The sequence below is a fragment of the Streptomyces pyxinicus genome (genome assembly GCF_024753135.1).
In the GTDB taxonomy this organism is placed as follows: Bacteria; Actinomycetota; Actinomycetes; order Streptomycetales; family Streptomycetaceae; genus Streptomyces; species Streptomyces pyxinicus.
The window spans coordinates 228831-285857 of sequence record NZ_JANUGP010000005.1; the positions used below are offsets into that span (position 1 = coordinate 228831).

At 73.3% G+C, this 57027-nt stretch carries 50 protein-coding genes and 2 tRNA genes (2 of these 52 running past the window's edge); 9 read left to right on the forward strand and 43 right to left on the reverse strand.

What is annotated here, in order from left to right; genetic code table 11:
• The 6 genes from NX794_RS09505 to NX794_RS09530 form a co-directional block, all read right to left on the reverse strand.
• Positions 1–239 carry the start of a hemolysin family protein gene (locus tag NX794_RS09505; RefSeq protein ID WP_258777846.1) on the reverse strand. It extends 1063 nt beyond the left edge of the window, so only the first 239 of its 1302 coding nucleotides appear in the window; its start codon is at positions 237–239; the stop codon falls past the left edge of the window.
• A 10-nt stretch (positions 240–249) separates the two neighbouring features.
• Positions 250–747 carry an rRNA maturation RNase YbeY gene (gene ybeY / locus NX794_RS09510; RefSeq protein WP_258777847.1) on the reverse strand — a complete coding sequence of 166 codons (498 nt, stop codon included), beginning with the start codon at positions 745–747 and terminating at the stop codon, positions 250–252.
• 12 nt (positions 748–759) lie between these two features.
• Positions 760–1839, reverse strand: a complete 1080-nt coding sequence (locus NX794_RS09515) for a PhoH family protein (protein WP_258777848.1) — start codon at positions 1837–1839, stop codon at positions 760–762.
• A gap of 1009 nt (positions 1840–2848) precedes the next feature.
• Positions 2849–3991: a carbohydrate kinase family protein gene (locus NX794_RS09520; protein WP_258777850.1), complete on the reverse strand. Its 1143-nt coding sequence runs from the start codon at positions 3989–3991 to the stop codon at positions 2849–2851.
• Between the two features lie 68 nt (positions 3992–4059).
• Complete coding sequence (locus NX794_RS09525; RefSeq protein ID WP_258777851.1) at positions 4060–5349, reverse strand: glucarate dehydratase family protein; 1290 nt, start codon at positions 5347–5349, stop codon at positions 4060–4062.
• Positions 5346–6302, reverse strand: coding sequence for a 5-dehydro-4-deoxyglucarate dehydratase (locus NX794_RS09530; RefSeq protein ID WP_428985877.1), 957 nt, complete (start codon positions 6300–6302; stop codon positions 5346–5348). The genes NX794_RS09525 and NX794_RS09530 overlap by 4 nt, the downstream gene beginning before the upstream one ends.
• Before the next feature lie 447 nt (positions 6303–6749).
• Between NX794_RS09530 and NX794_RS09535 the strand changes: the two genes are divergently transcribed.
• The gene (locus NX794_RS09535) at positions 6750–7970 is read left to right on the forward strand and encodes an MFS transporter (RefSeq protein ID WP_258777853.1); all 1221 of its coding nucleotides are present in this window, start codon (positions 6750–6752) and stop codon (positions 7968–7970) included.
• Here the strand turns inward: NX794_RS09535 and NX794_RS09540 are convergent.
• The 10 genes from NX794_RS09540 to hrcA form a co-directional block, all read right to left on the reverse strand.
• Positions 7943–8947, reverse strand: a complete 1005-nt coding sequence (locus NX794_RS09540) for an adenosine deaminase (protein WP_258777854.1) — start codon at positions 8945–8947, stop codon at positions 7943–7945. The two genes, NX794_RS09535 and NX794_RS09540, sit on opposite strands and share 28 nt — an antisense overlap.
• A 33-nt stretch (positions 8948–8980) precedes the next feature.
• Positions 8981–9886 (reverse strand): ribonuclease Z, encoded by a 906-nt coding sequence (locus tag NX794_RS09545; protein WP_258777855.1) that lies wholly within the window; start codon positions 9884–9886, stop codon positions 8981–8983.
• 6 nt (positions 9887–9892) lie between these two features.
• On the reverse strand, positions 9893–10246 hold the full coding sequence (locus tag NX794_RS09550; protein ID WP_258777856.1) for a histidine triad nucleotide-binding protein: 354 nt from the start codon (positions 10244–10246) through the stop codon (positions 9893–9895).
• An 87-nt stretch (positions 10247–10333) separates the two neighbouring features.
• Positions 10334–13504 carry a S41 family peptidase gene (locus NX794_RS09555; RefSeq protein ID WP_428985884.1) on the reverse strand — a complete coding sequence of 1057 codons (3171 nt, stop codon included), beginning with the start codon at positions 13502–13504 and terminating at the stop codon, positions 10334–10336.
• Between the two features lie 91 nt (positions 13505–13595).
• Positions 13596–14126 carry a hypothetical protein gene (locus NX794_RS09560; RefSeq protein ID WP_258777857.1) on the reverse strand — a complete coding sequence of 177 codons (531 nt, stop codon included), beginning with the start codon at positions 14124–14126 and terminating at the stop codon, positions 13596–13598.
• A gap of 70 nt (positions 14127–14196) precedes the next feature.
• Complete coding sequence (locus NX794_RS09565) at positions 14197–14589, reverse strand: VOC family protein (protein WP_258777858.1); 393 nt, start codon at positions 14587–14589, stop codon at positions 14197–14199.
• Positions 14590–14607: 18 nt separating this feature from the next.
• Positions 14608–15345, reverse strand: a complete 738-nt coding sequence (locus NX794_RS09570; RefSeq protein WP_258777859.1) for a 16S rRNA (uracil(1498)-N(3))-methyltransferase — start codon at positions 15343–15345, stop codon at positions 14608–14610.
• Positions 15342–16418, reverse strand: a complete 1077-nt coding sequence (locus NX794_RS09575; protein ID WP_258777860.1) for a nitronate monooxygenase — start codon at positions 16416–16418, stop codon at positions 15342–15344. The genes NX794_RS09570 and NX794_RS09575 overlap by 4 nt, the downstream gene beginning before the upstream one ends.
• Before the next feature lie 100 nt (positions 16419–16518).
• A complete protein-coding gene (gene dnaJ, locus NX794_RS09580) occupies positions 16519–17655 on the reverse strand; it encodes a molecular chaperone DnaJ (RefSeq protein ID WP_258777861.1) in 1137 nt (378 codons plus the stop codon).
• Positions 17656–18672, reverse strand: coding sequence for a heat-inducible transcriptional repressor HrcA (gene hrcA, locus NX794_RS09585; protein WP_258777862.1), 1017 nt, complete (start codon positions 18670–18672; stop codon positions 17656–17658).
• Between the two features lie 179 nt (positions 18673–18851).
• Here hrcA and NX794_RS09590 point away from each other — a divergent pair, with 179 nt between their 5' ends.
• The gene (locus NX794_RS09590; RefSeq protein WP_258777863.1) at positions 18852–19571 is read left to right on the forward strand and encodes an MBL fold metallo-hydrolase; all 720 of its coding nucleotides are present in this window, start codon (positions 18852–18854) and stop codon (positions 19569–19571) included.
• A gap of 34 nt (positions 19572–19605) precedes the next feature.
• Positions 19606–20415, forward strand: coding sequence for a DUF3097 domain-containing protein (locus tag NX794_RS09595; protein ID WP_258777865.1), 810 nt, complete (start codon positions 19606–19608; stop codon positions 20413–20415).
• Between the two features lie 9 nt (positions 20416–20424).
• Here NX794_RS09595 and hemW read toward each other — a convergent pair whose 3' ends face one another.
• The 4 genes from hemW to lepA form a co-directional block, all read right to left on the reverse strand.
• Entirely contained in the window at positions 20425–21657 is a 1233-nt protein-coding gene (gene hemW, locus NX794_RS09600) for a radical SAM family heme chaperone HemW (protein ID WP_258777866.1), read from the reverse strand.
• 27 nt (positions 21658–21684) lie between these two features.
• Positions 21685–23508, reverse strand: coding sequence for a SpoIIE family protein phosphatase (locus NX794_RS09605; protein WP_258777937.1), 1824 nt, complete (start codon positions 23506–23508; stop codon positions 21685–21687).
• 142 nt (positions 23509–23650) lie between these two features.
• The gene (locus NX794_RS09610; protein WP_258777867.1) at positions 23651–25525 is read right to left on the reverse strand and encodes an AMP-dependent synthetase/ligase; all 1875 of its coding nucleotides are present in this window, start codon (positions 25523–25525) and stop codon (positions 23651–23653) included.
• Between the two features lie 281 nt (positions 25526–25806).
• A complete protein-coding gene (gene lepA / locus NX794_RS09615; protein ID WP_258777868.1) occupies positions 25807–27681 on the reverse strand; it encodes a translation elongation factor 4 in 1875 nt (624 codons plus the stop codon).
• A 226-nt stretch (positions 27682–27907) separates the two neighbouring features.
• On the opposite strand from lepA, the gene rpsT reads away from it, so the two are divergent.
• Entirely contained in the window at positions 27908–28168 is a 261-nt protein-coding gene (rpsT, locus tag NX794_RS09620; RefSeq protein WP_258777869.1) for a 30S ribosomal protein S20, read from the forward strand.
• A 265-nt stretch (positions 28169–28433) separates the two neighbouring features.
• Here rpsT and holA read toward each other — a convergent pair whose 3' ends face one another.
• From holA to leuS, 8 genes are all read right to left on the reverse strand, one after another.
• On the reverse strand, positions 28434–29423 hold the full coding sequence (gene holA, locus NX794_RS09625) for a DNA polymerase III subunit delta (protein ID WP_258777870.1): 990 nt from the start codon (positions 29421–29423) through the stop codon (positions 28434–28436).
• 514 nt (positions 29424–29937) lie between these two features.
• Positions 29938–30183: a hypothetical protein gene (locus NX794_RS09630; protein WP_258777871.1), complete on the reverse strand. Its 246-nt coding sequence runs from the start codon at positions 30181–30183 to the stop codon at positions 29938–29940.
• Between the two features lie 75 nt (positions 30184–30258).
• The gene (locus NX794_RS09635) at positions 30259–31140 is read right to left on the reverse strand and encodes a YceI family protein (RefSeq protein ID WP_258777872.1); all 882 of its coding nucleotides are present in this window, start codon (positions 31138–31140) and stop codon (positions 30259–30261) included.
• A gap of 197 nt (positions 31141–31337) precedes the next feature.
• On the reverse strand, positions 31338–34004 hold the full coding sequence (locus NX794_RS09640; protein WP_428985878.1) for a ComEC/Rec2 family competence protein: 2667 nt from the start codon (positions 34002–34004) through the stop codon (positions 31338–31340).
• Positions 34001–34744 carry a ComEA family DNA-binding protein gene (locus NX794_RS09645; RefSeq protein ID WP_428985879.1) on the reverse strand — a complete coding sequence of 248 codons (744 nt, stop codon included), beginning with the start codon at positions 34742–34744 and terminating at the stop codon, positions 34001–34003. The genes NX794_RS09640 and NX794_RS09645 overlap by 4 nt, the downstream gene beginning before the upstream one ends.
• 476 nt (positions 34745–35220) lie before the next feature.
• Positions 35221–36066 (reverse strand): DegV family protein, encoded by an 846-nt coding sequence (locus tag NX794_RS09650; protein WP_258777874.1) that lies wholly within the window; start codon positions 36064–36066, stop codon positions 35221–35223.
• 90 nt (positions 36067–36156) lie between these two features.
• Entirely contained in the window at positions 36157–36840 is a 684-nt protein-coding gene (locus NX794_RS09655; protein ID WP_258777875.1) for a hypothetical protein, read from the reverse strand.
• Between the two features lie 136 nt (positions 36841–36976).
• Positions 36977–39856 carry a leucine--tRNA ligase gene (gene leuS / locus NX794_RS09660; protein ID WP_258777876.1) on the reverse strand — a complete coding sequence of 960 codons (2880 nt, stop codon included), beginning with the start codon at positions 39854–39856 and terminating at the stop codon, positions 36977–36979.
• Positions 39857–40212: 356 nt separating this feature from the next.
• On the opposite strand from leuS, the gene NX794_RS09665 reads away from it, so the two are divergent.
• A complete protein-coding gene (locus tag NX794_RS09665; protein WP_258777877.1) occupies positions 40213–41601 on the forward strand; it encodes a ferric reductase-like transmembrane domain-containing protein in 1389 nt (462 codons plus the stop codon).
• Positions 41598–43208 carry an NADH-quinone oxidoreductase subunit NuoF family protein gene (locus tag NX794_RS09670; RefSeq protein ID WP_258777878.1) on the forward strand — a complete coding sequence of 537 codons (1611 nt, stop codon included), beginning with the start codon at positions 41598–41600 and terminating at the stop codon, positions 43206–43208. Before NX794_RS09665 ends, NX794_RS09670 begins: the two co-directional genes overlap by 4 nt.
• A gap of 113 nt (positions 43209–43321) precedes the next feature.
• Here NX794_RS09670 and NX794_RS09675 read toward each other — a convergent pair.
• Positions 43322–43394: transfer RNA gene (locus tag NX794_RS09675), tRNA-Ala, on the reverse strand.
• Positions 43395–43496: 102 nt separating this feature from the next.
• Between NX794_RS09675 and NX794_RS09680 the strand changes: the two genes are divergently transcribed.
• Positions 43497–44711 (forward strand): glycosyltransferase 87 family protein, encoded by a 1215-nt coding sequence (locus NX794_RS09680; protein WP_428985880.1) that lies wholly within the window; start codon positions 43497–43499, stop codon positions 44709–44711.
• Here the strand turns inward: NX794_RS09680 and NX794_RS09685 are convergent.
• The 9 genes from NX794_RS09685 to NX794_RS09725 form a co-directional block, all read right to left on the reverse strand.
• The gene (locus tag NX794_RS09685; RefSeq protein ID WP_004931461.1) at positions 44680–44913 is read right to left on the reverse strand and encodes a hypothetical protein; all 234 of its coding nucleotides are present in this window, start codon (positions 44911–44913) and stop codon (positions 44680–44682) included. The genes NX794_RS09680 and NX794_RS09685 overlap by 32 nt on opposite strands.
• A gap of 3 nt (positions 44914–44916) precedes the next feature.
• Positions 44917–45090 carry a hypothetical protein gene (locus tag NX794_RS09690; RefSeq protein ID WP_258777880.1) on the reverse strand — a complete coding sequence of 58 codons (174 nt, stop codon included), beginning with the start codon at positions 45088–45090 and terminating at the stop codon, positions 44917–44919.
• A 250-nt stretch (positions 45091–45340) separates the two neighbouring features.
• Positions 45341–45413, reverse strand: a tRNA-Ala gene (locus tag NX794_RS09695).
• Between the two features lie 93 nt (positions 45414–45506).
• Positions 45507–46175 carry a histidine phosphatase family protein gene (locus NX794_RS09700; protein ID WP_258777881.1) on the reverse strand — a complete coding sequence of 223 codons (669 nt, stop codon included), beginning with the start codon at positions 46173–46175 and terminating at the stop codon, positions 45507–45509.
• Complete coding sequence (gene rsfS / locus NX794_RS09705) at positions 46172–46618, reverse strand: ribosome silencing factor (RefSeq protein ID WP_258777882.1); 447 nt, start codon at positions 46616–46618, stop codon at positions 46172–46174. The genes NX794_RS09700 and rsfS overlap by 4 nt, the downstream gene beginning before the upstream one ends.
• 122 nt (positions 46619–46740) lie before the next feature.
• Entirely contained in the window at positions 46741–48546 is a 1806-nt protein-coding gene (locus tag NX794_RS09710) for an LCP family protein (RefSeq protein WP_258777883.1), read from the reverse strand.
• Between the two features lie 16 nt (positions 48547–48562).
• Positions 48563–49249, reverse strand: coding sequence for a nicotinate-nucleotide adenylyltransferase (nadD, locus tag NX794_RS09715; protein WP_258777884.1), 687 nt, complete (start codon positions 49247–49249; stop codon positions 48563–48565).
• A gap of 55 nt (positions 49250–49304) precedes the next feature.
• Positions 49305–49469 (reverse strand): hypothetical protein, encoded by a 165-nt coding sequence (locus NX794_RS09720; RefSeq protein ID WP_258777885.1) that lies wholly within the window; start codon positions 49467–49469, stop codon positions 49305–49307.
• A gap of 148 nt (positions 49470–49617) precedes the next feature.
• Entirely contained in the window at positions 49618–49782 is a 165-nt protein-coding gene (locus NX794_RS09725; RefSeq protein ID WP_258777886.1) for a hypothetical protein, read from the reverse strand.
• Between the two features lie 103 nt (positions 49783–49885).
• Here NX794_RS09725 and NX794_RS09730 point away from each other — a divergent pair, with 103 nt between their 5' ends.
• The gene (locus tag NX794_RS09730) at positions 49886–50968 is read left to right on the forward strand and encodes a M48 family metallopeptidase (protein WP_258777887.1); all 1083 of its coding nucleotides are present in this window, start codon (positions 49886–49888) and stop codon (positions 50966–50968) included.
• Between the two features lie 47 nt (positions 50969–51015).
• Here NX794_RS09730 and NX794_RS09735 read toward each other — a convergent pair whose 3' ends face one another.
• The 5 genes from NX794_RS09735 to proB form a co-directional block, all read right to left on the reverse strand.
• A complete protein-coding gene (locus tag NX794_RS09735) occupies positions 51016–52086 on the reverse strand; it encodes an SCO2583 family membrane protein (protein WP_258777889.1) in 1071 nt (356 codons plus the stop codon).
• 89 nt (positions 52087–52175) lie between these two features.
• The gene (locus NX794_RS09740) at positions 52176–52742 is read right to left on the reverse strand and encodes an SCO2584 family spore wall biosynthesis protein (protein WP_258777890.1); all 567 of its coding nucleotides are present in this window, start codon (positions 52740–52742) and stop codon (positions 52176–52178) included.
• A 77-nt stretch (positions 52743–52819) separates the two neighbouring features.
• Complete coding sequence (locus NX794_RS09745; protein ID WP_258777892.1) at positions 52820–54106, reverse strand: glutamate-5-semialdehyde dehydrogenase; 1287 nt, start codon at positions 54104–54106, stop codon at positions 52820–52822.
• Positions 54107–54219: 113 nt separating this feature from the next.
• On the reverse strand, positions 54220–54645 hold the full coding sequence (locus tag NX794_RS09750; RefSeq protein WP_258777893.1) for a hypothetical protein: 426 nt from the start codon (positions 54643–54645) through the stop codon (positions 54220–54222).
• Positions 54646–54762: 117 nt separating this feature from the next.
• A complete protein-coding gene (gene proB / locus NX794_RS09755) occupies positions 54763–55890 on the reverse strand; it encodes a glutamate 5-kinase (RefSeq protein WP_258777939.1) in 1128 nt (375 codons plus the stop codon).
• A 198-nt stretch (positions 55891–56088) separates the two neighbouring features.
• On the opposite strand from proB, the gene NX794_RS09760 reads away from it, so the two are divergent.
• Positions 56089–57027: the 5' portion of a polysaccharide pyruvyl transferase family protein gene (locus NX794_RS09760; protein ID WP_258777894.1), read on the forward strand. 480 nt of this gene lie beyond the right edge of the window; only the first 939 of its 1419 coding nucleotides appear in the window; it begins with the start codon at positions 56089–56091; the stop codon falls past the right edge of the window.

The window sequence follows — 57027 nt, forward strand, 5'->3', positions numbered from 1 at the left end:
GCGTAGGTGACCAGGGCCGCGGCGGCCATCTCGCAGGTGACGCGGACCAGCAGCGCCACGTTCAGGTAGCGGGTGGGGTCGGCGGCGATCTGCGCGAGCCTGGCGCCGCCGCGCCGGCCGGACTTGACGGCCTCCTCGGCGCGGAAGCTGGAGACGCGCGCGAGGCCCGCCTCCGCGCAGGCGGCGAGCCAGGCGACGACGACCAGCGCGATCGCGCCGACGACGATCTGCGGGGACATCCGGCCCCGCCTACGAGACGGTCGGCGCCGGGGACGGCCCGGTCAGGCCGCGCTCGGCCCGCCAGCCGTCCACGATGGCGGCCTGGAGCCCGAACATCTCGGCCTTCTCGTCCGGCTCCTCGTGGTCGTAGCCGAGCAGGTGCAGCACGCCGTGGACGGTGAGCAGGTGCAGCTCCTCGTCCATGGAGTGCTGCGTCGGCGCGTCGGCGCCCTGCTTGGCGGCGACCTCCGGGCACAGCACGATGTCGCCGAGCAGCCCCTGCGGCGGCTCGTCGTCGTCCTTCGACGGCGGACGCAGCTCGTCCATCGGGAAGGACATGACATCGGTGGGCCCGGGCAGGTCCATCCACTGGATGTGGAGCTGCTCCATGGCGTCGGCGTCCACGACGATCACCGACAGCTCGGAGAGCGGGTGGATGCGCATCCGCGCGAGCGCGTAGCGGGCGATGTCGAGGACCGCCTGCTCGTCTACCTCGGTGCCGGACTCGTTGTTGACGTCGATCGACATGGTCGTGCTGGTCTACTTCCCCTGGGTGCCCTTGGCGCGAGACCTGCTCCGGGCGCCCTGGTGGCCGCCGTTCTCGGTGCCGTTCTCGCTGTCGTACTTCTCGTACGCGTCGACGATACGGCCCACCAGCTTGTGCCGGACGACATCCTGGGACGACAGCCGGGAGAAATGGACGTCCTCGACGCCCTCCAGGATCTCCTGCACCTGCCTGAGACCCGACTTCTGGCCGTTCGGCAGGTCGACCTGGGTGACGTCACCCGTGATCACGATCTTCGACTCGAAGCCGAGCCGGGTGAGGAACATCTTCATCTGCTCGGGGCTGGTGTTCTGGGCCTCGTCCAGGATGATGAAGGCGTCATTGAGCGTACGTCCCCGCATATACGCCAGCGGCGCGACCTCGATGGTCCCGGCGGCCATCAGTCTCGGGATGGAGTCCGGGTCGAGCATGTCGTGCAGCGCGTCGTACAGCGGGCGCAGGTAGGGGTCGATCTTCTCGTAGAGCGTGCCGGGCAGGAAGCCGAGCCGCTCGCCGGCCTCGACCGCCGGGCGGGTCAGGATGATCCGGTTGACCTGCTTGGACTGGAGGGCCTGGACCGCCTTGGCCATGGCCAGGTAGGTCTTGCCGGTGCCGGCGGGGCCGATGCCGAAGACGACGGTGTGCTTGTCGATCGCGTCGACGTAGCGCTTCTGGTTGAGGGTCTTGGGCCGGATGGTCCGTCCGCGCGAGGACAGGATGTTCTGGGTCAGCACCTCGGCCGGGGTCTCCGGACCGTCGCTCGTCCCGTTGTCGCTCGCCTTGAGCATGGCGATCGAGCGTTCCACCGCATCCTCCGTCATCGGCTGTCCGGTGCGGAGCACCAGCATCATCTCGTCGAACACGCGCGAGATCAGGGCGACGTCGACGGGATCGCCGGTCGCGCTGATCTCATTGCCCCGGACGTGGATGTCGGCCGCCGGGAAGGCCTTCTCGATCACACGCAGGAGGTTGTCGCCGGATCCCAGCACGGTCACCATGGGGTGCTGGGCGGGGACGGTGAACTGCGCTCGCGCCCGCTCCTGCGCGGGAGTGTGAGCTGTGGGTGTCTCTGTCATGGGCCGGCGCTCGACGCCTGCGCTTCCTCCTCGTCACGGCCGCACGACTGAGGGCGGCCTCCCATCCCCAGAGTACGACGCCCCTCCGGGAAGCTCGCAGCACTTTTCACACGGTCACATTTCGGGTGAGGGCTTCTCGGTACCGGTCCTCTGGAGGGGGTACGTGCCGGGGGCCGGTGGGCGGGGAGGCGGCGCGATGCCGGGGGCCGGCGGGCGAGGAGGCAGCCGGTGCCGGGGCCCGGCAGGCAAGGAGGCAGCTGGTGCCCGGGCTTCGGACGGCGGAGCGTGTCGGGGGCTTCGGACGGCGGTCTCCTCGGCGCGGGCCGGCTGGACTCCCGGGGGGCGAGGCCTGTCCGTCAGATCCGGGTACGGGTACGGATACGGGCCCACGCTCCTTCGGACGCAACCGGTCGCTTCTCGGTGCCGAGCGCCTGGGACGGGCCGGTGCGGCCCGGCCGGCGCCGCCCTCCCGTAAGTCGCCATGACCGACCGTTTCTCGCCGTCGGCCTGCCAAGGCCGGTGAGCGCGGGCCGGCCAGGGGCTTCGGCCAGACCACTCGCCCCTGCCTCGCCACGTCCCTCCACTACTCGATACCGGTCGAGTGGGCGGGCGCGCGCGGGCTCAGTCGGCGGCGTCGGCCACGGGCTCCACGTCCCCCGACACCATCGACCACGTCTCGCCGCCCACCGGCTGAGCGGGCGCGCGGCTCGGCCGACAGGGACGGGTACGGGGCACGCGCATCCCCACACCACCGGTCGCACTTGGGCGCCGGACGGCTGGAGCGGGGCGCGCCTCGGCCGACAGAGGCGGGTACCGGGCACGCGCATCCCCACACCACCGGTCGCACTTGGGCGCCGGACGGCTGGAGCGGGGCGCGCCTCGGCCGACAGCGTCGGGCACCGGGCACGCGCATCCCCACGCCACCGGTCGCACTTGGGCGCCGGGCGGCTGGAGCGGGGCGCGGCTTGGCCGACAGGGACGGGTGGGCGGGTGGGAAAAGGTCTTTGGGTCAGGTCGCCGGGCGGAAGCCGATCGTGGGGACCGCTCGGCGCAGGGGCCACGGGCGGTCCAGGCGCTCGGGGACGAGGCCGTCGAGGAAGGCGTACCGGCGTAGGGCCATCGGCTCCTGACCCGGCAGGGACTGCACCCGTTTCCACCAGGCCCCGATCTCCGACCACCCCGGTGCCGACAGCGATCCCCCGAACTCCTGGACGGACAGCGCGGCCGTCAGGCCGGCGAAGGCCAGCCGGTCGGCCAGGGGCCAGCCCGCCAGCGTGCCCGTGACGAACCCGGCGACGAACACGTCCCCCGCGCCCGTCGGGTCCAGCGCCTCCACGGCGATCGCGGGGACTTCGGCCGCCTCCCCGGTGCGTCGGTCCACCGCGTACGCCCCATCGGAGCCGAGCGTCACCACGGCCACCGGCACGTGTGCGGTCAGGGCGTGCGCGGCCCGCCGGGGGCAGTCGGCGCCGGTGTACCGCTTGGCCTCCTCCGCGTTCGGCAGGAACGCCTCGCAGTGCTCCAGGTCGGCGAGCCCGGCCAGGTCCCACGCGCCGGTCTCGTCCCAGCCCACGTCCGCGAAGATCCGGGTGCCGGCCCGCGCGGCCTGCGCGATCCACGGCGCCCGGCGCCCCGGCGTCAGCGAGGCGACCGCCGCCCGTGCCCGGGGCGACACCTCCGGCGCGGTCTCCTCGGGCGGCGGCTCGTGCCCGTGGGAGACCATCGTCCGCTCGCCCTCGTACGCCATCGACACCGTCACCGGCGAGTGCCACCCCGGTACGGTCCGCGAGGCCGACAGGTCGATGCCCTCGCCCCCGGCGAGCGCGTCCCAGCAGTACTCCCCGTAGTGGTCGTCCCCGAAGGCCGCCGCGAGCGAGGTCCGCAGGCCGAGCCGGGCCAGCGCGGCGGCCATGTTGGCGACCCCGCCGGGGCTGGAGCCCATGCCCCGCGCCCAGGACTCGGTGCCGCGCACGGGCGCCGAGTCCAGGCCGGTGAAGACGATGTCGAGGAAGACCGTGCCCGTGAGGTAGACGTCCCAGGGCGGGTCGCCGGGGGCGCGCAGCGCGGCGAGCGGGTCGACCTGGGCGCGGCGGCGGCCGGCCCGGGTGAGGTGTTCCGGTTCCTCTCCGGTGAACGTGTGCGACGGGGTCACGGTGCGCTCCCTGGCGTGGTGCGGATCTCGCCAGTGTGCACCAGGCCGGCGTCGAGGAGCGGCGGCTCTCACCAGCGGGGCATCACCGGTGTGCGCCAGTCCGGTTCGGCCGCCCGCATCGCCGCCGCGTCGTCCCGGTCGCGCAGTGTGCCGTCGTCGTCGGCCCATCGCCGGTGCAGCCGGGCGAGTTCGTCCCGGTCCAGCTCGACGCCGAGGCCGGGCGTGTCGGAGACCTCGACCGCGCCGCCGGTGAAGGCGATCCGCTCGGTGAGGACGTCCTCGGACTGCCAGGGGTAGTGGGAGTCGCAGGCGTGGTGCAGGTCGGGCACGGTCGCGGCCACGTGGGTCATCGCGGCGAGGCTGATGCCGAGGTGGGTGTTGGAGTGCATGGACACCCCGACCCCGAACGCGGAGCAGACGGCGGCGAGTTCACGGGTGCGGCGCAGCCCGCCCCAGTAGTGGTGGTCGGAGAGGACCACCTGTACGGCGTCCCGGGTGAACGCCTCCCTGATCTCGCCCAAGGTGGTCACGCACATGTTGGTGGCGAGCGGCACGCCGGTGCCGGCCGACACCTCGGCCATGGCGGGCGTGCCCAGCGTGGGATCCTCCAGGTACTCCAGCAGGTCCCCGAGTTCGCCGGCCACCTTCAGGGAAGTCGCGACGGACCAGGCGCCGTTGGGGTCGAGGCGCAGCGGGTGCCCGGGGAAGGCCTCGGCGAGGGCGCGTACGGCGGCGATCTCCTCGTCCGGCGGGAAGACACCGCCCTTGAGCTTGAACGACGTGAACCCGTGCCGGTCCCGCAACTCCCGGGCCTGCGCGACGACTCCGGCCGGGTCGAGGGCCGCCCCCCAGGGGTCCGGCTCGGCCGGTACGCCCGCCGGGTGCCCGGCCCATTTGTAGAAGAGGTAGGCGCTGTACTCGACGCGGTCGCGGACCTTGCCGCCGAGCAGCGCGTGCACCGGCAGCCCGAGCGCCCTGCCCTGCGCGTCCAGGCAGGCGACCTCGAAGGCGGACAGCACGGACAGCCGGAGTTTGCCGGCGCTCTGCACCCCGCGCAGCCCGCCGGCGTCGACGGCCTCGCCGACCCGGGACTCGTCCACCGCGAGGTCGATCCCGAAGAGGCTGTTCACGTCCATGACCGACCGGCCGGGCAGCGACTCGGCCAGCGGCCGGGCGAGTTCCAGGTACTCGGTGTCGCCGTAGGTCTCGCCGAGCCCGGTGACCCCGTCGGCGGTGACGACCTCCACGATCAGCCGGGGGGTGTACGGCTGGTGCACGCCTTGGGTGTTGAGCAGCGGCGGGTCGGCGACCAGGATCGGGGTCAGCCGTACCTCGGTGATGGTCAGGTCACGGGTCACAGGGAGGCTCCCACGAGGTCGAGGCCGGCGGTGAGGAGGGCTTCGAGGCCGGCCAGGTCGGCGGGCGAGGGCTCGGTGAGCGGGGCGCGTACGGGGCCGACCGGCTGTCCGCGCAGCCGGGCCGCCGCCTTCACCAGGGACACCGCGTAGCCGGGCGCGCGGTCGCGGAGTTCGACGAAGGGGACGTAGAAGACGCGCAGCAGCTTCTCGACGGTGCCGTGGTCGTCGTCACGGAGGGCGGTGTGGAAGGCGCCGGCGATCTCGGGGGCGAAGGCGTGCACGGCGGAGGAGTAGGCGGGGACGCCGACGGCGGCGTAGGCGCGGGCCTGGATCTCGGCGGTGGCGGCGCCGTTGAAGAAGAGGAAGCCGTCGGGGGCGGCGAGGGTGAGGCGCTGGAGCCGGTCGAGGTCGCTGTGGCCGTCCTTGAGGCCGATGACACCGGGGACGCGCGCGATGCGCCGCAACGCCTCGACGCCGTAGGCGACCTGGCCGCGCTGGTAGGCGATCAGCGGCAGCCGGGTGCGGGCGGCGAGGTGCTCCAGCTGGGCGGCGAGTCCGTCCTGCGGGGCGTCCACGAGGTAGTGCGGCAGAACGAGCAGGGCGTCGGCGCCGGCCTCCTCGGCGATCCGCGCGAACCGGGCGGCCTGCGCCCAGCCGTACCCGGTGCCGGCCACGACGGGCACGTGTCCGGCCGCCTCCTGGACGGTGACGGAGACGACCGTGCGGTACTCGTCCTCGTCCAGCGAGAAGAACTCCCCGGTGCCGCAGGCCGGGAAGACGGCGCCGGGCCCCGTGGCGAGCCGGCCGGCGACATGGGCGCGCAGGCCGTCGGGATCGAGGGAGCCGTCGTCACGGAAGGCGGTGAGCGGGAAGGACAGCACACCGCGCGCCATCCCCTCCCGCAGCCGCCGCGCCACCTGCTCCGGAGCCGGATCGCCGCCCACGCTGACCATCTCCCCTTGTGAATGCCGTCCATGTATGAGAACCGAGGCTAGATACACGCACACGGGAGCGTCAACGGGGCGCCCGGCATGCGAGAAGGACACACGAGCAACGCAAAGAGCCCCACCCCGCACACGGCGGGATGGGGCTCCACTGGAGCGCCGGGCAGGCCTTGCACCTGCATCTCCCCACAGGAAGTGGGGCGTCTTTCCTTGGACCACCAACGCAGCGTCCGCCACCGGGAGTTCCCGGCGACCGCGACGTGATCAACTATAGCGCACGTCTGACGAGTGCACGACCAGAGAGTGGAGGGGGCGCACTCTTACCCCACTCGGCGGAGCGCAAACTCAGATGTGATCCAGATCACACTTAGTGATCTTCTTCCGTATCCGCGTGCTTGATACAACTTGCTCGCTTCGCTTCCGTCTGCCCCGCCCTGCCCTGCCCTGGAAACGCCCGTGTCCGCTCCCCTCGCCCTGCCCCGGCCCCTCCTCGCGCTCTTCACCGCCGGGTACCTCGCCCCCTACCTGCTGCCGACCGCCGTCGGCCGGCTGGCCGGCGGGCTGTCGCTCACCACCACCGAGGCCGGCGCCATCGGCAGCGCCCTGCTGCTGAGTTCGGCGACGGCCGGCTTCCTGCTGGCCACCCGGGTGGACCGGACCGGCCCCCGCGCCCTCGCCCGCGCCGGCCTCGCCCTCGCCTTCCTCGGCTACGGCGGCGCCGCGCTCACCGGCTCCGTACCGGCCGTCGTCGCGGGAGCGGTCGCGGGCGGGCTCGGCTCGGGCACCGTCGCCGCGGTGGCCACGAGCGGTATCGCCGCCGCGCGCGACCCGCACCGGGTCACCACGGCCGGCCTGCTCGCTGTCTCCGTCCTCGCCGGCGCGCTCTACCTGACGCTCCCCCACCTGGGCCCGGGACACGGGCTGCCGCTGGCCGCGATCGCGCTGACCGCGCTCGCCGTCTGGCCGTTCACCGGCCGCCTGCCCCGCCGTACCGTGCCGGTCCGCGCGGCCGTCGCGCGCGGCCGGCTGCCGCACCCGCGCTCGGGGCTGCCGCTGGTCGCGGCCATGCCCTGCTGGTCGCTCGCCCAGAACGCCCTGTGGGGCGTGAGCGGCCGGATCGGTGTCTTACAGGCCCATCTCACCGAGGTCACCGTCGGCGCGGTCCTCGCGGTCGCGCTCGGCGCCGGTCTGCTGGGCGTGCTCGGCGCGGGCGCGCTCGGCACCCGGCTGGGCCGCGCGCTGCCGATCGGCGCCGGTACGGCCCTCATCGCCGGCTGTGTCGCGGTCAGCGCGTCGGCGACGGACCTGCCGGTCTTCGCGGCGGGCGAGGTCGCCTGGAACCTGCTCTACCCGGTCGTGCTGTCGTACGTCATCGGGCTCGCCGCCGCCCTGGACCCGAAGGGCCGCTGGGCGGTGCTGGCCGGGTCGGCGGCCTCGCTCGGCACGGCGGCGGGCCCGCTGGCGGGCAGCCTGCTGGCGGGCTGGGCGGGCTTCCCGGCGATAGGGCTGCTGCTCGGCGCCGGGCTGCTGCTCGCCGCCGTACCGATGACGGCCGTGGCGCTGCGCCCGGCCGGGCAGCCACCGCACGTCGTCGCACTCCCCCCGGAGACACTTCCCCTGGAGAGCGCCGCCGCGCTCGTCCGGGAGGCCTACGCCACCGTGTCCCCGAACTCGTAGGCCTCGACCTCGGCCAGGTAACGCGCCCGGCGCTCCTCGTCGTCGTCCAGGAAGGCAGCGAGGAAGGAGTTGCGGGCCAGCTCGCGCAGCCGGTCCTCGGTCAGGCCCAGCGCCGCGCGCACGGCGGTGAAGTTGTCGCCGACGTAGCCGCCGAAGTAGGCCGGGTCGTCGGAGTTGACCGTGCACAGCAGGCCCGCGTCGAGCATGGCCGGCAGCGGGTGGTCGGCCAGGGTGTCCACGGTGCGCAGCCGGACGTTGGAGAGGGGGCACAGGGTGAGCGGGACGCGCTCCCGGACCAGCCGCTCGACCAGCGCCGGGTCCTCCATACAGCGCAGGCCGTGGTCGACGCGCTCGACGCCGAGGACGTCCAGGGCCTCCGTGATGTACTCCGGCGGCCCCTCCTCGCCGGCGTGCGCGACCCGGTGCAGGCCGAGCGCGGCGGCGGCCTCGTAGACCTCGCGGAACTTCGCCGGCGGGTGCCCGACCTCGGCGGAGTCCAGGCCGACGCCGGTGATCCGGTCCAGGTAGGGCCGCGCGGCCTCCAGGGTGGCGAGGGCGGACTCGGCGGACTCGTCGCGCAGGAAGCACATGATCAGCCGGGTGGAGACGCCGTGGCGTCGCTCGCTGCTGGCGAGCGCCCGCCACAGCCCCTCCACCACCGTGCCCATCGCCACGCCCCGGGCGAGGTGGGCCTGCGGGTCGAAGAAGATCTCCGCGTGCCGGACGCCCTGCGCTGCGGCGCGGGCCAGGTAGGCGTCGGCGAGGTCCGCGAAGTCCTGCTCGGTGCGCAGGACGGCCATCAGCTCGTAGTACAGGTTCAGGAACGACTGGAGGTCCTCGAACCGGTACGCCTCGCGCAGTTCGTCGGTGTCGGCGTAGGGCAGCCGGACGCCGTTGCGGGCGGCCAGCTCGAAGGCCAGCTCCGGTTCGAGGGTGCCTTCGACGTGGAGGTGCAGTTCTGCTGCGGGGAGGGGCATCGAATCATCGTACGACCCTCGCCACCTGCGGTTTCACCGGCGCTTGGGGACCGGCACCCGCTGTAGGTCGTAGGCCACCGTCAGTTCGCCCGCGTAGCCCGCGGCCCGGGCCTGGCGCCCGAACTCGGCGGGGTCCGAGTAGCGCTGGCTGAAGTGGGTGAGCACGAGGTGCCGTACGCCCGCGTCCCGGGCGACGGCCGCCGCCTGCCCGGCGGTCAGGTGCCCGTGGTCCTCGGCCAGGGCGGTGTCCTCGTCGAGGAAGGTGGACTCGATGACGAGCAGGTCGCAGCCCTCGGCCAGCGCGGACACCCCCTCGCACAGCCGGGTGTCCATGACGAACGCGAACCGCTGCCCGCGCCGCACCTCGCTGACGTCCTCCAGCGTCACGTCCCCGAGCCGCCCCTCGCGCTGGAGCCGGCCCACGTCGGGGCCCCGGACGCCGAACGCGGCGAGCCGGTCGGGCAGCATGCGCCGGCCGTCGGGCTCGGTCAGCCGGTAGCCGAAGGACTCGACCGGGTGGGAGAGCCGGCGGGCCTGAAGGGTGTACGACGGAGTGCGCGCGAGGACGCCGTCGGCGGCGACCGGTGCCTCGGTGAGGCGGACGGTCTCGCGGTAGGCGGTGGCGTACCGCAGCCGGTCGAAGAAGCGCTGCCCGGAGGCCGGGTAGTGCGCGGTGACCTCGTGCGGGACCCGGTCGAGGTTGATCCGCTGGATGACCCCGGCGAGGCCGAGGGAGTGGTCGCCGTGGAAGTGCGTGACGCACAGCCGGTTCAGGTCGTGCGCGGCGACCCCGGCGCGCAGCAGCTGGCGCTGGGTGCCCTCGCCGGGGTCGAACAGGATGCCCTCGCCGTCCCACCTGAGCAGGTAGCCGTTGTGGTTGCGGTGCCGGGTCGGGACCTGGCTGGCGGTGCCGAGGACCACCAGTTCACGGACGGACATGCCTGGCTATCCGGGGGGCCACTGGAGGCCGCGGCCGCCGAGCACGTGCGCGTGGGCGTGCCAGACGGTCTGCCCGGCGCCGCCGCCGGTGTTGAAGACGGTGCGGTAGCTGTCGAGCTTCTCCTCGTCGGCGACGGCCTGGGTGGCGGCGAGGACGTCGGCGGCGAGCCCCGGGTCGCCGGCGCCGAGGGCGGCGGCGTTCTCGTAGTGGGCCTTGGGGATCACCAGGACGTGCGTCGGCGCCTGCGGGTTTATGTCGCGGAAGGCGAGGGTCGTCTCGGTCTCGCGGACGACCGTCGCCGGGATCTCGCCCGCGACGATCTTGCAGAACAGGCAGTCGTCCTGCGGCTCTCCGGCCATGGGTGTGCCTCCTGTTGATCAATTACCGGGCATCGTAGTCGGTCGGGGGCGGACGGGTCCCGTCCCTTTCCGCGGGGTGCGGTCGGGTCAGTCGGGCAGGGTCGGCGGGGTGCTCGCGGGGCGGTCCGCGAGCGCCTCAAGGGCGAGCCGGATCGCCGCGTCGAGCTGGGCGTCCGTGCCCGCCGCCCAGTCCTGGGGGCGCTGGACGACCTCCACGTCCGGGTCGACGCCGTGGTTCTCCACGTCCCAGCCGACGCCCTCCAGCCAGATCGCGTACTTGGGCTGGGTGACGAGGGTGCCGTCGATCAGGTGGTAGCGGCTGTCGATGCCGATGACACCGCCCCAGGTGCGGGTGCCGACGACCGGTCCGATGCCGAGGGCCTTGATCGCCGCGTTGACGATGTCGCCGTCCGAGCCGGAGAACTCGTTGGCGACGGCGACGACGGGACCGCGCGGCGCGTCCAGCGGATAGCTGGTGGGGCGCATGCCGCGGGCCAGGTCCCAGCCGATGATGCGGCGGGCCAGTTTCTCGATCACGAGCTGCGAGGTGTGGCCGCCGCGGTTCTCCCGCACGTCCACGACCAGTCCCTCGCGGGCGACCTCCACGCGCAGGTCGCGGTGGATCTGGGCCCAGCCGGGGGCCTGCATGTCGGGCACGTGCAGATAGCCGAGCCGGCCGTCGGAGGCGGCGTGGACGTGGGCGCGGCGGCTCGCGACCCAGGCGTGGTAGCGCAGCGGCTCCTCGTCGGCGACGGGCACGACGACGGTGTGCCGGGGCTCGCCGCCCGCCGCCGGGGAGACGGTCAGCTCGACGGGGTGCCCGGCGGTGCCGGCGAGCAGCGGCCCGGGACCGGTCATCGGGTCGACCTGGTGACCGGCCACCGCGATGATCGCGTCACCGGGGCGTACGGCGACGCCGGGCGCGGCGAGCGGGGAGCGGGCGTCGGGGTCGGAGGTCTCGGCCGGGAGGATCCGGTCCACCCGCCAACTCCCGTCCGCGTGCCGGGAGATGTCGGCGCCGAGCAGGCCGTGCCGGGGGCCGCCGCGGTGGCCGCCGCCGGAGCGGACGTAGGCGTGCGAGGTGCCGAGTTCGCCGTGCACCTCCCACAGCAGGTCGACCAGGTCGCTGTGGGTGGCGACGCGGGCCAGCAGCGGGCGGTAGCGGGCCAGGACGCCGTCCCAGTCGACGCCGCCGAGGTCGGCGCGCCAGAAGTGGTCGCGCATGAGCCGGCCGGTCTCGTCGTACATCTGCCGCCACTCGGCGGCCGGGTCGAGGAGCTGGCGGACCCGGGCGAGGTCGACGGTGACGGTGGCGTCGCCGTCGTCGTCCGAGCCGGTACGGCGGTCGGCGGGGGCGACCCGCAGCCGGCCCCCGGTCCACAGCAGGACGCGCTTGCCGTCGCCGGCGACCTCGAAGTGGTCGGCGTCGGAGGCCAGGTGCTCCAGGCGGCGCTGGACGAGGTCGTAGCGCTCCAGCCCGGTGTGCGGGTCGGGGTCCTCGGGGTGGGCGCGGGCGGTGCCGAGGACGCCCCGCACGGGGTGGCGCAGCCACAGGACGCCGTCCTTGGCGGCCCGCAGGGTGGAGTAGCGGCCGGCCTCCACCGGGAAGGGCACGATCCGGTCGGCGAGGCCGTCGAGGTCGACGCGGGTGGCGGGGGCGCCCTCGCCGTCGGTGTCGTCCTTGTCGGGGTTCTCGAAGGGGCGGCCGTGCCGCTGCGGGCCGAACGGCGAGGGTGTGGTGGCGGCCAGCGTGATCAGGTGCGGGCGGGCGCCGACCACGAAGGCGAGGTCGAAGACGTGCTCGTCGTAGACCGGGTCGAAGGCGCGGTTGGACAGGAAGGCGAGGTGCTTGCCGTCGAGGGTGAAGGCGGGGGCGTAGTCCTGGAAGCGCAGCGGGGTCGCCTCGGTGACCGACAGGTCGGTGGTGTGGGCGAGGCGCAGCTGGGAGAGCGGGCGGGGGCCGGGGTGGGCCCAGGCGAGCCAGGCGGAGTCGGGGGAGAAGACCAGCCCGGAGACCTCGCCGTCGTCGCTGTGGTCGACCTCGCGTACCTCGCCGGTCTCCCGCTCGACCAGCAGCAGCCGGCCGTCGTGCGCGGCGACGGCGACCCGGGCGCCGTCGGGTGCCACGGCCAGTTCCAGGACCCGGCCGAGCTGTCCGGCGGCGAGCCGGCGGGGCGGGGCGCCGGGCACGGTGCCGGTGGCGGGGGCGAACTCCAGGGCGTCCTCGCCCTCGGCGTCGGTGACCCACACCGCCCACTCCTCGCCGTCGGCGCGGAAGGCGCGGGGCAGCCGGGCGCGGACGCCGGGGGTGGCGGCTAGGGCGCGGGCGGGGCCGTCGCGGTGGGTGACCCAGTGGACGCCGCCGCGCACGCAGACGGCGCTGCCGCGCGCGGTGTGATCGGGGGACGCCTCGCCGAACCAGTGGGCGGCGTTGACGGGGCGCGGGCGCAGGTCGGCGCGCGGCCCGCCGAGCCGGACCGGCAGCGGGCGCGGCTCGGCGCCCTCCAGGTCGTCGAGCAGCAGGAGTTCGCCGCCGCTGCCGTAGACGACACGGGTGCCGTCGCCGGCCGCGTGCCGGGCGTAGAAGCCGTCGAGGGGGGTGTGCCGGCGCAGGTCGGAGCCGTCGGCGAGGGAGGAGTACAGGGCGCCGGTGCCCTCGTGGTCGCAGAGGAAGGCGAGGCGCTCCCCCGCCCACACCGGGCACTCGATGTTGCCGTCCAGGTCCTCGTGGAGGCGGACGAACTCCCCGTCGCCGTCCCGGTCGATCCACAACTTGCCCGCCGTGCCGCCCCGGTAGCGCTTCCAGTAGGCGGCCTCGCGGCCCATCGGCGCGGACAGCAGCACGGTGGCCGGGCCGGGCGCGACGTCGCCGACCGGGCCGTACGGCAGGGTCTCGGCCGGGCCGCCGTCCAGCGGGACGGCGTGCGCCCAGGTGTGGCGGAAGCTCTGCCGGCCCTGCGCGCTGAGCGCGAGCACCCGGCCGTCGGCGGTCCAACCGCGCACCTCGGTACGGCTGTTGCCCCAGTGGGTCAGCCGCCGGGCCGGGCCGCCCTCGACCGGGGCGACGTGCACCTCGGGGGCGCCGTCCCGGGTGGAGGTCCAGGCGAGATGCCGGCCGTCCGGCGATATCCGCGGCAGGGTCACCGGCCGGTTGTCGGCGCTGACCCGCCAGGCCCGGCCGCCGTCGAGGGGCGCGAGCCAGACGTCGTCCTCGGCGACGAACGTCACCAAGTCGCCGCGCAGGTGGGGGAATCGCAGGTAGGCGGGGGTGTCCGTGGTGTTCGTCGCAGTGCCCTGGGTCACCCCGTCACTCTACGCAGCGGCCGGTGCGCCCGCCGCCGGTTTCCGATCACTTGCCCTCGACGGGCCAGCAGGTGGGGTCGCCCTTGCACCACAGGGTCCGGGTGACGGTCACCGTGACGGTGGGCCGGCCGCCGGGCTGGCGGTACGTGGGCGGCCGGTACGTCGGTCCGGGCGTCGCGTCGCAGTCGCCGAGCCCGTCGACGTGGAACACCTGCCGGCCGCCGACCTTCGCGGTGAGGTTCCCGCGCACACAGGCCCCGTCGACGGCCCGGGTCACCCGGCCGGTGACGGTGATCTTCCGGCCGTCCTTGGTCTCACCCTTGCAGTCGACGGACACGACGGTGCTCTCGCTCGGCGCGGGCGACGTGGCCGCCGTACCGCCTCCGCCGCTGCCGGTGCAGGTCAGCCAGTCGACGTCCACGTGCCGTTTCTCCAGCGCGGTCGTCGCCGTGGTGTCGGTGGTGTAGGCGACGGTCGCGGATCCGAGCCCGCCCGGCTGACAGGCGGCCATCCCGGCACCGCCCACGACGACCAGACCCACGACTCCGGCGACTCGGACCAGCCTCGATGCCCCCATACCGGCAGCGTCCCACCCCCGTCCGCCGCGCGGAAGGCCGCATACGGCCACTCACCCGATCGGGGCGCCGTCAGCCACGCAACAGCAGCCACTCCTGGAGTTCGACCAGATTGCCCTCGGGGTCCTTCAGGTGGGCGGCGCGCATGCGGTCGGTCAGGGGGGCCGGGCCACGCAGGAGGACGGCGCCGCGGGCGGTGATGTCGGCGCAGTAGGCGTCGAGGTCGTCCACGCGCAGGACGACCAGGGAGCGGTGGCCGGTGGCGGTCTCGCCCAGCTCGTCCAAGGTCTCGGCCATCAGCACCCGGTCCTGGAGGGCGATTCCGGCCGAGCCGGCGTGCGGGCTGAACTTCTCGTACGGCCCCTCGGTCGCGCCGGACTGCGGTCTGAGGCCGAGGACGTCGGCGTAGAAGCGGTAGCAGGCCGCGAAGTCGGTGACCAGGAGGCGGACTTGGGCGAGTTCCACGGGGTCCCCCGGGGGGTGTCAGGACCAGCGGCCGGTGCGGCCCAGCAGCAGGGCGGCCGCGGCGGTGCCGGCGGTGGAGGTGCGCAGGACGGTGGGCCCGAGGACGTACGGCCCGGCGCCGGCCCGCGCGAAGAGGGCCAGCTCCTCCGGGGAGACCCCGCCCTCGGGGCCGACGACGAGCACGATCTCACCCTCGGCGGGCAGGTCGGCGATGGCGAGCCGCGCCTCGCCGCTCTCGTGCAGGACGGCCGCGAAGTCGGCCCGCGCGAGCAGGGCGGCCACCTGCTGGGTCGTCGCCGCGTCCGCGACCTCCGGGAAGCGGACCCGGCGGGACTGCTTGCCGGCCTCGCGGGCGGTGGAGCGCCACTTGCCGAGCGCCTTCAGACCGCGCTCGCCCTTCCACTGGGTGACGCAGCGGGACGCCTGCCAGGGCACGACGGCGTCGACGCCGACCTCGGTCATGGTCTCGACGGCCAGCTCACCGCGGTCACCCTTGGGCAGCGCCTGGACGACGGTGATCCGGGGCGCCGCGGCCGGCTCCTCGCGCACGGCCGCCACGGTCACCAGCAGCCGGTCCTTGCCCTCGGCCGCGCTGACGACGCCCTCGGCCCAGCGGCCCCGGCCGTCGGTCAGCACCACGTCCTCGCCCGGCCGCAGCCGCTTCACGGACACCGCGTGCCGCCCCTCGGGCCCGTCGAGCACGAACTCGGGCCCGCTCGGGTCGAGTTGGTCGACGACGAAGACGGGAGCGGTCATCGGGGGTCACCGCCCGCCGACAACGCTGTCCTCGCGTCGGCGAGTTCGGCCGCCAGGACCTCCACCAGCCGTCCGGCGGGCAGGTCGCGGGCCAGCCGGTGCCCCTGGCCCGCCCACAGCGCCATGCCCTGCGCGTCCCCGGCCTTGGCGGCGGCCTTGCGCAGCGGGGAGGTGAGGTGGTGGACCTCCGGGTAGGCGGCGGGGGCGTACGGCCCGTGCTCGCGCAGGAACCGGTTGACCAGCCCGCGCGCCGGACGCCCGGAGAAGGCCCGGGTCAGCTCGGTGCGCGCGAACAGCGGGTCGGTCAGCGCCCGCTTGTGCACGTCCTGGGCGCCGGACTCGGGGGTCGCGAGGAACGCGGTGCCGAGCTGGGCGGCGCTCGCGCCGGCCGCGAGGACGGCGGCGATCTGGGCGCCGCGCATCAGGCCGCCGGCGGCGACGACCGGGATGCCCACGGCCTCGCGGACCTGGGTGATCAGCGACAGCAGGCCGATGCCGGCGCCGTCGTTCTCCCGGGTGTCGCGGTGCGTGCCCTGGTGACCGCCGGCCTCCACGCCCTGGGCGATCACCGCGTCCGCACCGGCCCGCTCGACCGCCCGCGCCTCGTCCGCGGTGGTGGCCGTGACCAGGGTGACGGTACCGGCCCGGCGCAACCGCTCCAGCACGTCCGGCTTGGGCACGCCGAAGTGGAAGGAGACCACCGGCACCGGGTTGTCGAGGAGTACGGCGAGCTTCGCCTCGTAGCCGTCGTCCCGCCCGCAGTCCGGGTCGCCCAGCTCGGCGTCGTACCAGGCGGCCTCGCCCGCCAGTTGCTGGGCGTACAGCTCCACGGCGCCCGACTCGGCGTACTCCGGCTGCGGCATGAACACGTTCACGCCGAAGGGGCGGCCGGTGAGCCCGCGCAGCCGCTTGATCTCCTGGTACATGCCGTCGGCGGTCTTGTACCCGGCGGCGAGGAATCCGAGCCCCCCGGCCTCGGAGACGGCGGCGGCGAGCTGCGGGACGGAGACCCCGCCCGCCATGGGGGCCTGCACGATCGGGTGGGGGAAGAGATCGGTCAGCGCGGAGGACATGACCGCATGTTGTCACGTCCTTCGAACAAGTCCGAATCCGGGCTTCCCATGGCATAGGCCACCGGCATACGGGGCGCCGGAGCGCCCCGCGACCGGTGTCTCAGCGTCCGTTGAAGGCGTCCTTCAGCCGCGAGAACAGCCCCTGCTGACCGGGCTGGAACTGGCCCGTGGGCCGCTCCTCGCCGCGCAGCTTGGACAGCTCCCGCAGCAGGCGCTCCTGCTCCGGGTCGAGCTTGGTCGGGGTGGTGACCTCGACGTGCACGATCAGGTCGCCCCGGCCGCCGCCGCGCAGATGCGTGACGCCCCGGCCGTGCAGCGGGATCGACTGGCCGGACTGGGTACCGGGCCGGATGTCGACCTCCTCCATGCCGTCCAGCGTCTCCAGCGGCACCTTGGTGCCGAGCGCCGCCGCCGTCATCGGGATGGTGACCGTGCAGTGCAGGTCGTCGCCGCGCCGCTGGAAGGTGGAGTGCGGCAGCTCGTGGATCTCGACGTACAGGTCGCCGGCCGGACCGCCGCCGGGGCCGACCTCGCCCTCGCCGGCGAGCTGGATCCGGGTGCCGTTGTCGACACCGGCCGGGATCTTCACGGTGAGCGTGCGGCGCGAGCGGACCCGGCCGTCCCCGGCGCACTCCGGGCACGGGGTGGGCACGACAGTGCCGAAGCCCTGGCACTGGGGGCAGGGCCGGGAGGTCATGACCTGGCCGAGGAAGGACCGGGTGACCTGCGAGACCTCACCGCGGCCGCGGCACATGTCGCACGTCTGGGCGGAGGTGCCCGGGGCCGCGCCCTCGCCGTCGCAGGTGTTGCAGACGATCGCGGTGTCGACCTGGATGTCCTTGGTCGTCCCGAAGGCCGCCTCGTCCAGCTCCACGTCGATCCGGATCATCGCGTCCTGGCCGCGCCGGGTGCGCGAGCGGGGCCCGCGCTGCGACGCCGTACCGAAGAACGCGTCCATGATGTCGGAGAAGTTGCCGAAGCCGCCGGCGCCGAAGCCGCCCGCGCCACCGCCGCCCGACTGGGAGAGCGGGTCGCCGCCGAGGTCGTAGACCTGCTTCTTCTGCGGGTCCGACAGCACCTCGTAGGCGGCGTTGATCTCCTTGAACCGCTCCTGGGTCTTCGGATCGGGGTTGACGTCCGGGTGCAGCTCGCGCGCGAGCCGACGGAACGCCTTCTTGATCTCATCCTGCGACGCGTCGCGGCGCACGCCGAGAACGGCGTAGTAGTCCGTGGCCACTTACGACTCCGCCAGGATCTGTCCGACGTACCGTGCCACTGCGCGTACCGCTCCCATCGTTCCCGGATAGTCCATGCGGGTCGGTCCGACCACGCCGAGCTTGGCAACCGCCTCGCCGCCCGAACCGTAACCGACCGACACCACTGAGGTGGAGTTGAGCCCCTCGTGGGCGTTCTCGTGCCCGATACGCACCATCACGCCCGGATCCTTGGCCTCGCCGAGGAGTTTGAGCAGCACCACGTGCTCCTCCAGAGCCTCCAGGACGGGCCGGATCGTGAGGGGGAAGTCATGCCCGAAGCGGGTGAGATTGGCGGTGCCGCCGATCATCAGCCGCTCCTCGTTCTCCTCGACCAGTGTCTCCAGCAGGGTGGAGAGCACCGTGGAGACCGTACCGCGGTCCTCCGGGTCGAAGGCGTCCGGCAGGTCCTCGACCAGCTTCGGCACATCGGCGAACCGGCGGGCCGCGACCCGGCTGTTCAGCCGCGCCCGCAGGTCCGCGAGCGCGCTCTCACCGAACGGCGCCGGGCAGTCGACCATCCGCTGCTCGACCCGGCCGGTGTCCGTGATCAGCACGAGCATCAGGCGCGCCGGGGCGAGCGAGAGCAGTTCCACGTGCCGCACGGTGGACCGGGTCAGCGAGGGGTACTGCACGACGGCGACCTGCCGGGTGAGCTGCGCGAGCAGCCGCACCGTGCGGGCCACCACGTCGTCGAGGTCGACCGAGCCCTCCAGGAAGTTCTGGATGGCGCGGCGCTCGGGCGCGGTCATCGGCTTGACGCCGGCGAGCTTGTCCACGAACAGCCGGTAGCCCTTGTCGGTGGGGACGCGGCCGGCACTGGTGTGCGGCTGCGCGATGTACCCCTCGTCCTCCAGGGCCGCCATGTCGTTGCGGATGGTCGCCGGGGAGACGCCGAGGCCGTGCCGCTCGGTCAGCGCCTTGGAGCCGACCGGCTCCTCGGTGCCCACGTAGTCCTGGACGATGGCGCGCAGCACCTGCAGCCTGCGTTCACTCAGCATCCGCGCGCACCTCCAGCACGTCGTCCCTCGTCCCCGCTCTTCCCGCGGGTCCCGTCTGGCACTCCCTCCGCGCGAGTGCCAGCGATCCCCGGCCCAGTGTACGGCCGTCGGGTACGGCCGGGGCAAGGTCGGTCCGGTCACGTACCGGCTCGTAGCGCCGGGGCCTATAGCGTCCCGGTATGACGGTGACTTGGGAAGAGCTGGGGTGGGAGCGGCTGGCCGCCGGGGTGGGGCGGTGCCGGCTGCCCGGCTGGGACTGCACGGTGGGCCTCGTCCTCGGCCAGGGTACGGCGCTGATGGTGGACGCCGGGTCGAGTCCGGCCGAGGGCGCCCGGCTGCGGGGCGCGGCCGAGCGGCTGGCCGGCGGCCGTGTGACCCATCTCGCGCTGACCCACCCGCACTTCGACCACGTCCTCGGGGCGCCGGCCCTCGCCGGGGCGGAGACGTACGCGGCGGTCGGGGTGGACGCCCTGTTCCGGCACCGGGCGGACGAGCTGCGCGCGGACGCGGTCCGGTACGGCCTGCCCGCCGCCGACGCCGAGGAGGCGGTGGACGCGCTCGTGCCGCCCCGCCACCCGGTGTCCGGCGAGTGGACGCTGGACCTCGGCGGCCGTCAGGCGCTGCTGGCGAACGTGGGTCCCGGGCACACCGCGCACGACCTGGCGGTGTTGGTACCGGGCAGCCCGGAGGTGGTGTTCTGCGGGGACCTGGTGGAGGAGTCGGACGCCCCGCAGGCGGGCCCGGACGCGGTGCCGTCCCGCTGGCCGGCCGCGCTCGACCGGCTGCTGGCGCTGGGCGGCGCGGACGCGCTGTACGTGCCGGGTCACGGAGCGGTGGTGGACGCGGCCTTCGTCCGACGGCAGCGCGACGAGCTGGCGGCGCGTTTCGGCGTGTCCTGAGCACGGCAGCACGGCTTCTCCTATCGTCATCCGAATGCGCCAGTACTCCACCGACCTCACCCCGCCCTGGAAGAAGCCGAAGCCCGTGCCGGAGGTCCCGGCCGAGGCCGGCCTGGTGGTGGAGGAGCCCGGCAGCGGGTTCTGCGGGGCGGTGATCCGCTGCGAGGCGGGCACGGTGACGCTGGAGGACCGCTTCGGCAAGCACCGGGTGTTCCCGCTGGAGCCGCGCGGCTTCCTGCTGGAGGGCAGGGTGGTGACCCTGGTCCGGCCGCCGGCCGCGGCCCCGGCACGGCCCACCCGCACGGCGTCCGGCTCGGTGGCCGTGCCCGGCGCCCGCGCCCGGGTGGCCCGCGCCGGCCGCATCTACGTCGAGGGCCGGCACGACGCCGAGCTGGTGGAGAAGGTCTGGGGCGACGACCTGCGCGTCGAGGGCGTGGTCGTGGAGTACCTGGGGGGCGTGGACGACCTGCCGGGCATCGTCGCCGAGTTCGGCCCCGGTCCCGACGCCCGCCTCGGCGTGCTGGTGGACCACCTGCTGCCGGGCACGAAGGAGTGGCACATCGCCCGGTCGGTCACCAGCGAGCACGCGCTGGTCGTCGGCCACCCGTACATCGACATCTGGGAGGCGGTGAAGCCGGCCGCGGTGGGCATCGAGGCATGGCCCCGGGTGCCGCGCGGCCAGGACTGGAAGACGGGCGTGTGCCGGGCGCTGGGCTGGCCGGAGAACACGGGCGCGGTGTGGCAGGCCGTCCTCAAGCGCGTGACCTCGTACCGGGACCTGGAGCCCGAGCTGCTGGGCCGCGTCGAGGAACTCATCGACTTCGTGACGGCGCCGGAGGACTGACCCCGGGGTTCAGTCCACCAGGTCCCGTACCACCGCGTCCGCGAGCAGCCGTCCACGCAGGGTGAGGACGGCCCGGCCCGCGTCGTAGGAGCCGGCGGCGAGCAGGCCGTCCGCCAGGAAGCGCCGGGAGGCCGCCCGGCCCCCGGGCCTCAGCAGGGACAGCGGGACGCCCTCGCGCAGGCGCAGCTCCAGCAGGATCCGCTCGACGCGCCGGTCCTCCTCGGAGAGCAGCTCGCGGCCGGCGCCCGGTGAGCGCCCGGAGGCGAGGGCCGCCGCGTAGGCGCCGGGGTGCTTGACGTTCCACCAGCGCACCCCGCCGACGTGGGAGTGGGCGCCCGGACCCGCGCCCCACCAGTCGGCGCCGCGCCAGTACAGCTCGTTGTGCAGGCACCGCCCGGCCTCGGAGGTGGCCCAGTTGGACACCTCGTACCAGTCGAAGCCCGCCGCCGACAGGGTCTCCTCGGCGATCAGGTAGCGGTCGGCGTGCACGTCGTCGTCGGTCATGGGGACCTCGCCCCGGCGGACGCGGCGGGCGAGCTGGGTGCCCTCCTCGACGATGAGCGCGTAGGCGCTGACGTGGTCGGGGCCCGCCGCGATCGCCGCGTCCAGGGAGGCCCGCCAGTCGTCGTCGCTCTCCCCCGGCGTGCCGTAGATCAGGTCGAGGTTGACGTGGTCGAAGCCGGCCGCGCGGGCCTCCGCCACGCACGCCTCGGGGCGCCCGGGGGTGTGGGTGCGGTCGAGGACCTTCAGCACGTGTCGCCGGGCGCTCTGCATGCCGAAGGAGATCCGGTTGAAGCCGCCCTCGCGCAGGGTGGCGAGGTAGGCCGGGTCCACGGACTCCGGGTTCGCCTCGGTGGTGATCTCCGCGTCCGCCGCGAGCCCGAACTCGTCCCGGATGGCCGCCAGCATCCGCACCAGGTCGCCCGCGGCCAGCAGGGTCGGCGTGCCGCCGCCGACGAACACCGTGCGGACCTCGCGCGGGTCGTCGCCGAGCACCTTGCGGGCGAGGCGGACCTCGTCGGTGAGGGTGTCCGCGTAGTTGTCGCGGGAGGCGAGCACACCGCCGGTGCCGCGCAGCTCGGTGGCGGTGTAGGTGTTGAAGTCGCAGTAGCCGCAGCGGGTCGCGCAGTACGGCACGTGCAGGTAGAAGCCGAGGGGTCGCTCGGCCGCCCCGGCGAGCGCGCGCGCGGGCAGCGCGCCGTCGGCGGGGACGGGCTCGCCGTCGGGGAGTGCGGAAGGCATGCCCTCCATTGTCCAGCACCGGCGCGGTCACTCCGCCTGGAGCACCAGCAGCGCCAGGTCGTCCTCGGGCGGGCCGCCGCCGAAGTCGTGCACCAGGCGGCGGATCCTTTCGGCTATCCCCTCGGCGCTCAGGCCCGCGCAGCCGGACAGGGCCCGAGCGAGCCCGTCGCCGTCGTCGAACTGGCGGGAGCCGGAGCGGCGCTCGGTCACCCCGTCGGTGACGCACAGCAGGCTGTCGCCGGGCCGCAGGTCGAGGGTCTCGCTGGTGTACGTCTCGTCCTCCACCACGCCGAGCAGGGTCTGCGGCCGGGCGGCGGTGCGCACGGTGCCGTCGGGGCCGAGCACCAGCGGCAGCGGGTGTCCGGCGGAGGCGAGGGTGCAGCGCAGGCCGCCGTCGTGCGGGACCAGTTCGCCGTAGAGCAGGGACAGGAAGCGGGTCTGGGGGCCGTCGCCGGGCGGTACGGCACGGCCGCCGGCGGCGACCAGGGCGCGGGCGGCGGCGTCGGCGGCCTCGGTGGCGTCGTCCAGCAGGAGCTGGTTGAGGCGGTCCAGGACGTCGGCGACCCGGTAGCCCTCGCGGGCGAGCAGCCGCAGCCAGGGGCGGGCCAGGCCGATCACGACCGCCGCCTCGGGACCCTTGCCCTGCACGTCGCCGACGGCGAAGCACCAGCGGCCGTCACCGGCCGGGAAGAGGTCGTAGAAGTCGCCGCTGGGGCCGCCGCCCTCGCAGGGCTCGTAGACGAGCGCGCTGCTCACCCCGGGGATCTCGGCGACGGCGCCGGGCAGCAGGCCGCGCTGGAGGACGGCGCTGATGGTGGCCTGGCGGGCGTACTGCCGGGCCGCGCCGATGGCGAGCGCGACCCGGCGGCCGAGGTCCTCCACCAGGCCGGTCACCTCGTCCGGGAAGCCGAGCAGCCCGCCGCGGCCGATGACCAGGGTGCCGAGCGGCCGCCCGCCCGCGATCAGCCGGTATGCCAGCGCCGTGCCGTGGACGCCCTGCGGGCCCAGCGCGGCACCCGGCCAGGGGTACGGCTCCGGGCCCGACCGGGGTCCGTCCCGGTGCGCCGGCGGTGCCTTCTCCAGGGCGCAGCGCAGTTCCTCGATGTGCGGCTCGCTGACGTGCCAGACCCGGGCCGGACCGCTGCCGGGGCCGCCGGCGCGGGCGGTGGCCTCGTCCTCCAGCCAGAGCGCGCACCAGTCGGCGAGCCGGGGCACGATGAGCTGGCCGGTGAGGGCGGCGACCAGGTTCTCGTCCAGCTGTCCGGCGAGCAGGTCGGATGCCTCGGCGAGGAAGGACAGCGCGCCCCGGCCGAGCCAGTCCCGGTCGCCGTCCGCGCGGTACGGCTGCGGGGCGAGGTCCTCGGCGACCTCCAGGGCGGGCTCGGGACCGGGTCCGTCGAGGTCCTGGCCGCCCTCGGGAGGCAGCCGCGCCCACACCGTCTTCGCGGCGCGGCGGTAGGTGACGCCCCAGGACTCGGCGAGCGTGGCGACGAGCCGCAGCCCGCGCCCGTACTCGGCCGTGTCGTACGGCGTCTCGCCGCCGACGGCGTCGCGCGGGGCGCGGGAGGGGTGCAGGTCGCTCACCTCCACGACGAACGCGCCGGTCCCCTCCAGCCGCCACTCCACCTCGACCTCGGTGCCGGCGTGCACGACGGCGTTGGTGACCAGTTCGCTGACCACCGCCATGGCGTCGTCCGCGAGCCGGGGCGCGGTCCCGGGCACCTCGGCGAGCGCGGCGCGCACCAGCGAGCGCGCCGTCCCGGGCGCGAGCGGGCTGCCGGGCAGCGTGGCCCGCCCGCTCGCCTCGCGGTACGGGGCCGCGCTGTCCCGCTGCGTCGGTATGGCCGCCATGTCCATGCGGCCAGGGTGACAGACCGGGGGCGGACATCAGCACGGAGTCACCGAAACGGCCAGTCATGGCCGAGAACCGTGCTACGGGAGGGACAGAAGACGGAACGTTTCGGGCGGGGACGGTCCGGGGCCGGTCCCCGGCCTACTTCTCCCGGGCTCCGGCGTACATGTCCTCGATGAGGTGCTTGTACTCCCGCTCGACCACCGGCCGCTTCAGCTTCAGGCTCGGCGTGATCTCGCCGTGCTCGACGTCGAGGTCGCGCGGCAGCAGCCGGAACTTCTTGATCGTCTGCCAGCGCTGGAGCCCGGCGTTCAGCTCCCGCACGTACCCGTCGACCATCTCGACCGTCTGCGGCGCGGCGACGATCTCCGCGTACGGCCTGCCCTCCAGGCCGTTGTCCTTGGCCCACTCCTGGAGGGCGAGTTCGTCGAGGGCGATGAGGGCGGTGCAGTAGTTCCGGTCGGCGCCGTGCACCAGGATGTTGGAGACGTAGGGGCACACCGCCTTGAACTGGCCCTCGACCTCGGCGGGCGCGACGTACTTGCCGCCGGAGGTCTTGATCAGGTCCTTCTTGCGGTCGGTGATGCGCAGGTAGCCGTCGGGGGACAGCTCGCCGATGTCGCCGGTGTGGAACCAGCCGTCGGACTCCAGCACCTCGGCGGTCTTCTCCGGCAGCTTGTGGTAGCCCTGCATGATGCCGGGACCGCGCAGCAGGATCTCGCCGTCGTCCGCGACGCGCACCTCGGTGCCGGGCAGCGGCTTGCCGACGGTGCCGGTGCGGTAGGCCTCGCCCGGGTTGACGAAGGAGGCGGCGGAGGACTCGGTGAGGCCGTAGCCCTCCAGGACGTGGATGCCGGCGCCGGCGAAGAAGTAGCCGATCTCGGGGGCGAGCGCGGAGGCGCCGGAGACACAGGCGCGCAGCCGGCCGCCGAAGGCCTCGCGGAGCTTGCCGTAGACGAGGGTGTCGGCGACCTTGTGCCGGGCGGCCAGGCCCATGGGGGCGGAGGCGGTGCCGGTGCGGCGGAAGTTGTCCTGGGTGACCTTCGCGTACTCGCGGGCGACCTCGGCGGCCCACTGGAAGATCTTGTACTTGGCCGCGCCGCCCTCGCGGGCCTTGGCCGCCACGCCGTTGTAGACCTTCTCGAAGATCCGGGGCACGGCCGCCATGTACGTCGGCCGCACGACCGGCAGGTTCTCGATGATCTTGTCGACGCGGCCGTCCACGGCGGTGACGTGCCCGATCTCGATCTGCCCGGAGGTCAGCACCTTGCCGAAGACGTGGGCGAGCGGCAGCCACAGGTACTGCACGTCCTCGGCGCCGAGCATCCCGGTCGCGGAGATCGCCTTCGCCATGTACGACCAGTTGTCGTGCGGCAGGCGCACCCCCTTGGGGCGGCCGGTGGTGCCGGAGGTGTAGATGAGGGTGGCGAGCTGCTCCTTGGTGATCGCGCCGACCCGCTCCTTGATGAGCTGCGGGTGCTGCTCCAGGTAGGCGGCGCCGCGCCGCTCCAGCTCGGCGAGGGAGACGACGAAGTCGTCCTCGGTGACGCCCGCCGGGTCGATGACCACGACCTTCATCAGGTCGGGCAGCTCGGCGCGCTTCTCGACCGCCTTGGCGACCTGCGCGGCGTCCTCGGCGATCAGCACCCGGCTCTCGGAGTCCGAGAGGATGTACGTCGACTCGTCGGCGTTGGTCTGCGGATAGACGGTGGTGGTGGCGCCGCCCGCGCACATGATGCCGAGGTCGGCGAGGATCCACTCGACGCGGGTGGAGGAGGCGAGCGCGACACGCTGCTCGGCCTCGACGCCCAGTTCGATGAGGCCGGCCGCGATCGCGAAGACCCGGTCGGCGGCCTGTGCCCAGCTGAGCGACTTCCAGTCGTCGGGGCCCTGACCGGAGGCCGGTGGCACCGGGTAGCGGTAGGCCTCGGCGTCCGGTGTCGCCGCCACGCGCTCCAGGAAGAGGGCCGCGACGGACGGCGGACGGTTCTCGATCAGGGTCTGTGTGTCGGTCACGACATCCTCCGGGGCCCGCGACGGTGCGGCTGACTCGGTGCGGCTGGATTCACTCACGGTGGGGACTCGGGCTGTTGTTTAACTCGCGAGTAACTAGCGAGCAGGCATCAGGGTAAGCCGCGACCGCCCGCTGCGTAAGGGGCCTCGGCCTGTCACTTTCCACGCAGAGCGACGCTACGCGCGCGTAGGGGCCCGCCGCACTTTCGTGCGACGGGCCCCTTGGCACCCGTTATGCGAGCGCACCCCTCCGTTACCGGGGGTCACACCTTCGGTGCCGGCGGTTACTTCTTGCCCTTGGCCGGCCCCGCGCTGTCGTCGCTGGACAGCACCGCGATGAAGGCCTCCTGCGGAACCTCCACCGAACCCACCATCTTCATCCGCTTCTTGCCTTCCTTCTGCTTCTCCAGCAGCTTGCGCTTACGGGAGATGTCGCCGCCGTAGCACTTGGCGAGGACGTCCTTGCGGATGGCGCGGATGGTCTCGCGGGCGATCACCCGCGAGCCGATGGCGGCCTGGACCGGCACCTCGAAGCTCTGCCGCGGGATCAGCTCCTTGAGCTTGGCCACCAGCCGTACGCCGTACGCGTACGCCTGGTCCCGGTGGGTGATCGCCGAGAAGGCGTCCACCTTGTCGCCGTGCAGCAGGATGTCGACCTTGACCAGGGAGCTGGTCTGCTCGCCGGTGGGCTCGTAGTCCAGCGAGGCGTAGCCGCGGGTCTTGGACTTCAGCTGGTCGAAGAAGTCGAAGACGATCTCCGCGAGCGGCAGCGTGTAGCGGATCTCGACGCGGTCCTCGGAGAGGTAGTCCATGCCGAGCAGGGTGCCGCGCCGGGTCTGGCACAGCTCCATGATCGCGCCGATGAACTCGGTCGGCGCGAGGATCGTGGCCCGCACCACCGGCTCGTAGACCTCGCCGATCTTGCCCTCGGGGAACTCGCTCGGGTTGGTGACCGTGATCTCGCTGCCGTCCTCCATGACCACGCGGTAGACCACGTTCGGGGCGGTGGCGATCAGGTCGAGGCCGAACTCGCGCTCCAGGCGCTCCCGGATCACGTCCAGGTGCAGCAGGCCGAGGAAGCCGACGCGGAAGCCGAAGCCGAGGGCGGCGGAGGTCTCCGGCTCGTAGACCAGGGCGGCGTCGTTGAGCTGGAGCTTGTCCAGGGCCTCGCGCAGCTCGGGGTAGTCCGAGCCGTCCAGCGGATACAGGCCGGAGAAGACCATCGGCTTGGGGTCCTTGTACCCGCCGAGCGCCTCCGTGGCCCCCTTGTGCTGGCTGGTGACGGTGTCACCGACCTTGGACTGGCGCACGTCCTTCACACCGGTGATGAGATAGCCCACCTCGCCGACGCCCAGGCCGTCGGCCGGCAGCATCTCGGGCGAGCTGACGCCGATCTCCAACAGCTCGTGGGTGGCGCCGGTCGACATCATCCTGATGCGCTCGCGCTTGTTGAGCTGGCCGTCGATGACACGGACGTACGTCACCACACCGCGGTAGGAGTCGTAGACCGAGTCGAAGATCATCGCGCGGGCGGGCGCGTCGGCGACACCGACCGGGGCCGGGATCTCCTTGACGACCTTGTCCAGCAGCGCGTCGACGCCGAGACCCGTCTTCGCGGAGACCTTGAGCACGTCCTCGGGGTCGCAGCCGACCAGGTTCGCCAGCTCCTCGGCGAACTTCTCCGGCTGCGCGGCCGGCAGGTCGATCTTGTTCAGCACCGGGATGATCGTGAGGTCGTTCTCCATCGCCAGGTACAGGTTGGCGAGGGTCTGCGCCTCGATGCCCTGGGCGGCGTCGACGAGGAGGACGGTGCCCTCGCAGGCGGCCAGCGACCGCGAGACCTCGTAGGTGAAGTCGACGTGCCCCGGGGTGTCGATCATGTTGAGGATGTGCGTCGTGCCCTGGTCGGGCCCCTGGGTCGGGGCCCAGGGCAGACGCACCGCCTGGGACTTGATCGTGATGCCGCGCTCGCGCTCGATGTCCATCCGGTCGAGGTACTGAGCGCGCATCTGCCGCTGCTCGACCACACCGGTCAGCTGGAGCATCCGGTCGGCGAGCGTGGACTTGCCGTGGTCGATGTGCGCGATGATGCAGAAATTGCGGATCAGCGCCGGGGCGGTACGGCTCGGCTCGGGCACGTGGTGAGGGGTCGCGGGCACGCAGGGTCCTGTCTCTTGAGGCGCCTTATGCCTCGGGTCGGATCTATACGTAGTCTCCATGGTCCCACGGGCGCGGACCGGGGACCGTTTTGGGCCGCTCGCAGGGCCACTGGTACTGTAGATGGCTGTGCCTCATGCCCTCTCAGCGCGAGGCGCGTCAGAAAATTCTCGGATCACCGGCTCGGGACCTCCACGGCCCCGTGCCTGAACCTGAAAAGGCTCCTTCGTGGCGAACATCAAGTCCCAGATCAAGCGGAACAAGACCAACGAGAAGGCCCGGCTGCGCAACAAGGCCGTCAAGTCCTCTCTGAAGACCGCGATCCGCAAGGCCCGCGAGGCCGCTGCCGCGGGTGACACCGAGAAGGCCAACGAGCTGCAGCGCGCTGCCGCGCGTGCGCTCGACAAGGCCGTCTCGAAGGGCGTCATCCACAAGAACCAGGCCGCCAACAAGAAGTCGGCGCTTGCTTCCAAGGCCACGGCCCTCTAAGCCTGAACTCCTTTCTGATCTGACCGCCGGAAGGACCCAGAGCGGGCCCTCTCTCATCCGCTCCCGACCGGCACCCCAGAGCCTGTTCGCGGCCTGCGTTCGCCACGCGGGAACGGGCTCGACAGCTTTGACCCGAAGGCCCCGGCGCCTCTCCCTTCCCCAGGGCGAGCGACGGGGCCTTCGGCATGCCCTGCCCCCGTCCGACGGCTCCTGGCAGCCCCGGGCCGCCGCCGGTGCCGCGCGGTGGGGTCAGGTCCTGCTCCCGTCAGCCCCGGCCTCTGGAGCGGGCGGCGCGGGCGATCGTCACCACCGCCTTCTCCAGCGCGTACTCGGGATCGTCCCCACCTCCCTTCACTCCGGCGTCCGCTTCCGCGACCGCTCGCATGGCCAGGGCCACCCCGTCCGGGGTCCAGCCCCGCATCTGCTGCCGTACCCGGTCGATCTTCCAGGGCGGCATGCCCAGTTCCCGGGCCAGGTCGGCCGGCCGGCCCCCGCGCGCCGAGGACAGCTTTCCGATCGCCCGCACGCCCTGGGCGAGCGCGCTGGTGATCAGCACCGGCGCCACGCCCGTCGCCAGCGACCATCTGAGCGCCTCCAGTGCCTCCGCGGTGCGCCCCTCCACGGCTCGGTCGGCGACCGTGAAGCTGGAGGCCTCGGCCCGGCCCGTGTAGTACCGCCCGACGACCGCCTCGTCGATCGTCCCCTCCACGTCGGCGACCAACTGGGAGACCGCCGCGGCCAGCTCGCGCAGATCGCTGCCGATGGCGTCGCACAGCGTCTGGCAGGCCTCGGGTGTCGCCGACCGCCCGGAGGAACGGAACTCCCCCCGAACGAAGGCCAGCCGGTCCGCCGGCTTCGTCATCTTCGGGCAGGCCACCTCCCGCGCGCCCGCCTTGCGCGCGGCGTCGAGCAGCCCCTTGCCCTTGGCGCCGCCGGCGTGCAGCAGCACCAGGGTGATCTCCTCGGCGGGCGAACCGAGATAGGCCTTCACGTCCTTGACCGTGTCGGCGGACAGGTCCTGCGCGTTGCGTACGACCACGACTTTGCGCTCGGCGAAGAGCGAGGGACTGGTCAGCTCGGCGAGTGTGCCGGGCTGCAACTGGTCCGGGGTGAGGTCGCGTACGTCCGTGTCGGCGTCGGCGGCCCTGGCGGCGGCCACCACCTCCCGCACGGCACGGTCGAGCAGGAGGTCCTCCTGGCCCACGGCGAGTGTCACCGGGGCGAGAGGGTCGTCATTCGCATTCTTCCTGGCCATCGCTTACAGCATCCCACGCGCCACCGACAGCGAAGCCGCCGTCACCCCTGACGCGTCCCCGATCACACCCGGAGCCCATCTCGGGGACGGGACCCGGAGGCCGTGTCCGGGGTGGGTACGAGGTCCTGTCCGGGGGGTGGGTACGAGGTCCCGTCCGGGAGGTGGGTACGAGGTCCTGTCCGGGAGGTGGGTACGAGGTCCCGTCGGGGGGCGGGCACGAGACCCCGTCCGGGAGGCGGGCACCAGGCCCCGTCCGGTGGGGGCGGGCACGAGATCCCGTCCGGTGGGGCGGGCACGAGACCCCGTCCAGGAGGCGGGCACCAGACCCCATCCGGGAGGCGGGCACCAGACTCCGTCCAAGGGGCGGGCACGAGACCCCGTCCGGGAGGCGAGCACGAGACCCCGTCCGGGGGCGGGTACGAGGCCCCGTCCGGGAGGCGGGCACCAGACCCCGTCTGGTGGGGCGGGCACCAGACCCCGTCTGGTGGGGCGGGCACCGGGCCCCGTCTCCGGGTTACGGTTCCTCGCGCCAGCCGTCCCACTCCCCCGCGAACGCGTCCAGTTCCGCCGGGTCCAGCCGGTGCCGCTCGTCGCGCAGGACCAGCAGCCACTGCGCGTCCTCGGCGTCGTCCTCGCCGGCCAGGGCGTCCCGGACGAGCTGGGGCTCCTCGTCGGTCCCGAAACGCTCCCCGAGGGCCAGCGCCGCCTCCTCGGCGGCATCGCGGTCGGGCAGCACCAGCACGTGTCTCACATCGCTCACGCGCTCATTCTCCGGTACGGCCGCTGCCCTACCGCCGCGCCCTACCGCCGCCCCCTGCGTCCGGGCCGGGCCGGCTCAGGACTTGGGGACGATCTGCACGTCGAGATCGACCCGGACACTCGAACCGACCACCGCGATGCCCCGCGCCAGCATGGACTGCCAGCTCACCGTGAAGTCGTCCCGGTGGAGTTCGGTGGTGGCCCGGCAGGCGGCCCGCGTCTCGCCCTCCAGCCCGCTGCCGAGCCCCAGGTACTCGGTGTCGAGCGTGACGGTCCGGGTCACGCCGTGCAGCGACAGCCCGCCGGTGACCGCCCACCGGTTGCCGCCCTTGGACACGAACCGGTCGCCGTAGAACTCCAGCACCGGGAAGCGCCCGACGTCCAGGAAGTCAGCCGAGCGCAGGTGGTCGTCCCGCATCCGGACCCCGGTGTCGATGGACGCCGCGTCGATCACGACATGCATCTGCGACCGCTCCACCTGCTCGGCGATCCGCACCACACCGGCGAAGGAGTCGAACCGCCCGTGGATGCGGGCCAGACCGATGTGCCGCGCGCTGAAGGCGATCGAGGAGTGCGCGGGCTCGACCTCCCAGTCTCCCGGCGCCGGCGGCTCGGGCGGCTGCGCGACCTGGAGCGTCACGTCACCGAGCGAGGCCAGGGAGTTCGCGCCGACCAGCGCCGTGGCCCGGTAGGGCGCGTAGCCCTCGGCCGACACCGCGAGGCGGTACTCCCCGGCCGGCACCATCGCCATGAACAACCCGTACGGATCCGTACCGCCGGCCACCACCTTGCGTCCCATGCCGTCGCTGACCGCGAGATCAGCGCCCCGGACCGGCTCGTTGACCGGATCGACCACCCGGCAGCTCAGCACCCCGGCGTCCACGGGCGTCCGGACCCCCGCCAGCGGGCTCATCCGCTGCCCCCATCCCGCCCGGTGACCCATCCAGCGGCCGAACATCCACGACACCCCTGTACGCCTCGACATCATCCGTTGCCGAAGATCCATTCGATCACCGATGCGGCTTTCGGGGCAACATGGGACGACATCGAGGGAAACCGGCGGCGGATGCGCCGCAAGAGATCCGTATGAGGCGCCGCCGTCAAGCGCTGCCGTTCCGAAGCCGCGCGACCGGCCCCCGGGCTCGGCACCCACCCTCACCCCCTCGACACGCTCAGCTCCCCGCCAGGCCCTCCGCTCCCGCCGACCGTGAGCGATCCGTCCCGGTCCGTGCGCAGCACCGTCGCGCCGCCGGCCCGCAGCGCCGCCACCGTGGACGGCGCCGGATGACCGTAGGGGTTCTCGGCGCCCGCCGAGACCAGAGCCACCCGGGGAGCCACCAGCCGTATCAACTGCGGGTCCTGGTAGGCCGAGCCGTGGTGGGCCACCTTCAGGACGTCCACACGAGCCAGCTCGCCCGCCGCCGGTGACCGCAACAACGCCTGCTGGGCCGGGGGTTCGAGGTCGCCCAGCAGCAGGATCCGCAGGCCGCCCGTGCGGACGAGCAGGGCGATGCTGGCGTCGTTCGGTCCGTCCGGCCGCGCGAGGGCGCCCGGCCAGGTGGAAGGCGCCGGTGCGCCGGTGGGTGGCCGCCCGTCGGGTGGGGGCCACAGGACGCGCCAGGTCAGCGGCCCGATCCGTCGCTCCTCTCCCGCGGCGGCCCGGGTGACCGGGATGTGCCGTTCGGCTGCCGCCCTCTTGACGGACGCGGCCTGTTCGGCGGGCTCCGGCAAGGTCGTCGTCTCGATCTCGGCCACCGACCGGCCCCGCAACACACCGGTCAAACCCGTCACGTGGTCGGCGTGGAAGTGGGTGAGGACGAGGAGGGGGACGCGGGTGACGCCGAGTTGTCCCAGGCAGTGGTCGACCGGCGCCGGGTCGGGTCCGGCGTCCACGACCACCGCGGTTGCCTCCCCGGCCGCCAGCACGGTCGCGTCGCCCTGCCCGACGTCACACATCGCGAACCGCCATCCCGGCGGCGGCCACCCCGTCAGCACCCGGGTCAGGGGTGCCGGCCGCACGACCGCCAGCACGAGCAGCAGACCCAGCAGGCCGCACCACCACGGGTGTCTCAGCAGCCTCCGGCCAGCCAGGACGACGGCCCCTGTGACCACCGCGAGCAGCAGCGCGCCAGCCCAGCTCCCCGGCCAGTCCACGCCGGCGCCGGGCAGCGCGGCCCCGGTACGCGCGACTCCGGCGATCCAGCCGGCCGGCCAACTCGCGCACCAGGCGAGCGTCTTGGCCACCGGCATCGCCACCGGTGCCGTCGCGAGCGCCGCGAACCCCAGGACCGTGGCCGGCGCCACCGCGAACTCCGCCAGCAGGTTGCACGGCACCGCCACCAGGCTCACCCGGGCCGACAGCACCGCCACGACCGGCGCGCACACGGCCTGTGCCGCCGCGGCCGCCGCCAGCGCCTCGGCCAGGCGCGCGGGCATCCGGCGCCTTCGCAGCGCCTCGCTCCAGCCCGGAGCCAGCAGGAGCAGCGCGCCGGTGGCCAGCACGGAGAGCAGGAAGCCGTAGCTCCGGGCCAGCCACGGGTCGTACAGCACCAGCAGGAGGACGGCCGTGGCCAGGGCCGGAAGCAGGGATCTGCGGCGGCCGGTGGCCAGGGCGAGCAGGGCGACCGCACCGCAGGCGGCGGCCCGCAGCACACTCGGGTCGGGCCGGCACACGACCACGAATCCCAGGGTCAGCGCCCCGGCGGTCAGGGCGGTCGCCCGCAGCGGGAGCCCGAGGCGCGGGGCGAGGCCCCGGCGCTCGGCCAGCTGTGCCAGGCCGGGCGGTCCGACGAGCAGGGCGAGCAGGACGGTGAGGTTGCTGCCGGACACCGCGAGCGTGTGCGCCAGGTCCGTCTCCTTGAAGGCGTCGTCCAGCTCCGGCGTGATCCGCGAGGTGTCCCCGACGACCAGCCCGGGCAGCAGTGCCCGCGCGTCCCCTCGCAGACCGTCGGTCGCCTCCCGCAGCCCGGCCCGCAGCCGCCCCGCGAGCCGCTGCGGCCCGCTCGGACCGGCCACGATCGCCGGCACCGGCCGAGCCCGCACCCGCAGGACGGCGGCGGTGCGGTCACCGTCGGTCAGCGCGGGCGCGAGCCGCCCGGCGACCGACAGCCGTGTGGAGGGCAGCAGGCCGAGCCAGCCGGCGCGGCCGGCGGTGGTCCTGCGTTCCGGCGGTGTCGTCGTGGTTCCGCCCGGCGCGGCCCTGTCGGCCGGCTCCGGAGGGCCGCTCGGCACGGTGTTCCCCCGCGGCGCCGGCACCTTCGCGTCGACGACCATCAGCACGGGTGTCCGGGTCCGCACGCTCCGCCCGTCCCGCTCCGCCACCCGCCGTACCTCCGCGCGGACCAGTACCGCCACCGGTGCCGCGTGATCGCCGCGCACCCGTGGTCTGCTCAGCCAGGGGTCGCCGCTCACCTCGACCTCGGCCGTCACGGTCGTCGTGCGCCGTGCCAGCTCCGGCACCGGCCCGCGCCGTACGTCCGCGCCGTGCAGCCCTGCCGAGGTGGCGGCCGCCGCGGCGCAGAGCAGTACGGCGGCGCCCGTGGTGCGGGCCCAGGGGTACCGGCCGGCCCGTGCGGCGGGTGGTCCGGGACGCTCCTTCCGCCGAGTCCACAGCAGCACCACTCCGCCGACCAGGCAGAGGACCGCGATGCCCACCGTCCAGCTCGCCGGTGTGCCCAGCGTCAGGGCCGCCGTGCCCCAGGCCGCGAGGGCGGGTGGCACCAGGCGCAGGTCGAGGAGGGCCGCTGTCCGGTCTGCTTGCGCCGGATCGTCACGCTCCCTCGACGCGGGGGCGGTCCCAGTCCGCACAGGCACCCGGCTCATGGCCGCACCAGGTCACGGAGATCGGTGAAGCGGCGGTCGCCGATGCCGTTCACCTCGCGGAGTTCGTCGACCGTGCGGAAACCGCCGTGCCGGGTGCGGTAGTCGACGATGTGCTGGGCCAGAACCGGGCCCACTCCCGGCAGGGTGTCGAGCTGGTCCACGGTGGCCGTGCTAAGGGAGACGGGGGCCGCCGGGCCCGCCCCCGCGGCCCCCGTGGACGCGCCGCCCGCCGGGGCCGCGGCTGACGCGGGTGCCCCGATCACGAGCTGCTCGCCGTCGATCAGGAAGCGGGCCCGGTTGAGTCCCTCCACGCGCACGCCGGGACGCACGCCGCCCGCCGCGCGCAGGGCGTCGGCCACCCGGGAGCCCATCGGCAACCGCAGGATTCCCGGGGTGCGGACCTTGCCGCCGACGTCCACGACGATCTCGGCGCCCGGCGTCGTCGCCGAGGCCCCGGGCGCCGGTCCGCTCTTCGCCTCCTCGCGCTGCGGGGCGTAGGACGCCTGGGCGCGGACCACTTGGGGTGCGCTCACCGACTGGGTGCGGCCGGTCCAGAAGTGCTGCACCGCGAACACGGCGGCGGCCACGAGCACCACGGCGAGCGCCACGACACCTCGCCGCTCCACCCCGCACCGCGCCTGCAACCACACCGGCAGCCGATCCCGCAGGGCCGGTCCGATCCGTGCCCGCCAGTCCGGCGCGGTGGGCAGGTGCGGCTCCGAGGGAACTGTGGGCTGCAACGGGGCTGCGGGGGTGGCCGTTTCGGGGCCGGGAGCCGTCCGCAGGCGCCGTGGAGCCACTGCCACCGACCCCGCCGGGCTGAGTCCCGGTGCCGAGCCCAGCGCCGAGACCGTCACCGGGCCCGGCCTCGCTTCCGACGCCACGCTCGACGCCCGATCCCCCTCCGGCGGCCCGTTCCCCGACTCCCTTCGCCGGACGGCGCGTTCGCCGAAGAGCAGCTCCGCCCGGCGGCGCAACTCCTCCGTCGGCGCGGGCGGACGACGCCGGGCTCGACGGTGGTCGCGGGCGCGCCCGTCGGAAGCGGGGCCCCGGCCAGGGCCGCTGGTCACGGTGGCTGTACGGGAACGTGATCGAAGTGCCATGCGACGAGGATGGGACATCCCGCCGAACCGCGATGATCTTGGTCAATTCCCGGGGACGGCCCCCACATTGTGGACAACTCCGCCACCCCGACGAGTGAACCGACGAGTGAACCTCACCGCGGCGAGACCACCGCCCCCAGCAACCCCGGCCCCGTATGCGCCCCGATCACCGCCCCGATCTCGCTGACATGCAGCTCGGCAAGGCCCGGCACCCGGGCCCGCAGCCGGTCGGCGAGGGCCTCGGCGCGGTCCGGTGCGGCGAGGTGGTGGACGGCGATGTCGACCTCCGCGCTGCCCGCCCGCTCGGCGGCGATCTCCTCCAGCCGGGCGATGGCCTTGGAGGCCGTACGGACCTTCTCCAGCGGCTCGATGCGGCCGGCGTCGAGCTGGAGCAGCGGCTTGACGGCGAGGGCCGAGCCCAAGAGGGCCTGCGCGGCCCCGATGCGGCCACCGCGGCGGAGGTAGTCGAGGGTGTCGACGTAGAAGTAGGCGGAGGTGCCGGCCGCCCGCTTCTCGGCGGCGGTGACGGCCTCGTCCACCGTGCCGCCGGACTCCGCGGCCTCGGCGGCGGCGAGCGCGCAGAAGCCGAGGGCCATCGCGACCATCCCGGTGTCCACCACCCGCACGGGTACCGGTGCCTCGCGGGCCGCGAGGACCGCCGCGTCGTAGGTCCCGGACAGTTCGGCGGACAGGTGCAGGGAGACGATGCCGCTCGCGCCGGACTCGGCGACCCTGCGATAGGTCTCGGCGAAGACCTGGGGGCTGGGGCGGGAGGTGGTGACGGAGCGGCGCTTCTGCAAAGCCTGGGCCAGGGAGCGCGTGGAGATCTCGGTGCCCTCTTCGAGCGCCTGGTCGCCGAGGACCACGGTCAGGGGCACCGCCGTGATGCCGTGACGCTCCATCGCCCGGGGCGGCAGGTAGGCCGTTGAATCGGTGACGATCGCGACATGGCGGGACATGAGCTGGAGGTTACCTGCCGTAGTGCGCACACGGCAGCCCGGCCCCGGCGGCGCGGCTGCCATGGCTCCTGGTCGGACAGGTGTGCGGGGTCAAGTGGTGCTCTCGGGGCGGGGTTTCTTCTGCCAGGGATAGGTGGGGGAGGGTGCGGGTGAGGTGATCGCCTGCGGTGCGGGGCGGTCGCCCGCGGGGGTGTCCGGTGCCTGCCGCGGGGGCGCCGGGGTGCTCGCGGGCGGGGCCCAGTGGCGCAGGGCGTCCGCCTCGATGTCGATCTGGGCGCTGAGCGAGCCGAGGTCGTCGTCGGCGAAGCGGCGCGCCCGGTCGCGCACGGCCCAGCGCAACGAGTCCGCCGAGCCGGTGATGCGCTCCGTCCGCTCGCGCAGCCCCGGCATGCGGGCCGCGAGTGTCGCCCGGTCCGGCTCGGTCTCCAGGCGCTTGAGGTCGGCGTCCAGCTCGTGGGCGTGGGCGCTGAGCCGCTCGAACAGGCCGAGGGACTCCTTGAGGGACTCGTCCTCGGCCGCGCCTGCCCGCAGCGCGTCCTGGGTGGCGCGCATCGAGGTGCGCAGGGCCAGTCTGAGCTGGGCGATCTCGCCGGCGGGGCCGAGCTGCGCGAAGGACTTGGCGCGCAGGGTGTGGTCCTCGACCGTACGGCGGGCCTGGGCGATGGTCCGGTCCACGCCGCGCTTGGCGGCGCCGACCGCCTTGACCGCGGCGTAGCTGCCCAGGCCGACGAAGAGCAGGAAGAGCAGGGCGAACACGGCGATCACTGTTTCCACGGCGCTCCTCCTCCGGCGGCACGGCGCGAGCCGCTGTGCTCTCCACGGTAAACGCAGCGGGCAGGCACGGAGTTCCGCCGGAACCCCGAACCTGCCCGTAGGGGACTACCCCAAGGCGGCGGCGAGCCGCCGTCACTCACGCCGGGACGATGTTCACCAGCTTCGGCGCCCGCACGATCACCTTGCGGATGCCGGCGCCGTCCAGCGCCGCGACCACCTTCTCGTCGGCCAGCGCGACCTTCTCCAGCTCCTCGTCGGAGATGGCCGGCGGCACCTCCAGGCGGGCCTTGACCTTGCCCTTGATCTGCACGACACAGGTCACGGTCTCGTCCACGACGTAGCCGGGGTCGGCGACCGGGAAGTCCTGGTGGACGACCGAGTCGGTGTGGCCCAGCCGGCGCCACAGCTCCTCGGCGACGTGCGGGGCCAGCGGCGCGACCATCAGCACCAGCGGCTCGGCGACGGAGCGCGGCAGCGCGCCGCCCGCCTTGGTCAGGTGGTTGTTCAGCTCGGTGACCTTGGCGATGGCGGTGTTGAAGCGCAGCCCCTCCAGGTCCTGGCGGACCCCGTCGATCGCCTTGTGCAGGGCGCGCAGGGTGTCCTCGTCGGCCTCGGCGCCGGTGACGGTGACCTCGCCGGTGTTCTCGTCGACGATGTTGCGCCACAGCCGCTGCAGCAGCCGGAACTGGCCGACGACCGCGCGCGTGTCCCACGGGCGGGAGACGTCCAGGGGGCCCATGGCCATCTCGTACAGGCGCAGTGTGTCGGCACCGTACTCGGCGGCGATCTCGTCCGGGGTCACCGCGTTCTTCAGCGACTTGCCCATCTTGCCCAGCAGGCGGCTGACCTTCTCGCCGTCATGGTAGTAGGCGCCGTCCCGCTCCTCGACCTCGGCGGCGGGGACCGCGATGCCGCGGCTGTCGCGGTACACGTAGGCCTGGATCATGCCCTGGTTGAACAGCTTGTGGAACGGCTCCGCCGAGGAGACGTGACCCAGGTCGAACAGGACCTTGGACCAGAAGCGCGCGTACAGCAGGTGCAGTACGGCGTGCTCGGCGCCGCCCACGTACAGGTCGACACCGCCGTGCGGCCGGCCCGCGCGCGGGCCCATCCAGTACCGCTCGATCTCCGGGTCGACCAGCTTCTTGTCGTTGTGCGGGTCCAGGTACCGGAACTCGTACCAGCAGGAGCCGGCCCAGTTGGGCATGGTGTTGGTCTCGCGGCGGTACTTCCTCGGTCCGTCGCCCAGGTCCAGGGTGACGTTGACCCAGTCCTCGTTGCGGGACAGCGGCGTCTCCGGCTGGGTGTCGGCGTCGTCCGGGTCGAAGGTGCGCGGGCTGTAGTCCTCGACCTCGGGCAGCTCCAGCGGCAGCATCGACTCGGGCAGCGGGTGGGCGACACCGTCCTCGTCGTAGACGATCGGGAAGGGCTCGCCCCAGTAGCGCTGGCGGCTGAACAGCCAGTCGCGCAGCCGGAAGTTGACGGTACCCTCGCCGATGCCCCGGTCCGCCAGCCACTCGGTGATACGGGCCTTGGCCTCGGCGACGCCCAGGCCGTCCAGGCTGACGCCCTCGCCGTGCGAGTTGACGATCTTCGCGTCGTGGGAGACGAAGGCGTCGTCCCAGTCGGCGGTGTCCGTGCCGCGGCCGTCGGTGGGCTCGACCACGCAGCGGACCGGCAGCTCGAAGGCGCGCGCGAAGGCGAAGTCGCGGCTGTCGTGCGCCGGGACGGCCATGATCGCGCCGGTGCCGTAGCCCATCAGCACGTAGTCGGCGATGAAGACCGGGACCCGCTCGCCGTCGACCGGGTTGGTCGCGAAGGCGCCGGTGAAGACGCCGGTCTTGTCCTTGGCCTCGGCCTGGCGCTCGACGTCGGACTTGGCGGCGGCCTGCGCGCGGTAGGCGGCGACGGCCTCGGCCGGGGTGGCGTGGCCGCCGGTCCAGGCCTCGTGGGTGCCCTCGGGCCAGGCGCCGGGGGTGAACTTCTCGACCAGCGGGTGCTCGGGCGCCAGCACCATGTAGGTCGCGCCGAACAGGGTGTCCGGGCGGGTGGTGAAGACCGTGATGCGCTCGCCGTCGATCGGGAAGTCGACGCGGGCGCCCTCGCTGCGGCCGATCCAGTTGCGCTGCTGCAGCTTGATGGCCTCGGGCCAGTCCAGCTCCTCCAGGTCGTCCAGCAGCCGGTCGGCGTAGGCGGTGATGCGCATGTTCCACTGGCGCAGCTTGGCCTTGAAGACGGGGAAGTTGCCGCGCTCGGAGCGGCCGTCGGCGGTGACCTCCTCGTTGGCCAGCACGGTGCCCAGGCCGGGGCACCAGTTCACCGGCGCGTCGGAGGCGTAGGCCAGGCGGTACTCGCCCAGGACGTCGGCGCGCTCGGTCTCGCTCAGCTCGTCCCACGCGCGCGTGGTGCCCGGAACCGCCCGCTCACCGGACGCGAACCGCGCGACCAGCTCGGCGATCGGGCGGGCCTTGCGGGCCTCGTCGTCGTACCAGGAGTTGAAGATCTGCAGGAAGATCCACTGGGTCCACTTGTAGTAGTCCGGGTCGATCGTGGCGAAGGACCGGCGCTTGTCGTGGCCCAGGCCCAGCCGGCGCAGCTGGGCCTTCATGTTCTCCATGTTGGCCTCGGTCGAAACCCGCGGGTGCGTGCCGGTCTGCACCGCGTACTGCTCGGCGGGCAGGCCGAAGGCGTCGAAGCCCAGGGTGTGCAGGACGTTGTGGCCGGTCATGCGCTGGAACCGGGCGTAGACGTCGGTGGCGATGTAGCCCAGCGGGTGGCCGACGTGCAGGCCCGCACCGGAGGGGTACGGGAACATGTCCATGATGAACTTCTCGGGCCGGGCGACCTGCGCAGGGTCGCCGGCCAGGTCGCCCGTGGGGTTGGCCGCCGCGTAGGTGCCGTCGGCGTCCCAGAAGTCCTGCCAGCGTGCCTCGATGTCGGCGGCCATGGCGGCCGTGTAGCGGTGCGGGGCGGCCTCCGCCGACGTAGCGGCGGCGGCGGGGTTCGTCTCGCTCATGATCCTCAAAGCTCCATCGATCGTCTCTGCCTGCGGCTGCGGCGTTCCCGGAAACGAAAAAGCCCCTCACACAGGAGGGGACGCCGCGCCGATGCCGACCTCACGGGTTCGACCGGGGGTCGGTACTGATCAGCGCGGCCCGCTAAGCAGAAGGCGTACGGCACGCATGCGGTTAGGGTACCGCAGCGCTTGAGCAAGCCGCGACGCGCTTCCGTATGCCTGATGGACATGCCACCCGTCCGAGCCCCGTGCTCTTTGATGACAACGCGATAACGCAAACCTCGTACCGATCGGTATGGCGCCACCTACAGTTCGGCAGCGGGACCGCCTTCCCGAAACTGCTCGGAGTTGCCCCCATGAACCCTCGTCGTCGCAACAGCTCGCTCCCCCGACCGGGCCGGTCGGCCTACGGGATCGCGAGCGCTGTCGTCCTGCTGCTCATACCCGTGGTCGTGGTGTACGGAGGCGGCTGGCTCCAGGACTTCCTGGACTTCGGTGCGGGCGTCGTCGCGCTCGTCAGTCTGACCAGCTCGGTGATCTGGGGCCTGGTCACGCAGGACCGGCTGATCCTCAACACCCGGCAGCGGATCGTCGCCCAGGCCATCCACCGGGTGCTCGCCGTGGCCTCGATCGCGTTCCTGCTGGTGCACGTCACGATCAAGGTGGCCCTCGGCCACACCGTCCTGATCGCGGCCCTCATCCCGTTCGGCCTCGGCGTCAGGGGCAGCGCCGGACTGATCGGGCTCGGCTCGCTGGCCGCCCTGCTGATGATCTTCGTGGGCGTCACCGGCGCGCTGCGCAACCGGTTCGCCTCCCCCGCGCCGGTCGCGGCCCGCTGGCGCGCCATGCACATGCTGGCCTACCCGGCCCTGTGCGCGGCCCTGGTGCACGGCCTGTTCGCGGGCCGCCCGGCGAAGACCTTCTTCATGGTGTCGTACGAACTGTGCCTGGTCGCCATCATGGCCGCGCTGGCGCTGCGGGCCGCGCCGCGCCCCTTCAAGCGCAAGGTCGCCGACCGCGTCGTGGCGCTCATCGGCACCGAGGAGCGGCCGGGCGCCGAGCGACTGGAGGCGAGCCGGTCCCGGGCGGCGGCCGAGCCGTCCCGCGCGGGCTTCGATCCCCGCCGCGAGCCGCAGCCCTCGCCTGCCCCCGGCAGGCCCCTGTACCAGTCCCCCACCGACCCTGGGCCCCTGTACCAGCCCCCCACCGATCCCGGGACCCACTACCAGTCCCCCGCCGCGTCCGGCCCCCTGTACCAGCCCCTCACCGACTCCGGCTCCTTGTACCAGTCCCCCGCCGAGCCGGCCCCCGGCTTCGCGGCGGCCTACCGCGCGGTCTCCACGCCGGGCCGCCCGCCGCAGCCGTACGCCACCGAGCAGACCGCGCGCATGGACGTGCCGCCGACCTTCCGGGCCACCGAGGCGATGCCGCGCGTGGACGGCCTCTCCAGCACCTCCGGGAGCTGGCCGATCCCGTCCCCGCCCCCGGTCGGCGAGGCGCCGCCGTCCGCGTACGACCCGCTCCAGGACACCGGATACACCATCCCGGCCTACGGCGGCCCGGGCATGCCGGGATACGGCGGACGTGACGTGTACGACACCGGTGAGACAAACGGCCTCCACGGCGCGTACAACCCGAGTGACACGTTCGACGGCGGTCCCGCCACGGAACCATCGCCCGGCGCCTCCTATGACGCGCCGGGTTCGGGCGAACCCTGGAACATGCCCTCCGGAGGCCATAGGTGAACGAGGCCCTGCCCGACGTCCCCGAAGTCCGCGTCGTCGGACTTCCCCAGCTCACGTCGGGTTTCGACCTTGTGGAACGGCTCGACCTGCCCATGCACCTGAAGGTGCACGGGCCGCTCGACCCGCTGGGCGGCGAACAGCTCGCCCAGCTCGCCGAGCGCATCAACCTCAGGGGCAGGGGCGGCGCGGGCTTCCCCTTCCACAAGAAGCTGCGCTCCGTCGCCGAGTCGGCGATCAAACGCGGGGTGCGGCCCGTCGTCGTGGTCAACGGCAGCGAGGACGAACCGGCCTGCCGCAAGGACACGGTGCTGATCAACCGCGCCCCGCACCTCATCCTGGACGGCGCCCTGCTGTGCGCCGAGGCGCTCGGCGCGCGCACGCTGGTGATCGGCGTCACCCGGGAGTCGACGCAGCGCTCCGTGGAGGCCGCCCTCGCCGAACGAGGTCTGAGCAACAGCCGTAGATCGGCTCTACGCGCGTGGGTGCAGCGCAATCCGGTGCGCATGGTCACCGGTGCCGCCGCCGCGCTGATCCGCTCGGTGGACGGCGGCCCGGCGATCCCGCCCGGCCGCAAGATCAGCGCCTCCAGGAGCGGGGTCGGCGGCGCGCCCACCCTGCTGTCCAACGCGGAGACCTTCGCGCAGCTCGCCATCGCGGCCCGCATCGGCCCGGAGCGCTACGGCAACACCGGCCTCTACGACGAGCCGGGCACCGTCATGCTGACCGTCTCCGGCGCCGTCGCCCGCCCGATGGTCATCGAGGTGCCCACGGGCGTGCCGCTGCGCTACGTCCTTCAGCTGGCCGGTGCCCCGCCGGTGCCGCAGGGCGTGCTGACCGGCGGCTACCACGGCAAGTGGATCGACGCGGCGACCGTGAACGAGGCGGTGGTCTCCCGCAACTCGCTGGACGCCGTGGGCGGTTCGCTGGGCGCCGGCGCGATCCTCCCGATCACCCAGGAGACCTGCCCGCTGGGCGAGTCGCTGCGGGTGGCGCAGTGGCTGGCCGAGGAGAGCGCCGGCCAGTGCGGCCCCTGCTACCTCGGACTGCCCGCCGCCGCGCGCGGCCTGGAGGACATCCTGAACGGCGGCGGCCCGGCCGCCCTGGAGGCGCTGAAGCAGGTCGCGAAGAACGTCAAGCGGCGCGGGGCCTGTTCGCACCCGGACGGTTCGGCGATGTTCCTGGAGTCGACCATCAAGGCGTTCACCGACGACCTGGCCGCCCATGTCCTCGGCAACGGCTGCGGACGGCCCGTGGAGGGCGTGCTGCCGCTCTTCGAGGGGGGCAGGGCGGCCACGGGCATCCCGGGCGGCAAAGAGCCCGAGGAGACCGGCGCGAGCCGACAGAAGATCCACGTCGACTGGACGCTGTGCCGGGGCCACGGCCTGTGCGCCGACATCCTGCCGGAGGTCTTCGAGCTGGGCGCGGACGGCTTCCCGACCGTGGCGCAGGCCCAGGTGCCGCGGTACGCGGAGGCGAAGGCGCTGCGCGCGGTACGCCGCTGCCCGGCCCTGGCCCTGCGTATCGAGGAGGACACGCGCGCGCAGGCGCCGGCGCGCAACCTGCCGGTGCTCTCCCAGGGCCGCGGCCGGCGCGCGCTCGGCCGCTGAACGTGCGGAGAGGGGGCTCCCGGAATTCCGGAAGCCCCCTCTCCGCACACCAGAACAGACCAGAACAGACCGAAGGCGGATCATCCCTCGGGATGATCCGCCTTCGATTTTTGTGGAGCTAAGGAGAATTGAACTCCTGACCTCCTGCATGCCATGCAGGCGCTCTACCAACTGAGCTATAGCCCCTCGCGGTGTTCCGCCCGGTTTCCCTGGCGGCGACGCCAACATTACACGGTCCGGGGGGCGGACCACCAAATCGGATTCCGCTTGGCTCCCCTACGGGCGCTAATGTCACCTTTCGTGACCGTGATCGCGTTCTCCGCAGCCCGCCGCGCACCGGTCGCCCTGGGCGTGTGCCTGGTGTCGTTCACGGCCTTCTGCCTGGCACAACGGGCCGCGCACGTGTCGATGATCGACCTGCTGGTCTACCGGGCCGAGGGCGCCACCGTCCGCGCGGGCGGCGATCTGTACGCCCTGCGCGCGACGGCCGCGCACCTGCCCACCACCTACCCGCCGTTCGCCGCGCTGCTGTTCACCCCGCTGTCCCTGCTGGACACCGCGCCGCTGCGGCTGCTGGCGACGGCCGGCAATCTGGTGCTGCTGGTGCTGTTCGTCCGGCTGTCGCTGCGCCTCGTGAGCTACACGCGCGCGCGGGCGGTGTGGTGGGCGGCGGCAGCGGCCGTGTGGTGCGAGCCGGTGTGGACGACGCTGCGCTACGGCCAGGTCAACCTGCTGCTGGCCGTTCTGGTGCTGTGGGACCTGACCCGCCGCCACGACCGCTGGGCCGGGGCGGCCCTGGGGCTGGCCGTCGCGGTGAAGCTCACCCCCGCCCTGTTCGTGCTGTTCCTGCTCGCCACGGGCATCGTGGCCCGGCTGCGCGACGGAGACGGGAGCCGGTGGCTGCGGCACGCGCGCGGGGCGGCCGTCACGTTCACCGGGGCGACCCTGCTGGCGGCGGCCGTCCTGCCGTACGACTCCCGGCGGTTCTGGGCGGACATGGTCTTCCGGGCGAGCCGGGTCGGGCACGCCGAGGACACCGGCAACCAGTCCCTGCGCGGCGTACTGGCCCGGCTGCTGCACACACCCGACCCCGGGGCGTACTGGGCCCTGTGCGCGGCCGTGGTGGCTCTGGTGGGGCTCGCGGTCGCGGTGGCGGCGGAGCTGCGCGGGCGGCGGGCCGGGGCGGTGTGCGCCTGCGCGGTCACCGCGTTGCTGGTCAGTCCGGTGTCGTGGACCCACCACTGGGTGTGGTGCGTGCCGCTGGTCCTGCTGCTGTGGACGGAAGGGCGGCGGGCGGCGGCCCTGGGCACGCTGCTGGTGTTCTCGTCGTACACGCCCTGGTGGGTGCCGCACGGCATGGGACGGCCCGAAATGCACCAAGGGGTCGTGGAGTTGGCACTCTCGGCGCTCTACGCGTGCGCCGGCGCGCTCTTCCTCGCGGGACGCGTCAGGCCGTACGGGATGCGAGGCGTCAGGCCGTCACGAACGAGTAGAACCTCTTGAGGGTGCAGTGCTCCTCCAGGAGGCGGCCGTAGATCGGCTCGCCCTCCAGCTCGCGGTACGTCTCGATCGGGTCGCCTTTTATGATCAGCGCCCGCGCGCACTCCTCGCACCAGTACTGGTACTCGGGGTTGATCGGCTCCATGTCCCGGACGATCGGCGTTCCGCTGCCGCACCAGTCGCACTTCCGCCTGTGTGCACCCATCGATCAGCTCCAGCAGTGGCCGCAGGCCGTGCACACGTAGGTGATTCCGCCGCTGTCGCCGAGGACTTGGGCCACGTGCGCGGAACCGCAGGAAGGGCAGTCGAGCCGGGTGGTCGTGTCCCGTATCAACGCCGCCCCGAGGAGGTGGCCGCCCTCCTCAAGGATGCTCGCAGGCATCACTGCTCCCTCCCGTCGGGCCGCGCCCCCTTCCGGCCGTTTGATTCTGCCACGGCCGGACCAATACGGTCAGCGACGCCTCAGTACCAGTACGGACACGCCCCGAGTACACCTTCGGGGAGGTATACGACCCGGAGCCCGGGGTGACTCAAGACGGTGCGGGAACAGTTGGCCGAAGAACAGAAAATCCCGCCCCCAGCGGGGACGGGATCCTCATCACCGATCCTGGCACTCGCCGAGTGCCGATCCGTGGAGCTAAGGAGAATTGAACTCCTGACCTCCTGCATGCCATGCAGGCGCTCTACCAACTGAGCTATAGCCCCTGGTGTTCTTCCCGCTCGGCGGGGCGAACAAGAAGAACTTTAGCCTGTGACCTGCCGGAAAGTGAAATCCGGGCGCCGGGGGCCCCGGGGCGCTCAGTCGTCGTCGCCGAGGACGGGTTCCGGGAGGGTGCCCGCGTTGTGCTCCAGCAGACGCCAGCCGCGCGCGCCCTCGCCCAGCACGGACCAGCAGCAGTTGGAGAGGCCGCCGAGACTCTCCCAGTGCCGGGACTCCAGGCCGAGCAGCCGGCCGATGGTGGTGCGGATGGTGCCGCCGTGGCTGACGACGACGAGGGTGCCGTCCTCGGGCAGCTTCTCGGCGTGCCGCAGCACCACGGGAGCGGCGCGGTCGGCGACCTCGGACTCCAGTTCACCACCGCCGCGGCGGACCGGCTCGCCGCGCTTCCAGGCGGCGTACTCCGCGCCGTGCCGGGCGATGATCTCCTGGTGCGTGAGCCCCTGCCAGACGCCCGCGTAGGTCTCCCGCAGGCCCTCGTCGCGGGTGATCTCCAGACCGGTGAGGGCGGCCAGCTCGGCGGCCGTGTCCGCGGCCCGCTGGAGGTCCGAGGCGACGATCGCGTCGGGCTGCAGGGAGGCGAGCAGCCGGGCCGCGCGGCGCGCCTGGCCGACGCCGGTCTCGGTCAGCTCGACGTCCGTGGTGCCCTGGAAGCGGCGCTCCACGTTCCACGACGTCTGGCCGTGCCGCCACAGGATGACGCGGCGGCCCCGGCCCCGGCGGTCGGTGACCTCGCCGGTGGCATTCATCGCCAGTCCCCGTCCGGTTCCTGGTCGGCCTCGGCGGCCTGCAGCTTGGCGTGCTCCTCGGCCTTGCCGCGGGTGGCCTTGGCGTCGGCGGGCAGCTCCAGCTCGGGGCAGTCCTTCCACAGCCGCTCCAGGGCGTAGAAGACGCGCTCCTCGCTGTGCTGGACGTGGACGACGATGTCGACGTAGTCCAGCAGGATCCAGCGGGACTCGCGGTCGCCCTCGCGGCGGACCGGCTTGGCGCCCAGCTCCGTCTGGAGGCGCTCCTCGATCTCGTCGACGATGGCCCTGACCTGGCGGTCGTTCGGCGCCGAGGCCAGCAGGAAGGCGTCCGTGATCGACAGGACGTCGCTGACGTCGTAGGCGATGACGTCGTGGGCGAGCTTGTCGGCAGCCGCCTGGGCGGCGGTGTGGATGAGCTCAAGGGAACGGTCGGTGGCGGTCACTACATGGCTTTCCGTCGGCGGGCACTGAACCTCAAGGGTCTCACGGCCCGCCCGGGGCACCCCACGCGATGACGGCACGTGGGCTGCCCCCGCGCGCGTGGGCGCACCGGCCGGCCGGCCCGTCAGGAGGCGGCCGGCCTGTAGTCGCCGCCGAGGACGACCGAGACGTCGGCGCCCGAGGAGACGGCGCCCTTGGCCACCGAGCCGGCCGGCAGGCCGAGGGTCTTGGCGACCTCACTGGCGTCGGCCTGGTGGGAGGCGTCCGCGTACGTCACCTTCGAGACGGCCCGGGTGCCGCCGGCGCTGCCGCCCTCCAGGAAGGTGAAGCCGCCGTTCAGCAGCGTCACGCGGGCCTTCTCGGCGTCGTCCTCGACGCCGGTGGCGTTCTGTACGGAGACCCGGACCGCGGAGCCGGCGTCGGGGCTCTTGGCGGTGCCGCCGAGGATGTCCTTGACCACGCTGTCGCTGGTCCGCGCGCTCAGGGTGCCGTCGGCCCCGACGGGCAGCAGGGCGGTCTTGTAGTCGCCGCTCTTGGCGAGGTCGGCGAGCTTGGCCAGGAAGGCGCCGAGGTCCTTGTCGGTGAGCGGCGGGTCGAGGATCTGGGCGAGGGTCTGCACGGTGGTGGTCGCCGAGTCCGGCTCGGAGGAGATCTTGCGCAGGACGCCCTGGAGAACCTGGCCGAAGCGCTCCAGCTGGGCGTTCTGGGCCTCGCCGGGGGCGCGGTAGGTGGCGTAGGCGACGGCCGTCTTGCCGCTCAGGGTCTGGTCGGAACCCTGGTGGACGAGGGGCGCGGCACCCTTCTTCTTGCTGTCCGGGTCGGGCACGTCGGCGTTGGTGTCGACCTCGATGTTGCCGACCAGGTCGACGAGGTTCTGGAGGTAGGGGGTGTCCAGGCGCCAGGTGCCCTGGATGTCGGTGCCGAGGACGGTGTCGAGCTGGTCGCGGGTGCCGGAGGAACCGTCGTCCTCGACCGACTTGGCGAGGGTGGTGGTGGAGCCGTCGTCGCCGCTGAGGGCGAGCGAGTTGGGCAGCAGGACGGTGGTGCCCTGCTTGGTGGTGGTGTTGTCGACCAGCAGCGCCGTCGAGGTGCCGCTCTTCCCGGTGTTGTGCAGATGGATGACGAGCACGTCGCGCTTCTGGGCGGCGACCGGTGTGGCGGTGCCGTTCTTGCCGCCGGCGGCGGACAGGCCGGGGAGCTTGCCCGCGTACCAGAGGTAGCCGACGCCGGCGACGACGAGCAGGGCGAGGACGACGAGCAGGGCGACGATCCGGCCGCGGGCCCGGCGGCGGGCCTCCTCGCGGCGCTCGGTGCGGTTCTCGGTGAACTTCAGCCAGTCGATGACGTCCTCGGAGTCGCCGTCCGGCTCCTCGACGAACGCGAACTGCTCGGCGCCGTGGTCCGGCCGCTCCGGGTCGTCCTGCCGCGCGGGCTCCCCGGGGGCGTACGGGGACTCGCCGGGCGGGTACGGCGACTCGCCGTAGGACGACTCGTCGGGTGCGTACGGCGGCTCCGGGGTGTACGGCGTCTGCTGGGGGCCGGCCTGCTGCGGGATGTAGGCGGTCTGCTCGGCGACCCTCGGCTGCTGCCCGCTGCTCGCCGCCTGCCCGTACGGGTCGTAGGGGCCGCCGGGGGCGTGGGTGCCGGTGCCGTAGGGGTCGTACGGGGTCTGCGTGCCGTAGGGATCGTAGGCGGACGGCTGCTGCGCGGACCCGTAGGGGGACGCCTGCTGTCCGCCGGTGGCGTACGGGTCGTAGCCGTAGCCGCCCTGCCCCGCGGTGTCCTGCTGGGCGTAGGGGTCGGGGGCCGGCTGCGGGGTCTGCTGTTGCGGGACCTGCCGGTAGACGGGCCGGCCGTACTCGTCATAACCCGTGATCTCGTAGGGGCCGTCGCCGTAGTGTGCGTCGCCCGCGTCGTATCGGTTGTTCACCGGTGCCCCTCTCGGCTCACTCGCCGCGGTACAGCTCGCGCTTGTCGATGTAGCGCACGACTCCGTCCGGCACCATGTACCAGATGGGGTCCCCCTTGGCGACTCTCGCACGGCAGTCCGTGGAGGAGATGGCCAGCGCCGGAACCTCCACGAGAGAGACACCGCCCTCCGGCAGGCCGGGGTCGGCCAGGTGGTGGCCGGGACGCGTGACACCGATGAAGTGCGCGAGGGAGAACAGCTCCTCCGAGTCGCGCCAGGTCAGGATCTGGCCGAGCGCGTCGGCGCCGGTGATGAAGAACAGGTCGGTGTCCGGGTTGAGGGCGCGCAGGTCGCGCAGGGTGTCGACGGTGTAGGTGGGGCCGCCGCGGTCGATGTCGATGCGGCTGACGGAGAACTGGGGGTTCTCGGCGGTGGCGATGACCGTCATCAGATAGCGGTCCTCGGCCGGGGAGACCGTGCGGTGCGACTTCTGCCAGGGCTCGCCGGTGGGCACGAACACCACCTCGTCCAGCTGGAACTGGGTGGCGACCTCACTGGCGGCCACCAGGTGCCCGTGGTGGACCGGGTCGAACGTCCCGCCCATGACACCGAGGCGCCGCTTGCCGGTGCGGGCGGGGCCGTGGCCCGGCCGGGCCCCCGGGTCCTGCACCGTGCCGTCGGCGGTCGCGTGTGCCGGACCGGTAGGCATGTCCTGCTCTCCCATGCGTGCAGACCCTACCGGCCCGGCCTGAGGCGTCCGGCCGGGGACGGGCTCGCGCTCAGCGGTCGCGGTTGAAGCGCGTGGTGATCCACAGCAGCAGAAGCAGGATGACGAAGGCGCTGCCGCCCGTGATGGCGGGGTTCAGGCTGTTGTGGTTGCCGCCGTGCTCCTCGCCCTCGGCGGCAAGGGTGACCAAGTGGGCTGCGGCAGTGTGGAGGATCATCTTCGGCGGACCTATCGCGTGTGGGCGGGATAAAGATGTCGGCTCATCGTATGCGGGCGGCCGGGCGCCGATCACCCCGACTCCGCCGTTGGGGCCGGGCGGTGGCCGACACGCCGGGCCGGAACGGGCGGGGAACTTCCCGCGGCCGTCAGTCGTCCTTCCGCTTGTAGCCGCGCAGCAGGAACCACGCGGTCAGTGCACAGCCCAGGATCATGACGACGAGAACGATACGGAGCAGATTTCCCGACCCGTGTTGCTGGACGGCGCTCGTGGCGGCCTCGGTCAGCCGGGCGGCTGCGGGGTGGTGCTCCATCACATGGACTCCTTCGGCTGTACTGCCCGTCCACGGTATCTCCGCCCAGGCTGGGCCCCGCCCCGGGGGTGCAGCGGGCACTGACACGCACTTGGGGGAAGACATGTCCGACGACGACCACCAGCAGACGGGGCGGGAGCGGCTGCCCGGCAGGCAGCGCACCCGCTTCCCGGGCATCTCCTCACGCGCGTACGAGCATCCGGCCGACCGCTCCGCCCTGGTCGCGCTGCGCAGGCTCAGCGGGTTCGACACCGTCTTCAAGGCGCTCAGCGGGCTGCTGCCGGAGCGCAGCCTGCGGTTGCTGTTCCTGTCCGACTCGGTGCGGGTCTCCGACCGGCAGTTCTCGCACCTGCACGACATGCTGCGCGACGCCTGCTACATCCTGGACCTGGAGAAGGTCCCGCCGATGTACGTCACGCAGGACCCGAAGCCGAACGCGATGTGCATCGGTCTGGACGAGCCGATCATCGTCGTCACCACCGGGCTCGTCGAGCTGCTCGACGAGGAGGAGATGCGGGCGGTCGTCGGCCACGAGGTGGGGCACGCCCTGTCCGGGCACGCGGTGTACCGCACGATCCTGCTGTTCCTGACCACGCTGGCGGTCCGGGTCGCCTGGATCCCGCTGGGCAACATCGCGATCATGGCGCTGGTGACGGCGCTGCGGGAGTGGTTCCGCAAGTCGGAGTTGTCCGCCGACCGGGCGGGACTGCTGGTGGGCCAGGACGTACGGGCCTCGATGCGCGGCCTGATGAAGATCGCGGGCGGCAACCACCTGCACGAGATGAACGTGGACGCGTTCCTGGAGCAGGCCGAGGAGTACGACTCGGGGGGCGACCTGCGCGACTCGGTGCTGAAGATCCTCAACGTGCTGCCCCGCTCGCACCCGTTCACCACCGTGCGGGCGGCCGAGCTGAAGAAGTGGGCCGAGTCCCGGGACCACCAGCGGATCATGGACGGTCACTACCCGCGGCGGGACGAGGACAAGGACACCTCCGTCCGCGACTCCTTCCGCGAGTCGGCGGCCGGCTACGCGAGCGATGTGAAGGGCTCCAAGGACCCGCTGATGAAGCTGGTCAGCGATCTGGCGGGCGGCGCGGGCGACCTGGGCGGCCGGGTCCGCCGCGGCTTCGACGGCTTCCGCACCCCGCCGCCGCCGAAGGACGCGCGGGAGGGAGACGAGGCGTAGCCCCCGGGCACGCGAGGTCGTGCGCGGCCGGCCGAGGTGGCGTCGGCTCACACCTTCGGTTCGGCTCCGGGCGCCAGGGTGCCGCACAGGGCCGGGGCGGCGCCCGGCTGGTAGGGGTCGGTGCCCGCGGGGCCGCCCGCCCTGGCCCGCCGGCCGGCCAGCAGGGGGTGCAGATAGGCGCCGGTGTCCTCGGCGCAGGACAGCGGGCCCGCCTGGACATGGGAGGTGGCGAGCTGGACCTGGTGGGTGCGCAGGTCGTCGCGGTCGAAGCGGAAGGTCACCTCGCGGCGGACGGTGAAGAGGGACACCGCGGCGCCAGCCGCGGCACCGGCGGGGCGCACGGCGTAGACGAAGGTGTGGTCGGCGGTGATCTCCAGGGTGGCCGCGTCGCTCTCGGTGACCTGGAGGGTGCCGCGGACCCGGATCCGGTCGTCGGCCAGCCGGAGCTGGGCGGGGTCGAAGCGCACCAGCCAGCCGGTGGGGGCGTGCCGGCCGTCGGCCGCCGGGTGGTCGAGGCTCTGGTCGAACTGGTCGAGTTGGTCGGGGTCGAGCAGGGCGCGGGCGGGGGCGACCGCGCGGCCGGTCAGGACCTCGGGGTAGAGCGAGGAGCGGACGATGTAGTCCTTGGCGGTGGTGAGGGCGGCCACGACCTGGCTGTCGGAGAAGTGCGCGGTGGCCCGGGCGGCCGGCAGCGGCACGCCTTCGGCGCCGATGTCGTACGGGGCGGCCGGGCTGTGGGCGAACAGGGTCGCGGCGTCGGCGGCGCCGGGCACCTTGCCAGTGGGGGCGAGCGGGAGGACGGTCATCCGCAGGGCCTCGACGGACCGTCTGGCCGCCGGGGAGGGGTAGGGGTGGCGGACGCCCATGTAGATCGCGGTGCCGAAGGCGACGGCGATCAGCACGGCGAGGACCAGCAGCTGCCGGGTCAGTCCGCGGCGCAGGGGCGGGCGGCGGCGTACGGCGGGGGCGTGGTCGGCCATCCGCTCCTCGGCCGAGAACTCCTGGAGGCGGGCAGCGCGGACGAACGACTCGTCGAAGACGACGGATCGGTATTCGTCCTCCGCACCGCCGGGGCCGCTCTCGGGGGCCCCTTCCGGTGGGTCCGCAGGCCCGCCCATACTGTGAGGGTAGGTCTTCGGGGCCATCGGTAAACGCCCCGCTGTGCGACAAGTTCTGACGGCTCCTCAGCCGGGGCGGACGCCCGCGCTCAGGGGGATCGCGGGGCGGCGGAGACGGCCGGCCGGGAGGAGGCCGACGGGACGGAGGGCGCGGCGGCGCTGCCCTGTTCCAGGCCGGTGGAGGCGGGGGCGGGCACCCGGTCGCGGGTGCCGGAGGAACCTCCCCGGTAGACGGCGGCGAAGGCCAGGGCGACCATGCCGATGCCCATCACGACGGCGAGTACCCAGGCGACGGGCCGGTGCCAGCGGACCTGCCTGCCGTAGAGGCCGTGGTGGCCGTCGAGGGGGTGGGCGTCGTCCGGCTCGGTGTCGTCCTCGTGCCGGTATCGGCCGTATCCGGCGCCCTCGGGTCCGGGGGTGTCGTCGTAGCGGTCGGCTCCGGAGCGGGCGCGGGCCTCCGCCTCGGAGGCCTCGGCTCTGGCCTGCGCGGCGGCGAGCAGGCGCTCGACGGCGCTCGGCTCGTGGACCCTGGCCGCCTTCACGAAGGCCTCGTCGAAGACCACGGAGGCGAACTCTTCGTCCGACACCCCGCGGTCGTGGTCGTCGTCGGGCTCCCGGCCGTCCGGAAACGGCGTGCCCCCCACGTCCTCCGGCACGCGTCCAGAGTAGACCTGGGGGGTCGGTTTGGGCAGACCGTAGCGAGATTCGTCCGCCTGCCGGGACGGGCCGCCGGTCAGCGTCGGACGTGTCCGTCGCCGGTGACGATGTACTTGGTGCTGGTCAGCTCGGGCAGGCCCATCGGGCCGCGGGCGTGCAGCTTCTGGGTGGAGATGCCGATCTCCGCGCCGAAGCCGAACTGGCCGCCGTCGGTGAACCGGGTGGAGGCGTTCACGGCGACGGTGGTGGAGTCGACCAGCTGGGTGAAGCGGCGGGCGGCCTGCTGGGAGGTGGTGACGATGGCCTCGGTGTGCCCGGAGGTCCACAGCCGGATGTGCTCGACGGCCCGGTCGAGGGAGTCGACGACGGCGGCGGCGATGTCGTGGGACAGGTACTCGGTCTCCCAGTCCTCCGGGGTGGCCTCGACCACCGTGGCCTTGGAGTCCGCGGCGTAGGCGAGGACGCGTTCGTCGGCGTGCACGGTGACGCCGGCCTCGGCGAGGGCGTCCAGGGCGCGCGGCAGGAACTCGGCGGCGATGTCCTGGTGGACGAGCAGGGTCTCGGCGGCGTTGCAGACGCTGACCCGGTGGGCCTTGGAGTTGATCAGGATCTCCACGGCGGTGTCGAGGTCGGCCTGGGCGTCGACGTAGACGTGGCAGTTGCCGGTGCCGGTCTCGATGACGGGGACGGTCGACTCGGTCACGACGGTCCGGATCAGGGAGGCGCCGCCGCGCGGGATGAGGACGTCCACCAGGCCCCGGGCGCGCATCAGCTCGCGGACGGACTCGCGGCTCTCGCCGGGCACCAGCTGGACGGCGTCGGCGGGCAGCCCGGCACCGCCGACGGCGTCCCGGATGACGCGGACGAGGGCGCGGTTGGAGGCGTGGGCGGAGCTGGAGCCGCGCAGCAGGACGGCGTTGCCGGACTTGAGGCAGAGGGCGGCGGCGTCCACGGTGACGTTGGGCCGGGCCTCGTAGATGATGCCGACGACGCCGAGCGGGACGCGGACCTGGCGCAGGTCGATGCCGTTGGGCAGGGTGGAGCCGCGGACGACCTCGCCGACCGGGTCGGGCAGCCCCGCGACGTCGCGGACGTCGGAGGCGATGGCACGGACCCGCTCCGGGGTGAGGGTGAGCCGGTCCACGATGGCCTCGCTGGTGCCGTTCTCGCGGGCCCTGGCCACGTCCTCGGCGTTGGCCTCGACGATCTCGGCGGTCCGGACCTCCAGCGCGTCGGCGATGGCGAGCAGCGCGTCGTCCTTGATGGCACGCGGCAGCGGCGCGAGGTCGGCGGCGGCGGCCTTGGCCCGGTAGGCGGCCTGGGTGACCGGGGACATCGAGTCGTACGGCGAGAGCGTGGTCATGAGGGAAGCGTAGTGCGCGGGTCCGCCCCGCTCAGCGCGCGTCCCACCCCGCGAGACGCCCTGAACAGGGGCAAATCCCCGGTTCCGGCGGCCCGGGCACCGCCCGCGCCGGCTCAGTAGGGGTGCACCCCCACCGGTGTCGCGGGCGGCGGGCCGTAGCCCTCGGCGATGCGCTGGTGGTAGGTCTCGCGGTCGATGACCTCCAGGCCGACGATCTCCCAGGGCGGCAGCTTCGCGGTCTGCCGGTGCTCGCCCCACAGGCGCAGGGCCACGGCGGCGGCGTCGTGCAGGTCGCGGGCCTCTTCCCAGTAGCGGATCTCGGCGTGGTCGGTCGCGTATCTGCTGGTCAGCAGGAAGGGGTGGTCGTGGGCGAGCTGTTCCAGGGCCCGCCGCAGCTCCGGCAGGGCGACCTTCTCGCCGGACACGCTGAGGGTGACGTGCCACAGGCGGGGCAGGTCCTTCGGCTCCTCATAGGTGTCCCCGGCCGCGACGCTCGTCAGAGCACCGCGGGACGCCGTCCCAGGGCGCACTCGTCTCACGACGGCCTCCTTCACGCACGGCTCGCATGCCTCCTACGGCCAGTTGAGCAGGCCGGGGGCCGCCGCGTGGTGCTTTTACGGAACGTCCCCCACCGGGGTCGGTCCGTGTCCCGCGTTTTACGAGCGGTCCTGCGAGGGCCGTGGCTGCAGCAGGACCAGGTCGTCCCGGTGTACGACCTCGCGTTCGTACGCGGCGCCCAGTTCGCGGGCCAGCTCGCGGGTCGAGCGGCCGAGCAGCCGGGGGATCTCCTTGGCGTCGAAGTTGACGAGCCCCCGGGCGACCGGACGGCCGCCGGTGTCGCGCAGTTCCACGGGGTCGCCCGCGCCGAAGTCGCCCTCGACGGCGGCGATCCCGGCGGGCAGCAGCGACTTGCGGCCGTTCACGACCGCGTCCACCGCCCCGTCGTCCAGGGTGAGGGCGCCCCGCGGGGTGGAGGCGTGCTGGAGCCAGAGCAGCCGGTCGGCGGAGCGTTTGCCGGTGGGGTGGAAGTAGGTGCCGGTGTCGCCGCCGGCCAGCGCCTCCGCCGCGTGCACGGCGCTGGTCAGCACGACCGGGATGCCGGCGGCGGCGGCGATCCGGGCGGCCTCGACCTTGGTGACCATGCCGCCGGTGCCGACACCGGCCTTGCCCGCGCTGCCGATGTCCACACCGGCCAGGTCGCCCGGTCCGCGCACCTCCGCTATCCGGGAGGTGCCGGGCCTGGCGGGGTCGCCGTCGTAGACGCCGTCGACGTCGGAGAGGAGGACGAGGAGGTCGGCGTGGACGAGGTGGGCGACGAGGGCGGCGAGACGGTCGTTGTCGCCGAAGCGGATCTCGTCGGTGGCGACGGTGTCGTTCTCGTTGACGACCGGGAAGGCGCCCATCGCGAGGAGCTTGTCCAGGGTGCGGGAGGCGTTGCGGTGGTGGGCGCGACGGCTCATGTCGTCGGAGGTGAGCAGGACCTGCCCGACGCGGACGCCGTAGCGGGCGAAGGAGGCGGTGTAGCGGGCGACGAGCAGGCCCTGTCCGACGCTGGCGGCGGCCTGCTGCCGGGCGAGGTCCTCGGGCCGGCGGCGCAGGCCGAGCGGGGCGAGCCCGGCGGCGATGGCTCCGGAGGAGACGAGGACGACCTCGCGCTCGCCGCCGGAGCGGCTCTTGGCCAGCACGTCGACGAGGGCGTCGACCCGGTCGGCGTCCAGGCCGCCGGCCGCGGTGGTCAGCGAGGAGGAGCCCACCTTGACGACGATCCTGCGGGCCTCACCCACGGCCTGCCTTGCGCTTGCCACGTGCTGTCTCCACTCCCTCGCGTAGCCGGCAATCTACGCGAGGCGGCCCGGGCGGCGCGCACCGGTCCAGCCTCCGGACGGGCATTGTGTAGCCGCTCCTTCACAGTCCGGATACAGACAAAGGTTGTATTGGTTGCCTGTAGAAAATAAATCTCCGGCAAAATTAGGTTGAACACCGTGCCAACTACTGACAGCCGACCTCGGCGCATCCTCCTGCGATCCGGCAAGAGCCCGTACGACGCCCTCTCGGTGGAGGAGGCGTTGCACCGGGACGTGATCGCCACCAATTCCGGGAACCTGATCTTCCAGGACGCGGCGCACAAGCTCCTCCAGACCCCGGACACGGAAGTGGTCTCCAACGGCGGCCGGACCGACGTGGCCGCCGCCGAGCGGATCAACGAGGAGTACGACGCGTTCGTCGTGCCGCTGGCCAACGCCTTCCGCCCGTCCTTCGAGACCTCGCTGAAGCGGCTGACCCGGCTCGTCTCGCGGCTGCGGATCCCGGTCGTGGTGCTCGGCGTCGGCGCGCAGACCGGGGTGAGCTACGACCCGTCCCGGCTGAGGGGCATCGAGCCGACCGTGCGCGCGTTCTGCTCGGCCGTGCTGGAGCGCAGCGCCTCGATCGGGGTGCGCGGCGAGTTCACCGAGCAGTACCTGCGGGACATGGGCTTCCGGGACGTCGAGGTCATCGGCTGCCCCTCGCTGTTCCTGTACGGCAGGGAACTCGACGTGCGCAGACGGGTGCCGGAGCTGACGGCCGACTCCCGGATCGCCGTCAACGGCTCGCACAGCGCGGTGGCCAAGCAGGGCCTGGGCAAGGTGATCGCCCGCACCCACGCGCGGTATCCGAACCTGCGCTTCATCGGGCAGAACCTCAGCGACGCACGGCAGTTGCACTGGCGGGACCTGTCGGACCCCAACTCCCGGGTGACCGCGATGCCGACGCACCCGGACCACCCGATGTACCGCGAGGACAAGGTGCGGGTCTACGTCGACCCGGTCACCTGGATCGACGAACTGCGCCCGTTCGACTTCTCCTTCGGCTCGCGCATCCACGGCAACATCGCCGCGCTGCTGGCCGGCACGCCCGCGACCGTGCTCTGCGGTGACTCGCGC

What these genes read in the sequence shown, in the direction of transcription:
- ybeY (WP_258777847.1), bottom strand. Translation starts at nt 747, where the DNA reads ATGTCGATCGACGTCAACAACGAGTCCGGCACCGAGGTAGACGAGCAG.
- NX794_RS09515 (WP_258777848.1), bottom strand. Translation starts at nt 1,839, where the DNA reads ATGACAGAGACACCCACAGCTCACACTCCCGCGCAGGAGCGGGCGCGA.
- NX794_RS09530 (WP_428985877.1), bottom strand. Translation starts at nt 6,302, where the DNA reads ATGGTCAGCGTGGGCGGCGATCCGGCTCCGGAGCAGGTGGCGCGGCGG.
- NX794_RS09540 (WP_258777854.1), bottom strand. Translation starts at nt 8,947, where the DNA reads ATGCCCCTCCCCGCAGCAGAACTGCACCTCCACGTCGAAGGCACCCTC.
- NX794_RS09545 (WP_258777855.1), bottom strand. Translation starts at nt 9,886, where the DNA reads ATGTCCGTCCGTGAACTGGTGGTCCTCGGCACCGCCAGCCAGGTCCCG.
- NX794_RS09550 (WP_258777856.1), bottom strand. Translation starts at nt 10,246, where the DNA reads ATGGCCGGAGAGCCGCAGGACGACTGCCTGTTCTGCAAGATCGTCGCG.
- NX794_RS09560 (WP_258777857.1), bottom strand. Translation starts at nt 14,126, where the DNA reads ATGGGGGCATCGAGGCTGGTCCGAGTCGCCGGAGTCGTGGGTCTGGTC.
- NX794_RS09570 (WP_258777859.1), bottom strand. Translation starts at nt 15,345, where the DNA reads ATGACCGCTCCCGTCTTCGTCGTCGACCAACTCGACCCGAGCGGGCCC.
- NX794_RS09575 (WP_258777860.1), bottom strand. Translation starts at nt 16,418, where the DNA reads ATGTCCTCCGCGCTGACCGATCTCTTCCCCCACCCGATCGTGCAGGCC.
- hrcA (WP_258777862.1), bottom strand. Translation starts at nt 18,672, where the DNA reads ATGCTGAGTGAACGCAGGCTGCAGGTGCTGCGCGCCATCGTCCAGGAC.
- NX794_RS09590 (WP_258777863.1), top strand. Translation starts at nt 18,852, where the DNA reads ATGACGGTGACTTGGGAAGAGCTGGGGTGGGAGCGGCTGGCCGCCGGG.
- NX794_RS09595 (WP_258777865.1), top strand. Translation starts at nt 19,606, where the DNA reads ATGCGCCAGTACTCCACCGACCTCACCCCGCCCTGGAAGAAGCCGAAG.
- hemW (WP_258777866.1), bottom strand. Translation starts at nt 21,657, where the DNA reads ATGCCTTCCGCACTCCCCGACGGCGAGCCCGTCCCCGCCGACGGCGCG.
- NX794_RS09605 (WP_258777937.1), bottom strand. Translation starts at nt 23,508, where the DNA reads ATGGCGGCCATACCGACGCAGCGGGACAGCGCGGCCCCGTACCGCGAG.
- holA (WP_258777870.1), bottom strand. Translation starts at nt 29,423, where the DNA reads ATGGCCAGGAAGAATGCGAATGACGACCCTCTCGCCCCGGTGACACTC.
- NX794_RS09635 (WP_258777872.1), bottom strand. Translation starts at nt 31,140, where the DNA reads ATGTTCGGCCGCTGGATGGGTCACCGGGCGGGATGGGGGCAGCGGATG.
- NX794_RS09640 (WP_428985878.1), bottom strand. Translation starts at nt 34,004, where the DNA reads ATGAGCCGGGTGCCTGTGCGGACTGGGACCGCCCCCGCGTCGAGGGAG.
- NX794_RS09650 (WP_258777874.1), bottom strand. Translation starts at nt 36,066, where the DNA reads ATGTCCCGCCATGTCGCGATCGTCACCGATTCAACGGCCTACCTGCCG.
- leuS (WP_258777876.1), bottom strand. Translation starts at nt 39,856, where the DNA reads ATGAGCGAGACGAACCCCGCCGCCGCCGCTACGTCGGCGGAGGCCGCC.
- NX794_RS09665 (WP_258777877.1), top strand. Translation starts at nt 40,213, where the DNA reads ATGAACCCTCGTCGTCGCAACAGCTCGCTCCCCCGACCGGGCCGGTCG.
- NX794_RS09680 (WP_428985880.1), top strand. Translation starts at nt 43,497, where the DNA reads ATGTCACCTTTCGTGACCGTGATCGCGTTCTCCGCAGCCCGCCGCGCA.
- NX794_RS09685 (WP_004931461.1), bottom strand. Translation starts at nt 44,913, where the DNA reads ATGGGTGCACACAGGCGGAAGTGCGACTGGTGCGGCAGCGGAACGCCG.
- NX794_RS09690 (WP_258777880.1), bottom strand. Translation starts at nt 45,090, where the DNA reads ATGCCTGCGAGCATCCTTGAGGAGGGCGGCCACCTCCTCGGGGCGGCG.
- NX794_RS09700 (WP_258777881.1), bottom strand. Translation starts at nt 46,175, where the DNA reads ATGAATGCCACCGGCGAGGTCACCGACCGCCGGGGCCGGGGCCGCCGC.
- nadD (WP_258777884.1), bottom strand. Translation starts at nt 49,249, where the DNA reads ATGGGAGAGCAGGACATGCCTACCGGTCCGGCACACGCGACCGCCGAC.
- NX794_RS09720 (WP_258777885.1), bottom strand. Translation starts at nt 49,469, where the DNA reads ATGATCCTCCACACTGCCGCAGCCCACTTGGTCACCCTTGCCGCCGAG.
- NX794_RS09725 (WP_258777886.1), bottom strand. Translation starts at nt 49,782, where the DNA reads ATGGAGCACCACCCCGCAGCCGCCCGGCTGACCGAGGCCGCCACGAGC.
- NX794_RS09730 (WP_258777887.1), top strand. Translation starts at nt 49,886, where the DNA reads ATGTCCGACGACGACCACCAGCAGACGGGGCGGGAGCGGCTGCCCGGC.
- NX794_RS09735 (WP_258777889.1), bottom strand. Translation starts at nt 52,086, where the DNA reads ATGGGCGGGCCTGCGGACCCACCGGAAGGGGCCCCCGAGAGCGGCCCC.
- NX794_RS09745 (WP_258777892.1), bottom strand. Translation starts at nt 54,106, where the DNA reads ATGACCACGCTCTCGCCGTACGACTCGATGTCCCCGGTCACCCAGGCC.